The following is a 56,277-nucleotide window of genomic DNA, read 5'->3' as shown; positions in this document are numbered from 1 at the left end:
CGAACAGAGAAGTTAAGCCCGTTAGCGCCAATGGTACTACAATCGTGGGAGAGTAGGTCGCCGCCTTCCTTGAAAACCCTTCATAATATTATGAAGGGTTTTTTTTATGCAATAAATATTGGATATAAAAATCCTCTTTACCTAAATAAAGAGGACTTGTAATTATCATGCATATTTTCACTAAAAAGCGCCATAACAGCAGCCATGCGAACAAAAAACAGGAAAACCCGGTTCAAAAGGTCTGCATTGATCTGAAGTACTACAACTTTGACCTGTATACCCACCACCTGGCCTACAACCACCAAAATGCGCTCCTTTAATTGTAGATTGATCAGTTTTACTTAATTTTTTGACGCCTTTCACGATTAAAATTTTTGTGTACATACTAATTAATTTAAGAGGTTAATAATTTTTTAAGATGATATGAAGTTATAAAATTTAGATTATGTTTCCTTAGAAAGTGTGAAGTATTCTAAAAAGAAATGTTGTTAACATGTTGTTTTTAGCTTATTTCGTTTATGCATACCTAGGATCTTGAATATAATCTTGTTTTATGATTTTAATAACCTCTATGCTCAAAAAACCAAACTCTTTAACTACCTTACCATATATACGATAAATACCTCTCCCTCTTAATTGATACTTCTCTTGTATTTTGGGAAATAATACAGTATCAAAGATGTTTCCAGATTGATCTAGAAACGTGCCAAAGGCCATACGCTTTCCTGTATGAGTTTTAGTGTTTTTCATAGCTATGAGATACCCATATATATCTATGTTTTTGTTTAGATAATCATATAATTGATTAGCATTATTGCTGTTTTTGGGTGCTGTAGCTAATATTTTGAAGTAACCGCAAAGCGGAAACCCGAAAGCTTCAATTTGTTCAAACATAGTCTCTAGTTTTGATGTTTTTAACTCTGGAAGTGTATGTTCTACTTGTTTTTGATTAAATAAAAGAAATTGATTTTGGATATTTGATGGAATACTGTTTATTTTAAAATGAGCCTGCCATAATAGTTCATGTTTGTTTTTGTTGGTAAACCTAAATGCATCAATCTTGATGAGAATACTAACTTGCTCTATACCTATTTGTACTCTATCAATGAAATTGTCTAAAGAAGTATATGGGCCATTTTGAGAACGATTACTCAAAATGTTTTCTGAAATCTTATACTCTAGATTTCTTAGTATCATCAATCCTAAAAATATACTTTTACGATTTATGATATGTTCATACCCACTGGTATTGATACAGGGGGTTAGTATTGTAGCTCCTAATATTTTGGCTTCATGAAGATATATTTCGGGACGATAGAAACCGCCTCCATTGTTTAGTGTAGCTACTAGATATTCTAATGGGAAATAAGCTTTGAGAAATAAACTTTGGTAGCTTTCTACAGCATAAGAAGCAGAATGTCCTTTTGGAAATGCATATCCGGCAAAACTAGCTATCTGATCCCAGATTTCGAGAATTAGGGATTCAGCATAGCCTTCATTTTTACAGTTATTTATGAATTTATTTTTGACATCCTTAAATTCTTTTCGCGATCTAAATTTACCACTCATACCCCGGCGTAATACATCTGCTTCATCTAAGGTTAGTTTTGCGAAAAAATGAGCTACTTTAATCACATCTTCCTGATATACCATAATACCATAGGTTTCACTCATCAAATCAAGCATAATCGGGTGTGAGTTTTTTCTTCTGTCTTTGTCATGCTCCCGTAAAATATACTCTCGCATCATCCCGCTTTTAGCAACTCCGGGGCGTATGATTGAGCTTGCTGCTACTAGTCCTAGGTAATTGTCTGTTTTTAGCTTACTCAAAAGCATACGCATCGCAGGAGATTCTACATAAAAACAAGCCAGACATTTTGCATCTCGTATCAAAGCATTTATTTTTTTATCTTTTTTAAACCTCCCTATGTCATGAATATCAAAATCAGCTAACGCTGGTTGATTGTATTCTATAATTGTAATTGCGTCTTTAATTTTTGCTAATCCACGTTGTCCTAAAATATCAAATTTGTATAGCCCCAGATCTTCTGCGATGATCATATCATATTGTACAGTAGGAAACCCTTTAGGAGGGAGATCTGTGGCAGAATAATAGTGTAGAGGGGATTCGCTAATCAATATTCCACTAGCATGTATGCTAAGGTAATTAGGGATACCTCGTATTAGATTACTATAGATGACTACCAGTTTATGAATTTGATCAAGGGAACTATAATCATAATCTCCTTCGCTTAACTTGTCGATTTCAAATTTTGGAAGACCGAATACTTTACCTAATTCTCTTATTGCCCCTTTATAATGAAAAGTGATGTAGGTTCCTAGTAATGCTACATTGTCAAATTCTTGAAAAATAAATCGAGTGATATCTTGCCTGTCTTTCCATGAGAAATCAATATCAAAATCAGGAGGACTGGTGCGGTGTGTATTGATAAACCGTTCGAAGTACAGGTCTAATTCTATTGGATCTACATCTGTGATACGAAGTAGGTATGCTACAATACTATTTGCCCCACTACCACGGCCTACATAATAATATCCTTTACTCTGTGCATAAGAGACAATTCTCCAGTTGATCAAAAAATAGGAAACAAATTCCATTTTTGTAATTAGTGATAGTTCTTTTTTTAATCGATCTAATACTTTTTTTTTGGGATTTGGATACCGATAGAGAAGACCTTCCTGACAGAGTTTTTTAAGCAGTTTATTATCTTCTTGTATACTGCTAGTGTATGTTTTTTGGTTTAAAGAAGGATTGTTTTTTGAAAAATTAAAATCAATAAAACACTCCTCTTGAACAGCAAGGGTGTTGTTAATAATGAAGTCAAATTCTGAAAATTTATTTTTTATTTCTTGATCGGGAATCATTTGCTCTGAAAAACATGCCTGTTGATGGTTGGGTAAACGACTTAGTAGTATGTTATTATCAATAGCTCTTAATAATCGGTGAGCATTAAAATCTTTTTTATTTCTGAAGGTAACAGGCTGTAGTGCTATGCATTTATCTTTCAGTTTTCGTAAATTAGAAAGACAAAGTTTAGGTATATCTTTTATAGATATACCTATAAATTCATTATCTGTAAAGTTGGTTTTGTTTATTGACAATACATGTTGAAGAGGATATATGATATAGGAATTTTTTAAAGGAGGAGCTATTTTGGGGAAATCGATTTTTTTATAAGAATAGTATGATAAAAAATCATTTAACTCTTTATATCCTTCATTGTTTTTTGCCAGACCGATGTATAAAGGTTGGTGATTGTTTCTGAAATCTATTCCTACAATAGGTTTAATCTGATACTCTTTTGCTTTTCTAATAAAGTTTAGGCAAGCAGAAGTATTGTTGATATCAGTTAGAGCAAGGCACCTTGTTTTGTTTTCTTTGGCCAACTCTAAAAGATCGATTTCAGAGAAGGTTCCGAAACGCAAACTATAAAATGAATGACAATTAAGGTACATATAGTTTCATATTTTGAGTTTTGCATCAGGGGTAGCAACGACATCCTTTTTCTGCCAATTCATTAGAATTGACAGAAAAAGATATAGTGAATAACCCGCCCGGATGCCATTATTATGATACCGATGACTATAAAAACTATTGTTTTCTATGGGCTAATACAATAGGGGGTTGCCCGTTAAATGGGTTTTGCATTCTGCCAATAGTTTTTGATCCTATAGCAGCAGCTCTTATTACACTTCGGTCTCCATATCGAATTCTAATAGTATCTAACGCCTGATATAGGTTAAGCTGTTTCTCACTATCATCAAATAGATTGATCTGGTAGTTGCCACTAACCAAGTGACTAAATCGTATTCCTATTAATCGAATTAATAATCGTTTTTGATATAGTTTTTCGAATATTTCCAGGATTTTAGGAATAAGGATATGATCTGCACTGGTGTATGGTATTTTATGTTGCTTAGTATATGTGTTAAAATCTGAGTATCTAATTTTTACTGCAATGCAAGCGGTTAACTTATTTCCTCTTCGTAATTGATAGGAGAGGTTTTCTGTCATTGCTATTAGGAGATTTCTAAGTTTATATATGTCTATAGTATCCTTGTCGAATGTTCTTTCTGTAGAGATTGATTTACGTTCAGAAAATGCAATGACAGGTGTGTTGTCTATCCCATTAGCTCTTTTCCAGATGGTAAGACCATTTGCTCCAAGTACCCCTTTCATGACATCTACTGGCATATCCTGGATAGTTTTTATATAACGAACACCTAGATTTCGTAAAGTTTGATATGTTTTATCACCTACCATTGGAATTTTTTTAACCGATAGCGGAGCTAAAAACGGTTTTTCTGTACCAAAATCTATCTTTAATTGGTTATTAGGTTTTGCTTCGTTGGTAGCCACTTTGGACACTACTTTATTACCAGAAAGACCAAATGATATTGGAAGCCCCGTTTCTGAAATAACTTTTTGACGTAATTCTAAAGAATATTTATAGGTTCCAAAGAATTTATCCATACCAGAGAGATCTGCATAGAATTCATCAATACTTGATTTTTCGAATACGGGTACATTTTCTTTGATGATTTCTGTAACCATATCAGAGTATTTACTATATGTTCCGGCATTGCCTTTTATAACAACAGCCTCGGGGCATAGTTCTTTGGCAATTTTCATAGACATACCAGAATGTATACCATAGGATCTGGTTTCATAACTGCATGCAGCTACAACACCACGATCAGTAATCCCGCCAACAAGAAGTGGTTTTTCTTTTAAAGTGCTGTTAATCATACGTTCTACAGATACGTAGAATGTGTCCAGATCAAGATGTAATATAGTTCTCAAAATATAAATTATGGAATAATTCCAAAAATAAGGAATAATTCCATAATAATTATGTTAGAGCAATTTTTTTATTCACAACAGGGTAAAAAAAAACGACATCTCGCAAGAAGAGAGATGTCGTTTGTAAAAATTTTATTTTGGGGCTACAAAATAAAATTCAGCATTAATTAATTTTCTACCATATTATAACCGGCAAATTGTTGCATAGCGGTTTGGGTAAGTTCTTTTGCTCTATTTACATAGAATGTTTTTGTATCGTCTAGTGATTCGTTTTTTAGATCATTTTCACTTCGCACATAATCAGCTTGTGATTCGAATTTAGATTCTTCGTTTAGAACTACGCTTAGTTCTTGTAGTGCATTTTCTAATTTTTGTAGTGCCATTTCAGCTTTTGATTTCATCAATGACTGTGCTTTTAATTCGGCAGCACGCTTAGCTTCAAATTCGGCTTTTATCTTATTTTGCTCGGCTATTTGTTGCTCAAGCTTTTGTTGTTCGATTTCTAACTGACGACGTTTTTCTTCTAATTCTTTTTGTTTGCTGGCAACTTCTTGAGTAGCTTCTGCTAATTCGTTTTCATCTTCTGTAGAGGCTACTTCTTCATCTGTATAGTTACCACTATTAGCTTGGCAAGAAGTTAATTGTTCTAGGAGTTCGGACCCTAATTCTTTAGCTCGTTTTGCGAAAAATCTACTACGTTCATAGGTATCTTGTTCTAGTGAACTTTCCATGTCAACTCTAGCTTTGTATGCAGTTTCATTGGCTACTTTACAGCCACATTTATCTGCTAAATCTTCTACTTTTTGGAAAGCTTCTATAGCTTTATCTGCATATTCTTGAGTATGAAAGACGTTATTTGCCCCGTGTGCTTTTTTACTGTGTGAGTACGCATAACTAGCAGCAGTTAGTGCATCATCGTATATATTTTGAGCGTTAGTTCTGGGGATAAAACATAACAAAAACAGTATAAGTGCAATTTTTTTCATTCTTTGGGGGCTTTTAAATCACATAGCAATAATACAATATTTTATATGTAACATCCAAAAAAAACAGTCATTAATCGACGAAATACGCATTTTGTCTTAATTTTTACGGGTAAACCTTATTCTTGGTGATAAATATCCTACTGGGTGTGAGAAAGCTAGATGATTGTTACTGTAAATCAATATCTAAACGATGATTTGTATGTAATATTATTTGTGACATGACTTTTTTAAAAATTAATTTTATAGTCTTATCGATAAAATTTGTAAGTTAATTATGTATCTTACGTCTAAACGGCTCATGAAACAATTAGTTATCTCTTCAATAAATTATAATCTTAGTAGCGCTGTAGACCTACTTAACGCTATAGATTCTACTACATATCTAAACAGTTCGGTTGGGCCATATTATTCTAGTATAGGCTCGCATATACGTCATACTCTCGATTTTTTTGATTGTATAATTAATGGGTTGGATTCTAATAACATTGACCTTACTGCCCGTAAGCGAGATGAAATATTATCTACAGATAAGGAGTCTGCAATACACCACATATACAAACTTCAGGAAACATTATTATCATATATTGATACAAATACGGATTATTTAATTCATGTTACTGATAATTTGGGACAAGGAAAAGTAACTGTAAACTATACGTTAGAAAGTATTCTTGCTCATGCCAATAGTCATGCGGTACATCATTATGCAACTATCGGGTATATTCTTAATCGGTTAGGAATTGAAATAAAAATTCCGGGATTTGGTTATAACCCAACAACACCGATTAGTAAAAGAGAAGGAATTTAGTTAGAAATGATCTTAAACTATTTTATTTTTTACCAAACATTGATTCCATAATAGTTCTAATACCTCTAAAAGCCATAAATATTGCAAATCCAGCACCAATTATTCCTAATATTAATATAGGGATATATAATGGATGATCCTGATTTTTAAAAGCAGAGTGAATAATAACCGGGCTAATAAACATAAAAATAAGTGCTATTGCCATACGCTGCACTCCTTTACCTAATAAATCTTTATTTGTTCTTTTAGGCTCCATACTTACTTATTGCATCACGTACGTTTCCATACTGTTCTAATACTGCGGAAGCCTTTGCACGATCGATCGATAATTCTTCCATAATCATGCGTATTCCACGATCTACTAGTTTATTATTGCTAAGCTGCATATCAACCATTTTGTTACCTTTTACTCGTCCTAATTGAATCATAGTGGCTGTAGAAATCATATTCAAAACCAGTTTTTGGGCAGTACCAGCTTTCATACGAGAGCTTCCGGTTACAAATTCGGGGCCTACAGTAACGACAATCGGAAATTGCGCAGTTAGCGCCAAAGGACTACCTTCATTACAGGTAATACATCCTGTAGCAATATTGTTTTCATTACATTTTTGTAACGCACTTATAACATATGGAGTAGTACCCGAAGCTGCAATACCAATAACGACATCTTTTTCTGAAATCTGATATTCTTCTAAATCTTTCCAGCTTTGATCTGTGCTATCTTCAGCATATTCTACGGATTTACGAATTGCGGTATCACCACCAGCGATTAATCCAATAACCAAATCGGGCGAAACACCAAAAGTAGGTGGGCATTCGCTGGCATCTACAACTCCTAATCGGCCGCTTGTTCCAGCTCCAAGATAGAAAATCCGACCGCCATCTTTTAGTTTTGGTACAATTTGAGCAATCAAAGCTTCAATCTGTGGAATAGATTTTTCTACAGCATCAGGAACTGTTTTATCTTCTTTGTTTATGTTAGAAAGTAACTCATTAATGCTCATTTTCTCTAAATGATCATATTTTGAGGATTTCTCTGTAGTTTTTGTAAATGACATACTTCAAAAATACTCATTTTTTGATTTCAAGACAGAGAGTAACTTTCTTTTTTTAATGAAGTTATTTAGACTTTCTATGATTCGTTATATTATACTATTCTTTTTTTATTCAAAATCCATCTTTTTATTGTTTCATAACTATGTCACGCAACGCAAAAAAACTTCTTTTAAGCAAAAAACTATTTTTTGGTCAAATTTAAAAGGCCAAAACAAGTTTAATTATAAGGCACTATTCTTTTATAATGAAGTCAAATCTATTAGCTTCAGAAAGGTTAAAGTATCCTAAGGCAAAATTATCAATATTAGTTGTGTTAATGATATTACCTCTTAGTAGGGCAGGAGGTGTTTGAAACGGGTTTCCTCCTTCTTGTTCACTTTGCTCAATAAGCAGGTTTGCATAATTATAGTAACGCTCATCAATTCCTAATATTTTGATGGTTACATTACGCCCATTTACCATATCTTCATAGAAATAAGAGAAATTGAAAGCTTCACCTTGATAAAAACGATCTTCACTTGCCAGGAATAAACTGAAATCGAAATCAAAAAGATAAAAATCATCACGAGTTCCATCGTCTGTAAAGAAAATAACAACTTCGGTTTCATCATCGAATAAAGTATTATCACCTTGTACTACATTATCAATAGGAACAGTAGGGATAAGTTGTGCAGTAGCAATAAAAGTTTCATTGTTGTAGATAACAGTAAGTTGATATGTAGTATTGAATTCTGGAGTAAATGCAGTTGAGACTGGAGTATAAAATCCGGGCTCTATTGATTCGGTAAAATTGATAACCGAATTATTAGAGAGGTCTGTAATAAAAACAGTAGCATCACTTACAGTAGGAGTATCTTTATCAAAGAATGGAGTCGATAATGTAAGCCTTACTCCACCTTCAGTATCAATTGGGTTTTCGTTTAGGTAATATTCAAAAGAAGCATCAATTACTAATCTTTGTTTTCCATTAGGTACTTCTATATCAATTGCGTCTTCACAGCTAATCGATGTTATCAGAATTACCAGTATATAGATTAATTTCTTCATTTTATCTGTTTCTAATTTTCTTTTCAGCGATCAAAATTAAATTTACATAACCTCCATTTTTAATGGTAGTATGTATGTCTTGATTACTATGCAAACCTTTAATTGTGCTCATTTATTAGAATTTAAAATTATAGGTCACAGCGGGTATAATCCCAAATATAGAAGTTCTTACGGCTTCATTTAAATAGGAATCCTGATTTCTTTTAAAAGTAATTGATGCTGCATTTTTACGATTATATACATTATAGATACTAAATACCCACTCTCCATGCCATTTTCTGGTTTTGTTTTTTCTGGGTGTTAAAGTAGCTGATATATCTATCCTATGGTATGCTGGTAATCGTTCACTATTTCGTGGCCCATCAAAGACCGGTACTACTAATCCTTGAAATTCGAATTGCCCTGTAGGGTAATTGGTTGGTTGTCCTGTTTGGAATATGAAATTAGCTCCAAATTTCCATTTTTCGTTTAGCTTATAACTTCCATTAAAGGATACATCGTGGGTTTTATCATATGGAGTACTATACCATTTGCTATTGTTGATTCCTGGTTCTTGCGCCGTTCTACCGGGAGTTCTTTGTTCTGATTTTGATAAGGTATAGGCTAGCCAACCTTTAAATTTTCCTTCATTTTTTCTTATTAGAAATTCTAAACCATAAGCACGAGCTTCTCCATTTAGAATATCTCGCTCGATAGCATTATTTGCAATTAGATCTGCGCCATCAATATAATCGATACGATTTTTTATGTCTTTATAAAAAACTTCTGTTTCTATGGAGTATTCATCATCATTAATACTTTTAAAATACCCTAGTGCATATTGATTAAGTAATTGTGGTTTTATGTATTTACCGCTAGGAGTCCATACATCTAAAGGAGTAGGGGAACTAGTATTTGATAATAAATGAAGGTATTGTGCCATTCTGTTATAACTAGCTTTTATTGAAGTGTTGTCATTAAAAGCATATGCCAGAGCTATTCTGGGTTCTAAATTGGTAAATGTTTTTATTTGATCACTTCTGCTAAAACTTTCGGTACCTATTGGTTTTGCATCTTCATAAATCTGCAATTCTTCATTAAATAAAAGGGGATTATCATTTTGATAGATATTAAGCTCATTTTGTCCTAATCTTATAAAATTGCTTAACCTAAGTCCATACTGAAGTGTTAAGTTATTAGAGATTTTATGTTCTGCATCGATATATGCCCCAAATTCATTTGCATATTTATCGATCAGCTTTTCTCTATTGATTCCAGAATCTTCACTATTAGGTTTTATTTCACCAGGATTAAATCTGAAATAGATAGTGTTGATTCCATAATTAAGCTGAAAATTATCACTGATATAATGTTTTAGATCATATTTTAGGTTGAAATTTCTGATTCCAGAATCCCATTCGAAACCTACAAAATCGAGTTCTAATCCGTAGAAATAATCAGAATATATTAGGGATAGATTAGAGAATAGTTTATCTGAAAACAGATGGTTCCATCTTAGATTAAGTACCGTGTTGCCATATGTATTTTTAAAAACTTCATCTATAGCAAATACATCCCGACCAAAGTAACCAGACAGGTATAAATTATTATTGTCATTAATCTTATAATTTAGTTTGGTATTGAGATCATAGAAATATGCAACATTATCATTATCAAAAAGAGGTAAAAAAAGATGAGCATAAGAAGCTCTACCACCTACCAAAAATGCACCTCGATCTTTTACAATAGGACCTTCTGCCAGCAATCTACTTGCTACTGCTCCAAGACCACCATTAATTCTAAATTTTTTGCTATTTCCTTCTTTTTGATAAATATCTAATACTGATGATACACGACCACCATATCTAGCCGGGATTCCGCCTTTGTAGAGTTTGATGTCTTTTATTGCATCTGGATTAAATACAGAGAAAAAACCAAAAAGATGGGAAGAGTTAAAAATGGTAGCTTCATCTAATAAAATAAGGTTTTGATCAGTTGATCCTCCTCGCACATTAAACCCAGAAGCCCCTTCGCCACCACTAGTTACTCCTGGTAAAAGAATAATTGCCTTGATTACATCGGCTTCTCCAAGAACAACTGGAATTTGTTTGATAGTTCCCGAAGTGAGTTTATTAATACTCATCTGAGGGTTCTTAATGCTTAATTTTTCTGTTTTCTCTGTAATGATTACCTCATCGAGAACTTCTGAAGATTCTGTAAGTTGAACATTAAGTTTTTTATCTTCATTAAGGTCAATTTCAAGTACATTATCTGTGAATCCTAAATAACTAACCTGTAGTTTGTATTTTCCCTGAGGTAAGGTGATAGAGTAAAAACCGTATTCATTAGTAACTATACCTTTTCCTATTTCTGGAAATATGACGTTGACTCCGATAAGTGTTTCGTTACTGGATTTTTCTGAAATAATCCCGCTTAATGTAAATTTTTCCTGACTTTGAATTGAGAACGATGATAAGAATACTAATATGAAACCAGATAATATGTATTTATTCAAAGGAAAGTATTTTATCAATTAGTACTAATAATATAACCGTAAAGGAATAAATATGTTACGAGTTCTACAATTAATTTATTGTTAATTATAGCTTTTAGTACTGTTTTTTTCTTGTGTTTTGAATTATACTCGTTTAGAAGTTTAATTAATCTTGTTATGTTATCCCTAGTTATATAGCAAAACTTTGTTATGAAATCTTAATAATAATTAGGGGTAAATTCTATATTTAATAGTTACGATCGGGATTTTCGTTAATCAATGTTTTCCAGATTTTTTCTATTGATCTTTCGATATTAATATTAAACTCTTCACTTGTGTTTGTTACTAAATAATACCCCCTGTTTTTTATGGGATCAAACATACATGCTGTTATTATACCTGGGTCTCCTCCTGTGTGTCCTATTGTATTATTGTCATTAATATCCCAAAAAATACCACCCATTGCTTCTTTGATTTCACCATGTTTTGATTGAAAACGGAACATTTCTTTATAGGATGCTGCCGACAATAGTTTTCCTTTCCCTTGGTAGCCTCTCATCATTTCTATCAAATATTTACTAAAATCAGAATTACTGGTTATTAGTCCACCATCTGCTTTAGTCACTAAAGAATACTTGGGAACTTCAAAATCTTGTGCATAATAGAGTGTAGCATGATTTTGCATATTTACGTCATTAAAACTCCATCCTGTGGCATCCATATGTAAAGGGTCAAAAATATATTTATGAGTATAGCTCTCATAAGAGATGCCTGTAGCATTTTCTATAACAAAAGCTGCTAGAGCTGCTGCAATATTGCTGTATTCATATTTTTCTCCCGGAGCATTTTCTGTAAAACTGTCCTGAGAATACCATGGACCTGATGTAGATAATACATTTTCGAAAAAAACAGATTCATCGATTTTTACATTCGTTTTAATTAGTTCTATAATAGGTTGATAATCTTCGGGGTAAATAGATACATCTACTTGAGCAGGATTTTCATACACATAACTTTTGTAATACACTTCTCTATCTGTAATCCCAGAAGTATGAGTTGCTAAATGCCGAACAGTTATTGGTTTTCCGGGATAAAGCGGATGTATAACATCAAATGGTAAATATGTATTGATGTTGGTGTCTAAATCAAGTTTACCTTGTTCTACAGCTTTCATTACTGCTAGTGCGATAAAAGTCTTGGATATAGATCCTATATTTTGAATTGTATGGCTAGAATATCTTTTATTTTTATTAATATCTGCATGTCCAAAAGAGTTTTTATAAAGCACTTTTCTATTATCTACTATGGCTACAGAAAGCCCAACTAATTCTGACTCGTCATATAATTCTTGTAATTCTATGTGTGTGTGAAGAATATCATCATCTATTCCACATGAGAATATTAAAAAAAGAAGAAATAAAGAGGTTGCCTTTTTCATTTGTTTATTTTTTAAGGTTTTAAAATGATAATTAAAATATTTAATGCATCAGGATAAAATTATTAGGCAATAGATGTAGTGTCCGATTTATTTAAAAATCTGATTATTAGTAATTTAATGATTTTAATAGGGGGTAGGTACTATAGGGTGCTATATAAGAATGTGTTCTTAATTAATAGCTTTCATCTACATTTTGAAATCTCATATTTTTTCTTAAATCCATTAATGATTTCCATTGAAAATTAATTGGAAACCATTCTTCATGTATTGTCGAAGTTTGATTATGAGATTCAGAACATGTACTGTTTTTAACATAAACCTTGTCGTTTTCTGAGAATACATAGACAACATTCATGCTTGTTTTGCGGTTTGTTTTTAATTCATTCATGATTTGGTATGTTTTTTTTATAGCGATTTCTTCCAAGATTGAATACTCCCATTTTTACACCGAATCCAGCCGAAAAACCGTTGATTCGAGTAATTTCATCTGATGATAATTCTACTTTACTAGAGAACCTGTACTTAACTCCCATTTCTAACTGAACGTATCGCGAAATATTATACAAAACATTCACTCCAGGCTCTACAACAAATATTGCATCCCATTGATCTTCTTGATATCGTTCTGCTTCTTCTTCGTCATCCCAGTTAGTATTAATGTATCCCATTGCACCACCACCTATTAATACTGGAAAAGAAAGATTGATTTTGGCTTTACTGAAAAATATTGGTTCTAAATGAAGACCTGAATAAACTGCTCCTAGATCTGCAATCTCTGGCGAGAAAATTCCTGGAATGTTTTGATTAGAAAAGAGGGCTTTTGTTACAAAACCAATTTCAAATTTTTGATTAGCAACATAGGCGACCTTAAGTCCGGCAATATATGTTTCTTTGCCTTCAATTTCGCCATAACCGGCATGTAATCCCAGATAAACACCATGTACAATATTTTTTCGGTCATTAAACTCGATATAATTCTGAGATTCTTGAGCTATACTCGGATACATATAGCAGGTTAAAGCAAAAAGTAATATAATTTTCACGTGTTTCATTATACTTGATTTGTTATATCATTGACAAGTTAAATTTGTAATAGTTGCATGTAATTGGTTTCGATACTGTTAAATTTATCATAATCAATGATCACTGGGGTAATTAAAAGAGAGGTGCATACTCATTCTTTTAATATGACCACTCCTTTTCTACCTGTGATATGGAACTTTCCTTTTAAACTACTATTTCCATAAGTAGCACTAATTTCTCTAATTTTTCTTCGTTTATCAATCACATCGGTCTTTATGTTTGTAAATGACTTAGGGATTCTTAAAAGCCCTTGTTCAAGAGAAGCATTAAAATCTATGGACATTCCTGAAACATTTATGCTTAGTTCTGAGGATTCTTGATCAATTGTTATATTGGCATTGGTTTTTTGAATGTTGGAAACCCAAACGTCTGCTACTTCTGTAACAAGATTAATATTTTTATATACTGTATCTATATTCATTGTGCTAAACATAAGTTCACCATGAATACTTCCTAGTCTTTGAATGGTAATCTGATCCTTGCTGGAGTGCATTTCTAATGACTCTACATTTTCAATTTTTATGATTGTCCCGTTACTATTTATTTTAAGATCATTGGATGATTCTATATCGATTTCTCCATTTTTGAATCGTATGTTTCCATAAGTAATAGATTTGGTTTTTAGTTTCCCAAATTTCATTTCTATACTTGCGTTATTAAGGTCTTTATTTACCCACATATCGCCATGTTGTATATTAGCTTTTAATTTTCCGTTCCATTCACTTATAATGATATCTCCAAATTTATTTATAATATTAATTTCAGCATTAAAAGGCAAATAAATAGTGTAATCTATTTGAATATTACCCTTGTCAAAATCAAAGAAACTTGTTTTTTCGAAGAGTTCTTTATTAAAGAATCTAGAAATCATACTTGTGTTTTTTTCTTCAATTACAGAAGAAATACTCACAAAATCTTCGGTATTATTAATGGCAGGATTAATACGTTTTAATAGTTCTTCTGCGTCATCTTTTTTCTTTTTGACAACCTGTATGTCAATATCAATTTGGATTGTTTTTTTCTCCCACCCTTGAATAGTTACATTTCCGTATTTATTTTCTAAATGTAGTTCTCCTGCATTGGTTAACGGAAATGTCTTTTCAATTTTTTTTGACACTTTTTCCTGTGCCCACACGCCATTTGCTATGAATAGCAGTATGGGCATCAGTAAAAGATATTTATAAGATATAGCCTTCATTTTCATTCGATTTTTTAGAATCATTGATCTGTTTCAACAGATTTTCAATCAATTCGATTCTTTTTTTATAATTATTAACAATGGCTTCTAAAATGTATTCATTGTTCAAATTTTTTGCCATTTCTGTTTTAAGGGTATCATATTCTTCATCCAGCTCATCCATAAAAGACAAGAATTTCTTTTTGTCTTCGGGTTGCAATTTTGAATTGTTTTTTACAAGTTGTACCTGAAAAGATACTAGATCCTTATAATAAGTATCGATATCTCGTAATTCCTGATGTACAATATTATTTTGGTTGTTATTGTTAAGTCCTGATGCAATTAGATTTACTATTGAAAAAGCTCCTACCAGGATCAAAATACTTGCAGCTATTTTTATTAGGGGAGACCTCCACAGGCGAATTGTTTTTGAAGAGTCTAAGTTAGATTCAATTTCATTCCAGATTTTTGATTTATCTGCGTTATGCTCATCAAATAGGTGCTTGTTTTCTACTATATATTTTTCAAAATCATCCATTGCACTATAATGTATTTACAATTTCAATTAATTTTTTCTTTGCTCTGTGATATTGCGATTTCGAAGTCGAAATAGTGATACCTAGTATCTCTGCAATTTCTATATGATCATACCCTTCGATTAAATAAAGATTTATGATTTGTCGATATCCATCCGGAAGAGCTTTAATTCCTTTTTTTACTTTGTTAATATCATTCGGTTTAACGGGATCAATTATCTCCTCGCTAATATGATATTCGTGTTGGTCAAGAGGCGTAACTGGGATTTTTTTTAACTTTAAATGATTTAAGCTTTTATTAATTACTATTCTCTTTAACCAAGAGCCAAAAGTACTTTCATATCTAAAAGATTTTAAATTTTTGAAAGCCTCTACAAAACTATCTTGTACGACATCTTCTGCATCTTCTTTTATGCTTAACATACGCATACTTATATTATACATGGCATCTACATAGAGCTCATATAATCGGTATTGCGAATTCCTATCACCAGACTTGCTTTTTTCTACAAGATCTTTATGCGTATAAAGAATATTGGTTTCCAATTAGTTTTACTTGATTGTAAATTTCTTTAAATGTACTTCTCTTTTAGTTATTATCATTGACAATTTAAAAATCAAAGGGTTGCATGTAATAAGAAATTAATATGAATATTTTTAATAAAGAAATATGGAAGTATTAAAAAAAGCCTGTGGGATTAATATCTCACAGGCTTTTTTAATAGTATTGTTTACTTATATTATTTTTCAATAATAGTATTAAGTGTCTCACTTGGGCGCATTGCAGTAGAAACTTTATCTGCATTTGGCCAATAATATCCTCCCATATCAACAGTACTACCTTGCGCATCATTTAATTCATTGATAATTTTAGTTTCATTATCAACAAGTTGTTTGGCAACTGTAGCAAACTCGTTTTGTAATTCCTTATCTTGAGTTTGTTCTGCAAGTTCTTGTGCCCAGTATAGAGCCAGATAGAAATGACTTCCTCTGTTGTCTAGTTCATTTACCTTACGGGAAGGAGATTTCTTATTCTCTAGAAATTTGATAGTAGCTTGATCAAGTGCTTCTGCAATAATTAAAGCTTTAGCGTTATTATTGGTTTCTCCAAGGTGTTCTAGAGATACTGCAAGAGCCAGAAACTCTCCTAAAGAATCCCATCTTAAGTGACCTTCTTTATTAAATTGTTGTACATGCTTTGGTGCAGAACCTCCTGCTCCGGTTTCGAATAAACCACCTCCATTCATTAAAGGAACAATAGATAACATTTTTGCACTTGTACCCAGTTCTAGAATAGGGAAGAGGTCGGTATTGTAATCACGTAAGACATTTCCTGTTACAGAAATGGTGTCTTTACCATCTTTAATTCTTTCTAATGAAAAGCGAGTTGCTTCAACAGGAGACATGATTCTGATATCTAATCCAGTAGTGTCGTGTTCTGGTAAATATGTATTTACTTTTTTGATCAGTTCGGCATCGTGTGCTCTATTTTTATCTAACCAGAAGATAGCAGGGATAGTTGTTGCTTTTGCTCTATTTACAGCAAGCTTTACCCAATCTTTTATTGGAGCATCTTTGGTTTGACACATTCTCCAGATATCACCTTGTTCTACAGGGTGTTCTATTAGTATGTTTCCAGAAGCATCGATAACACGAACAGTACCATTACCTTTAATTTCGAATGTTTTATCATGAGAGCCATACTCTTCGGCTTTTTTAGCCATAAGTCCAACATTTGGAACAGTTCCCATAGTGGTGGGATCAAAGGCTCCATGTTTTTTACAAAAGTCTATAGTCTCCTGGTATATACCAGCATAACTACTATCTGGGATAACTGCTTTGGTATCTTGTGTATTTCCTTGTGCATCCCACATTTGACCAGAATTACGAATCATAGCTGGCATAGATGCATCGATAATCACATCACTCGGTACATGTAGGTTAGTAATTCCCTGATCAGAATTTACCATTGCTAATTTTGGTCCTTTTTCGTAACATGCTTGTATATCAGCTTCTATTTCTGCTTTTTTGGTATCTGGTAATTTTTTTAGTTTATTGATAAGATCTCCAAAACCATTGTTTACTTCAACACCAATTTCTTCAAGAGTAGCAGCGTGTTTTTCGAATACATCTTTAAAAAACACTTCTACTGCATGACCAAATATAATGGGATCAGAAACTTTCATCATTGTTGCTTTCATATGTAAAGAAAACAATACATTTTTCTCTTTTGCATCAACTATTTGTTCCTTAAGAAAAGCGATAAGCGCTTTTTTGCTCATTACTGTAGCATCTATAACTTCTCCTTCAAGTAAAGTTATTTTTTCTTTTAAGGTTGTTGTGCTTCCATTTTGATCTGCAAACTCAATTTTTACATCTCCAGCTTTATCAATAGTAACTGATTTTTCGTTTGAGCAAAAATCTCCACTAGACATGGTGGCTACGTGAGTTTTAGAATCAGAACTCCAAGCTCCCATAGAATGTGGGTTCTTTCTAGCATATTGCTTTACTGGTTTTGGCGCTCTACGATCAGAATTTCCTTCTCTTAGAACAGGATTTACTGCACTACCTTTTATTTTGTCGTATCGACTTTTAATTTCTTTTTCTGTGTTGTTTTCAGGTTCTTCAGGATAGTTTGGAAGATCAAATCCTTGAAGTTGTAATTCTGCAATTGCGGCCTTTAATTGCGGCACAGAAGCACTTATATTCGGCAATTTAATGATATTTGCTTCTGGTGTTTGAGCAAGTTGACCTAATTCTGACAGAGCATCAGCTTGTTTCTGCTTATCGGTTAATTTTTCGGGAAAACTAGATAAAATTCGAGCAGCAAGAGAAATATCTTTTGTTTCAATATTGATATTTGCTGCTTTAGTAAATTTTTGAACAATAGGTAAAAAAGAATAGGTAGCTAAAGCTGGAGCTTCATCTGTTTTGGTGTACACTATTTTTGAGTTATCAACTCCCATATTTTTGGTTTTTTATTTAGGGATCTAGAGGTTTTTAATACCTGAAAAGTAGTAGACTCCCTAATTTTATTATACTATTTATGTAAGGAAATAATTAGTCGTTTAATTTTTCTTAGACAAACAATATTGGCCGATCTTTTTAGTATTGATTCTATTTGGATTTACAATTTTGTAGTCATAGATTTCCGAGCGCGAAGATACAAATCTAGTCGCCTAAATGCAACCTGTGTGTTATTAGTTTTGAGTTAGAGAGAGTTGAATTATAGTTTATTGAATATTAAAGTGAAAAAAATGTAAGATGTTGAAATTTTGATCTGTTTTTAGATGTATTCTCAAAAATAAAAAGCCATATCAAGAATACGAATATTTTGATATGGCTTCATTGAAAATAATTATGATGCTAGCTGTTTTACCCGCTATTAAATAAAAACTTTCGTTATTTATAACAAAATACTTATTTTCAATTTTGAGCAGATTTAAATTTGTCAAATAATGATTTGTATAATTTGTTTCTACTCTTGCGACTAATACGTGTGTTTGTGTTTCTAAATTACTTTTGTAATTTTTCAGTTTTTCACCCGGATAGTCAAATGCCATTTACAATTAAAAAGGTGTCAAAACTTAATTTTTTCTTCTGAATTTCATTTTGAAATGATCCTAAAGTAAAGCCCTTAAAGTGATTTCAAGGATGTATTCAAAAAAATAACTTTCGTTCTATATTTATTTTAATTCTAAACTGGTCTTAATATGTTCAGAGAACGTTTGTTTAGATATACAGCCAAGAATCCTTGTGTCATCTTTTGCTATATGTAATTCTAATATAAATATAAGGAAAATTGATTTGCGGTCTGCTAATTCTTATTGTATTAATTATCAACCGTTTATGAACTTGAGTTATTAACTTTTGTTCATAAAAAAAAGACTTCCAATTGGAAGTCTTTTTTGATTTGTTAAAAGAGATATAGAATTAGTTTCTTTTTTCTCTAATACGTGCTTTTTTACCGGTAAGTCCTCTAAAGTAGAATATACGAGCTCTACGAACTTTACCTCTTTTATTTACTTCAATTTTTTGAAGTGCTGGTAAGTTTATAGGAAAAATACGTTCTACACCAATAGTTCCTGACATCTTTCTGATTGTAAATGTTTCAGTAGATCCAGAACCTCTTCTTTGGATTACAACTCCTCTAAAGAACTGTGTACGTGTTTTGTTTCCTTCTTTAATTTCGTAATAAACAGTGATTGTGTCACCTGCAGAGAATTCTGCCATTTCTTTTTTTGTAACAAATTCGTCTTGTACGAATTTCACTAAATCTTCCATTTTTGATATAGTTTCATGGTTTTGTTAAAGCAACATTCGCGATTTTCGCCAGAGGTTGGTCTAATCAGGGTGCAAAAGTAAGTATTATTTGATGATTTGCAAGTGTTTTGCGATTATTATTACTTCTCTGTTAATTAATCATTTTTCAATTTATGACAAGATGTGCATAGAATGTGAGTTTGTGATTACATTTTATGTATGAAAACGAAACCTAAAAGATTTTAGCTTAGAATAAATACCTGATTAAGCGTTGGTACTATGGTGTATTTATTTTATTCATCCAACAGATCAGGTCTACGATCTTTTGTTCTTTGGTATGCTTGTTCTTCTCGCCATGTTTCTATTTTAGGGAAATTACCAGAGGTTAGAACTTCTGGTACTTTCCAGCCTTTATATTCTGCGGGTCTTGTATAGATAGGGGGAGCTAATAAATTGTCCTGAAATGAATCAGTCAATGCAGAGGTTTCGTTACCGAGTACTCCCGGGATCAGTCTAATGATTGTATCACATAAGATTAGTGCACCCAGTTCTCCGCCCGATAATACATAATCTCCTACAGATATTTCTTTGGTGATAAAATAATCTCTCACACGTTGATCTACCCCTTTGTAATGGCCACAAAGAATAATTAAATTTCCTTTTAAAGATAATTGGTTTGCAATTCCTTGATTTAAGGTCTCGCCATCTGGGGTCATATAGATGATCTCGTCATAATCCCTTTCTGATTTTAATTTGGAAATACATTTGTCGATAGGCTCTATCATCATAACCATACCAGCACCACCTCCAAATTGATAATCATCAACTTGTTTATAATTTGTATCGGTATAATCCCTAAGATTATGAAACTGTACTTGGACCAATCCTTTTTCTATTGACCGCTTCATTATAGAGGCTTCGAAAGGGCTTTTTAGAATGTCTGGTACTACAGTGATGATATCTATACGCATCTTTATCTAATTCATTTATGGGTGCAAAGATGCAAAAGAATATGGTGAAAATCTAGAAATTAGAACTACTTAGCGCCAGCTTTACGTTGTTTATTGATTTCGTCTTGAAGCTTACGCATTACTTTTTGCTCTCGCTCCAGGGCTCTTCGTCTGTGATCCTCAAACTCTGCTTCGGTTTCAGCTAATACTTTTTTGGCTTGTAGTGTTATTGTATTGCTATTTTTGAACTTGTATATGAAGAAACTAAGTAAAGCTATGAGAACACCAATAATAACCCACATAATGGTTTTGTAACTGGATTTAGTTAGTGCCGCTCCAAAAAAGTTAATACTGTCTTTTTCTTTGGTAACGGTAGTAAGATCACCATTTGTTTTAGCAAGTGACTCTTCGAGTCCGGTTATTGTAGATTTTTGTTCATCAATCTTAAGATTGGTTGTATTTAGTTTTGATTCTAATGTCTTAAGTGTGTCTATAGTGTTGCTTTTAAGTTTGTTTAACCAAATCAACTTCACTACTTTGTATTCTTGAAATTTTCCGGATTTTTTTATCACCATATCAAATTGCCCTTCAATCTTTTCCTGTCTTAAAGCATCAGCAACAGTTGCATTTTCTTCTTGTGCATATGTAGTTTCAGAAAAGGATAGAAGTAGTATTAAAACTAGTAGATACTGTGGTAATTTCATATTGTTATTCTTAATTTTTTAATGGTTTAGATACGATATTCCTATAGTGAGGTGGTAGTTAGAGAATAAAATAACTAATGACTTGTAGTATAGGGAATATTTATATGTCGTTTCTTTTTGGTTATTAATTTCTTCTGTAACGGTAATAAATGTACGATATTGTAAGTAATTATAAAGTTTTTTTTACAAGAATTCATGTGTGGATGATTTTAAGGTTAATTTGCTGATAACTATAATATTACATCTTTTTAAAACGAATTTTGAAAATAACACTTTTTCTTTTTGAAGAATAGGGATAAAAAAAGTCGTTATTTATTCAATAACGACTTTTAATATTTTGATAAAAACGACTTCTAATAATATGTGAAACGTCTTACTTTGGCAATATATTTTGATAGTCTTATTACTTGATGACTATATCCATATTCATTATCATACCACACATATAAAACGGTATTATTTCCTTTTGCGTCCACAATAGTAGCATTACTATCGTATATAGATGGTGCAGAAGAACCAATAATATCGCTAGATACTAATTCGTTGTCTAATGAATATTTTATTTGCTCTACCAAATCTCCTTCCAGTGCATATTTTTTAAGTACTGCATTCATACTCTCTTTAGAAGTTTCCTTTTCTAAATTAAGATTAAGAATCGCTAATGATCCATTTGGTACAGGAACTCGTATTGCATTAGATGTTAATTTCCCTTCAAAACTTGGTAATGCTTTAGAAACTGCTTTTCCTGCTCCTGTTTCTGTAATTACCATATTTAGAGCAGCAGCACGACCTCTTCTGTATTTTTTATGCATATTATCGACCAGGTTTTGGTCATTAGTATATGCATGTATTGTTTCTAGGTGACCATTAACTACACCAAAACTTTCGTCTACAGCCTGTAGTATTGGGGTAATTGCATTGGTGGTACAAGAAGCAGCAGAAAAAATATCTACTTTGTCCGGATCATGTTCTTTATGATTAACTCCATGTACAATATTAGGAATCCCTTTTCCGGGAGCGGTAAGTAATACTTTGGTTGCTCCTTTTGCTGCCAGATGTCTGCTTAATGCTTCTTTATCTCTAAAAGCACCCGTGTTATCTATTATCAAAGCGTCCTGGATACCATAAGATGTGTAATCTATATCTTCTGGATTATTAGCACTAATAATTTTTACAGTAGTACCATTTATGATCAAAGCACTGTTTGGTAAATCTGTTTCTACAGTACCGGCAAAATCTCCATGTACAGAATCACTACGAAGTAACGAGGCTCTTTTTTCTAATACATCTTGAGTTATAGCTCCTCTTGTTACTATGGCTCTAAGTCTTAATTGGCTTCCTTTGCCTGTAATGGTCATCAATTCTCTGGCTACCAAACGACCGATTCGTCCAAATCCATAAAGGACGACATTTTTTGGAGAAATAGGTTTGAATGTCTTTGCGTCTTTTAGCTTGTTTTGTACAAAGCTATTTATCGAACTGTACTCGTCACTTGCTAAATGATACTCGTACGTAAGTTTACCTATATCTAATTTTGATGGAGGTAAATTCATTAATTTGATAGCTTGCGCAATTTCTACAGAATCAAAAATTGAAATAGGTTTTTGTACAAATTCTCCAGCATATTCGTGTAAATTGATAATTTCACTTACGTTTTTATCAATTAACTGATTGCGGAAAAGTACCAACTCGATAGAATTGTCGTACCAAAGATCGCTTACAGTCTTTATAAATGCTACTGTAGCGCGACGCCTGTCTGCCTGAAAGGCTAATTCTTTTTCATAAACTTCGTTAGAGCTCATAATGTGTTGTGTTTTAAAGTCTTGAAATTTCGTGCAAAAGTATATATTTCAAACGTTTTCGTGAAACCTTTTATGAAAAAAAATCCCATTACTTTATAAAAGTAATGGGAAGTGCTATTGTATTTATGTTTTGTGATGCTTATTGAAATACAAATTCTCTTTTCTGACCACTTCGATCTACCAGACTAATAGTGATGTCTTCATCTTTGTATTTACGTTCTATTATTTCTTTTACCTCAAGAACATCTCTTACTTTTTTTCCATCTATTTCGCTAATAATCAACCCTTCTAGGTTGTATCTTTTCATTCTCGAACTTAGTGCTTTGCTAATTACGACTCCGTGATCAAGTTTGAAGTTGTCTAAATATCCTTTAGGAGGATTCCTAACCTCTACACCAACATCATCTATATTGTATTTTTGAATTTCGTATTTTGATAAGGTAACGGGTAGAGTTATTTCTTTTCTCTTTCTTAAGACTTTAACGTTGATTACATCTTTAGGTCTCTTACTATTTACATATCCTGTTAAATCAGAAAATTTATTTATAGGTAACCCATCTATTTCTTTTATAACATCACCTTCAAGAAGACCAGCTTTTTTAGCGCCACTATCATCTGCGACCGAAGCCACAAATACGCCCTGAGAAACCGAAATGTCATATTCTTCCATAACTTTTGGGTTTATAGTTCCTCCTTGTATACCTAATATCCCACGTTGTACGCCTCCAAATTCAATGATATCATCTATAATTTTCTTGGCATTATTGGATGGTACTGCAAAAGCATATCCCACATAGCTTCCGGTTTGCGAGGTTATTGCAGTGTTTATGCCTATCAATTCTCCTCTCACATTAACTAATGCACCACCACTATTACCAGGGTTAATTGCAGCATCAGTTTGTATAAAAGACTGAATTTTATCATCAGATTCATCAAGATCTCTTGATTTGGCACTTATAATACCTGCAGTAACTGTAGAAGTAAGGTTAAACGGATTACCTACAGCAAGTACCCATTCTCCAATTTTAGCCGAATTAGAATCACCAAATGGGATATATGATAACTTTTCTTCTGCATCAATCTTAATAAGTGCTATGTCAGACTGCGGAGCGGTACCAACTACTTTGGCTTTATACGATTTGTTATTATTTAATGTAATTTCTAAATCAGTAGCTCCGTCAATTACATGGTTATTGGTTACAATATATCCATCCTCTGTAATAATAACTCCAGATCCAGCACCTTGAATTCTTCTTTCTTGCGCTCCACCATTTCTAAAAAACTCCATTAAATTTCTTGGTGTACGCGAAATTCCATATTGCTTAACATGAACTACTGCATTTACTGTTTTTTCTGCTGCAATAGTGAAATCAATACCAGAAACAGATGCATTAGTATTGGCAAGGGTGTAATTTACTGGAGTTAGATTTGGTTTGGCTTCACTCTCTTTAACAATGATAGCTTCAGGTTCTAAAAACATTTTATATGCCCCCAAAGTAAATATACCTGCTAGGATAGCTACAACCAATAAACTCAAAAATCTTTTCATTTTCTTCTCTTTTTTTGTTTGATTTATGTAATACTAATCTAATAGACTTGTATTAACTCTTAAAATTACAATTATAGTATACTTTTTTTATGAAATTTAACTCACAATTAACAACAGTTTTTTGATAACATTCTTTGTACCTTTGCTCTCATAATTGAAAGAATAATGACCCTTACATTTTATAAATACCAAGGTACTGGGAATGATTTTGTAATCATTGATAATAGAGATGTTATACTCTCCAAAAATGATACCAAATTGTTTGCTAGACTTTGTGACAGAAAATTTGGTGTTGGAGCAGATGGTTTAATGTTGCTAGAACTTCCTCAGGATAAAGAGGATGATTTCACGATGGTTTATTTTAATGCAGATGGTAACGAAAGTTCAATGTGTGGTAATGGAGGGAGATGCTTAGTTGCTTTTGCAGCTTTTCTGGGAGTTATAAAGGATAAAGCAACGTTTACTGCAATTGATGGTAAACATCAGGCAGAAATTAAAGATGGATTAGTGTATTTGCAAATGCAGGATGTATCCGAGATTGAAAAGTATGATACACATTTGTTTTTGGACACAGGTTCTCCTCATCATGTTACAATGGTTGAAGATTTAACCAATTATGATGTAGAAAATATTGGTAGAACAATAAGAAACGGAGCTCCTTATTTTGAAGCAGGGAGTAATGTTAATTTTGTAGAAAAGAAAAATGGAAATGGATTTGCTGTGCGTACTTATGAAAGAGGGGTAGAAAATGAAACCCTATCTTGTGGTACGGGAGTTACTGCAGTAGCTCTTTCTATGCATGCAACTAAAATAACAAATGATCAGGAGATCGATATCCATACTCAAGGAGGGCAGCTAAAAGTTACCTTTCAAAAAAATGGGGATGGATACGAAAATATCTTTTTGATAGGGCCTGCGAAACAGGTTTTTAAAGGAGAGATCACATGGTAACATTAAAAGGAGAAAACATTTATTTACGAGCTCTTGAGCCTGAAGATCTTGATTTTGTTTATATTGTAGAAAATGATGAACAGATATGGGAAATGAGCTCTACCCAGACTCCATACTCTCGATTTTTGATTAAAGAGTATTTAGAAAATTCACATAAAGATATTTATGAGGTAAAGCAATTACGGCTAGTTATTTGTTCTAATGATCATGCCGCACTAGGTTTAATAGATTTGTTTGACTTCAATCCTACCCACAATAGAGCAGGAGTAGGTGTTTTGATAGCAGAAAAAGAAAATAGAGGCAAGGGCTATGGGGTAGAAGCTTTAGAGCTTATTGTAAATTATAGTTTTACTCACTTGCATTTACACCAATTATATGCAAATATCTCTGAAGATAATATAACTAGTATTAAATTGTTTGAAAATAAAGGGTTTAATAAAGTAGGAGTAAAGAAAGAGTGGAATCTCGTAAAAGATATTTATAAAGACGAATTTTTATATCAATTAGTATATGTACATTAAAAAAATACTATTAGCTATTGCATTATTAGGTTTAATTGCAGGAGGAATTTTTGCATATTATGTCTATCAAGCGGTTTTTTCTCCTAATACGAGTTTTGAAACTGAAACAACAACTATCTATATCCCTACGGGAGCTACTTATACAGAGCTTATTGAAACGATAAGCCCAGCGGTTACTGATATTTATAGTTTTGATAGGGTTGCAAGAAGAAAAGGGTATATTGATAAAATTAAAGCAGGGCGATATATTTTGCGCAAAGGTCTTAATAATAATGAGATTATAAATGTTTTACGTAGTAAGAACTCGCCTATACATATTAGTTTTAATAATCAAGAAAGACTGGAGAACCTTGCAGGTAGGATTGCTTCGCAAATCGAATCCGATAGTGTTTCTTTGCTAAAAGTGTTTAAAGAGGAATCTTTTTTAAAAGCAAATGGTTTTTCTTTAGAGACTGCTTTAGCAATGTATATTCCTAATAAGTACGAATTCTTCTGGAATACTTCTGCAGAACAGTTTAGAAAAAGAATGTTAAAAGAGTATGGTCGATTTTGGAACGAATCCCGTGTGTCAAAAGCAAAGAAAGTTGGGTTAACTCCAAATCAGGTTATTACCATTGCTTCTATTGTGCAAAAAGAAACTGCAAAAGTAGATGAACGCCCAAGAGTAGCAGGAGTATATATGAATAGGTATAATAATAATTGGAAATTAGATGCAGACCCTACCGTGATCTATGCGATTAAAAAACATCGTAATGACTGGGATGTAATTATAAAACGTGTTTTATATAAAGATTTGGAGTTAGATAGTCCTTATAATACTTATAAATACGCTTCGTTACCTCCAGGGCCAATAGCAATGCCTGATATTTCATCAATTGATGCAGTTCTTAACTATGAAAAACATGAGTATTACTTTTTTGTAGCTAATGTAGAAAACTTCGGATATCATAAATTCGCCAAAACGATCAATCAGCATAATCGTAATAAAAAACAGTATGTTGATTGGATTAATAAGCAGGGCGTAAAACGATGATTATCGACCTATCTTTTTGTAGGAAAAAAACAGCAATTTCTTCTTTTTGAGTAAAAAATAACACGAACTTATTAACAAAATTGTGTTTTTTTTTGTGAATTACCAGCAAGTGTAGTGGTTTAGTTTTTTCCGATTAAAATGCCATGTTTGACGTTTAAGTGTCGTTTTTAAGGTTTTTTATAGGTGTTTTAACCGTTTTTAACCTTGTTTTTTTGTGTAAAACACTGTTTTTCAGCATTATAATTATTTTAACATTTGACTCTTGATAGTTTGTGGAAAAGCTGTATATTTGCACGGCAAAAATTTAAGTAGTGGGGGACGTCATTTATGATGACTACTTAGAAATTTTTTATATGATAAAGAGGATAATAGGATTATCTATATTACTTACAACTGGGGGAATACTTTTGCTAAGTTTTAGAACAAAAGAGAACGTAGATCTTAGTTCTTATAGTACAGCGGGTTTAGATCTGTATTACATTGCACCGAATTTTAATGAAATAGAAGACGATAATACATTTATCTCTCCTGAGCTTGGAAAATCTTATATTGGGTTTAAAGAGGCTGTTGCTTTTAAGGAGTCTAGAGGAGATTATGGTGTGGTTAATCAATTTGGGTATTTGGGGAAATATCAATTTGGTAAAGGAACACTTGCTCTAATAGGGATTAAAAATGTAAAAAGAAATAAATTTCTTAACAATCCAGCTCTTCAGGAAAAAGCATTTTATGCAAATCTATCCAGGAATAAGTGGGTTCTACGTAGGGATATAAAATGGTTTGTTGGTAGAAGGATGAATGGAGTAGAAGTAACAGAGTCAGGGATTCTGGCTGCTGCTCACTTGTCTGGGCCTGGTGCTGTGAAAAAATATTTACGTAGTGGAGGTGTAGAAGGGTTTGCGGATGCTTTTGGTACAACAATTCGTTACTATATGAAACGATTTGGAGGATATGATACTTCTTTTGTTGTTTCTAATAGGAGGGCAAAAGCCATCTAGCTTTTCTCTTACGATTAGTCTCTTTGTATGATATATATTGTGGGTCTTTTATGAAGATCTATCTCTTCTTTTTTCCATTCTTCAACTGTTTTGGTGGCTATAAACTCGGTGGTTAATGTGATATCACATGCAATGCATAATCGAGTATTGGTGTTTAATATAGTTTTGAGGTCAGAAAACATTTTATCATTGCGATAAGGTGTTTCGATAAAGATTTGTGATTGGTTCTTTTCTAAAGAAATCCTTTCTAGATGTTTAATGGTTGATTTTCTTTCATTTTTATCAATAGGAAGATAGCCGTTAAAGGTGAAATTTTGACCGTTCATTCCGCTACTCATCATGGCTAGTAGTATCGATGACGGCCCGACAAGTGGTGTTACTGGTATGCCTTTTTCGTGAGCTATTTTAACAACTTCTGCTCCTGGGTCAGCAATTCCCGGGCATCCAGCATCTGATAATAGGCCGATAGATTCTCCGTTAAGGCAGGGTGTAAGATAGCTTGGTATTTCAGAAATATCCGTGTATTTGTTAACAGTGTGTATGACAATAGAGCGTTGTGACTTGCTAGGGCTTACCTTTTTTATAAATCGCCTTGCAGGTTTTTCATTTTCTACAATATAGTGATTTACTTGCTCTAATACCTTTTTAATAGATATAGGAAGTACTTCTAAAGGGACATCATCTCCTAATCGTGTTGGGATTAGGTATAATTTTCCTTTGGGATCTAGGGGTTTAAATTCCATAGGTTTTTTATAACGGGTTTTTTAAAGATTTTTTTGTTGATATTATTATTTGTAATGAATGTGTTTTAGTGTGTCAAAACGTATGTGTATTATCAATAAATTAATCCTTAAGGTTTAAGAACGTATATATCCTTGATAGGGTACATACTAAAATAGTATTATTTTTTTTATTGTTATCTATTGTAACGCTATTATTTGCAATGATAGTATTTGATAAGGAGAAATGATGTTGATATTAACATTATTCTTTGGTTGCTGTTAAGCGAAAGACTAATCAGATTCTTTAAGTTTTAAAGCAATATTGTCGCATGCTTTATTGAGCATTTGAAATACGTCTTCAAAACCTTGTTCTCCTCCGTAATATGGATCAGGCACATCAAGATTGCTGTTAGGGTGTAATTCGTTTAAGATGTATTTTACTTTGTTTTTTTCATGATCATTACTAGCTAGATCAATTATATTTTCATAATTAGAGCTATCCATGGCGTATATGTGATCGTAAGTTGTAAAGTCGCTAACCTTAAATTGAGCAGCTCTTTGGTTTGTAATATCAATACCGTATTGTTTGGCGATATCTATAGAACGTTGATCGGGCTTGCTGTTAATATGATAGCTGCTTGTGCCGCAGGACGCTACGCTGTAATGACTGGGGTCTAGTTTAGATTTTAAGATACCTTCTGCTAAAGGGGATCTGCATATATTGCCTAGACATACCATTAGAATTTTAACTTTCATGTGGTTTGTTTTGCTGTTTTAAAGTAGTGTACACTTTTTCTTGCTAATACTACGGCTGAGCTTGTGGTGTTAATTTTGATTTGCTCTTGTAAAATAATGTAAAATTATAATGTAAGCTTCTTTCCTAAATCTTCTACGTATTTTCTAAACTGCTTATCTGTAGATGATAGGTTGTCTACTGTTTTACAAGCATGGAGAACGGTAGCGTGATCTCTTTTTCCTATTTGTGTGCCGATACTGGCTAAAGAGGCTTTTGTTAATTTTTTAGCAAAGAACATTGCTAATTGCCTTGCTTGCACGATATGGCGTTTTCGTGTTTTGGATTGTAGTGTTTCTACATCCATTTGGAAATAATCGCTTACCACCTTTTGGATATAATCGATGGATACCTCGCGTTTTGTGTTTTTAACATAGTTGTCTACTATGGTCTTGGCAAGGTCTATTGTAATATCTTTTTTATTAAAAGAAGAATGAGCTATTAATGATATAATTGCACCTTCTAATTCTCGGATATTGGTTTTGATATTGTTTGCTAGAAACTCAACTATTTCTTCAGGCATTTCTACGCCATCACGATATAATTTGTTTTTAATGATCGAAATTCTGGTTTCAAAATCAGGTTGATGCAATTCTGCAGATAATCCCCATTTAAAACGAGATAGTAATCGTTGTTCTATATCCTGCATGTCTACAGGAGCTTTGTCACTTGTTAGGATTACTTGTTTGCCATTTTGATGTAAATGGTTGAAAATATGAAAGAATACATCTTGAGTTCCTGCTTTACCAGATAATAGTTGAATGTCATCAACAATTAAAACATCAATAATCTGATAAAAATGAATAAAATCGTTTCTGTTGTTCTTTTTTACAGATTCAATATACTGTTGGGTAAATTTTTCTGCAGAAATATATAAAACTGTTTTCTCTGGGTAATTATCTTTTATGTTTACACCAATTGCGTGAGCAAGGTGTGTTTTCCCTAAACCAACTCCTCCAAAAATAAGCAAAGGGTTAAAAGAGGTGCCTCCGGGCTTATTGGCTACGGCCATACCTGCAGAGCGAGCTAATCGGTTAGAATCTCCTTCTAAGAAATTTTCAAAATTATAACTTGGATTTAATTGAGATTCTATTTTTACATTTCGTATTCCAGGAATAACGAATGGATTTTTTAACTCGGGATTTTTACTTTTAATAGGAACGTCAACTTCTTGAGAGTTAACAGGAGTTCGGTTAGAACTTGGAATTTTTTCAGTAAATGGCTTTTTGTTGCCATAAGTGTTTTCCATTTTAATAACATAAACCAACTTAGCGCTTTCTCCCAATTCTCGAGTTAAAGATACTTTAAGTAGATTAACGTAATGTTCTTCTAGCCACTCGTAAAAAAATTTACTAGGAACCTGAATACTGAGAGCGCTATCTGTAAGCTTTACAGCTTTGATTGGTTCAAACCAAGTTTTAAAAGCTTGGGGTGTGATATTGTCTTCTATGAAAGACAAACAACTATCCCAAACTGATTGCGCGGTTACATTCATTCTTGTGGTCAGGTTTACTTTTTTTTGTGTTAAGGTACTAAAAAGAAATTGCTGAAAAACTCCTTACTGTTTTTGCATGACAAATATGTGAACAAAAAATGTAAAAAAAAAACGATTTAGGGGTTGAATATTAATTATTTTTTTTGCATAATTTGACAATACTACTTTTAATTTAACTAAATAACCCCTCATTTTTAAAATATGTTTATCACTTCAGAAACTTTACTAAAGGTGCGATACTCTGAAACAGATCAGATGGGTGTAGTATATCATGGTAACTACGCGCAGTATTTAGAATTGGCACGAATTGATTGGTTATCCCGATTAGGGATTTCATATAAATCAATGGAAGAAAATGGTGTTATGCTTCCTGTGTTTACATTAGACTTTAAATTTAAGAAATCTGCTTTCTTCGACGATGAATTAATTGTTAAAACTTCACTAAGGAAAATTCCTACAGCTAAAATCACTTTCGATTTTGAGATTTTTAATAAAAATAATGAATTGCTAACAACAGCATCTACAACTTTGGTCTTTGTTGATAGTAAAACAAGAAAACCTATTCCATGTCCCTCTTACTTGCTTGAAAAAATAAAAAACTATTAATCCTGTGTTTTTCTAATTTCTATATCATACAACGGGGAAAAAACATCTTTTATTTTATCAGCAAACTTTTTTCTTACAGAAATATGAATTTTACAATTCAATTTATGATCTTGTTTAGTAATGTTTAGATTATGTTCTTTAATAATTCTCATTACTTTATTCATGTCTTTATACTCGAAAATAATTATAAAATCAATATTAATTGTTTTTTCAACTATTTCTGAAGTTTCAAGTGCTAATTGCGCTGCAGTTCTATAAGCGTTGATTAATCCGCCAACTCCCAGTTTTACACCTCCAAAATAACGCACAACAACAATTAATATATTAGTAACATCAAAAGATAGAATCTGGCCATAAATGGGTTGGCCGGCAGAATTAGAAGGTTCACCATCATCGTTGATACGATATCTAGAGGGCTCTATTCCTATTTTCCAGGCATAACACCAATGTCGGGCAGAGTGATGTTTCTTTTTAAGGTCGGCAATAATATGCTTGGCTTCCTCTTCTGTGGTAATAGGAAATGTGTATCCAAAAAACTTACTATTTCGATCTTTAAAAAGAGCTTCCTCTCCAGGGATATTAATTGTTTTATATGTGTCTTTTATTTCCAATGGGTGTATGCTATATAGAAAAGGCAACCAAAATAATGCTAATAACCGCCAGAATGATGCCTATCCAGTTTTTTAGGATTAATTTCTCTTTAAAAAAAAGAATTCCAGCAAGAGTTGAAACCAAAAGGATGGCTACGTTATTAATGGTGAATACTGTAGAGCTATCCATACTATCATGGCGTAAAGCTTGAATCAGGAAATAGATCGAAAAATAATTAGGAACTCCTAATATAATCCCTGCGATAATATTTTTAAATGCAATTTTTAATGTTCCGGTTATTGCTTTAAATGCTAATGTAATAATTCCAACAATTGCGGCAAATCCAAAAATAGTAGCAGAAAAAACTGGGATATCATTTTTAGCTACATAATGTGTTTCTAAAAACTTAATACTAGTATCAATAACCCCACTTCCTATAAAAACCAGTAACGGAAAGATTAGATTCTTTTTTGTTAAAGGGATTCCTCCGGTGGTTTTAACTGAGGTAAGATAAACTGCTATAAGTGCAATTAGAATACCTATGACTTTTACTATGCCCGTACTCTCTTGGTATACTATAATTCCGAATATGATGGGGATTACTAAGCTCATTTTGGTCGCTACTGCAGCTACAGATAGGCCGTTTTTTTGAGTAGTAATTGCCATTAGGTTAAATACAGATATGAATATTACACCCAAAATCATTGCTCCATAAAACCATTCTTTTCCAGATACAGAAGGTAAATCTATTGGTTCTGAGTATGCTATAATTCCTGAAATAGAAGCTACAACATAGTTTACAACAATTGCCTGTAGTGTGTCTACCTGGTATTTAGAAAACAATTTAAAGATGATAAAAATCAGAGTAGACGCTAAGACACTTAAAATTAAATAGATCAAAATAAATCAGATTTTATGGTAAATAAATCTGTAACATCTTCGGTTACAGGATTGTTGTTCCAGATATGCATTCCCAGTGCAGCAGCAGTGTCTGTATTGTCCTTTGTGTCATCAATAAAAAGGGTTTCGCTTGGGTTTAATTGATGTTGTTTCAGAACAAATTCAAAAATATAAGGTTCTGGCTTTCGTAAATTGATTTCATGAGAGAGGTAAAAAGCATCAAAGCATGATTTGAAAGCAGGGAAAAAGCTAATATGTTTTTTGATCCAATTAATGTGTAATTCATTGTTATTACTAAGTAAGATCAGTTTATAACGTTGTTCTGAAGCTAGTTTTTGAATGAATTCTAGGCGATGTTTAGGGAAATCCAGTAAAAGAGCATTCCAGGCATTAGTAAGTTGCTTCTCTGAAGCTTCAGGAATAAACTTCTGAAAGCTTTCTATAAGCTCTTTTGTAGTAATCTTGCCTGCTTCATATAAAATATTAAGCTCTCGTATCTCTGTAGTGAGCTTTTCATTTTTAAGATTGTATAATTCTCTTTCTGTTGCGGGTTTGTCTAAATTGATAAAGACGTCTCCAAAATCAAAAATTATAGTTTTAATCATTTTGATATATCTTTAGGGTGTCTGTCATGATTTTTTGTTCAGAAATTAGATTTCCTTTATGTGTGGGGGCTTTTATTCCGGTTCCAAAAGTAGTATTTCCTTCAAAAACCCTCGCCTCATCCCAGAGATTTTTATCAATAAAGGATTGTAATGTATAAGAACCTCCTTCTATGATCACTGATTGGATGCTGTGTTTATAGAGAATGTCACATATTTCTTTGGTAAGATTCTCTTGTGAATCGACAACTTCGTAAATAAGAGTATTGCTATTGTCTTTTTTTGATTTTTCTGAAGTAATCACTATGGTCTTTACTGATTGATCCAGTACGGCAGAATCTTTAGGGATTTTCCCTGATCTGTTAATGACGACTCTAGTAGGATGATGTTGACCAGCCCAATCTCTGATAGTAAGTTTAGGGTTGTCTTTAATAACAGTTTGGCTTCCTATCAAAATAGATTGTTCTTCTGCTCGCCATTTGTGCACAATTTGTCTGGAATATGTATTTGTAATCCAGACAGGCTCTCTTTTTTTGGTAGAAACCGGTGCAATATAACCATCTGTAGTTTCTGCCCATTTTAGGATTATATATGGTCTTTTTTTATTGTGAAAAGTAAAAAATCTTTTGTTTAATGCTAAGCATTCATTTTCTAGAACTCCAACAGTTACATCACAACCAGCATTCATTAACCTTTGAATTCCAGCGCCTGATACTTTTGCAAAAGTATCTATTGTACCAATAACGACCTTTCTTATTCCTTTTTCAATAATAAGGTCACTGCAAGGAGGTGTTTTTCCAAAATGGCTACAGGGTTCTAGACTAACATAGATTGTGGCATCTTTTAAGAGGGAATGGTTTTTTACAGAAGCAATGGCATTTACTTCGGCATGAGGTTTTCCGGATTGATAATGCCATCCTTCACCAATGATACTGTCGTTATGCACAATTACACTACCCACCAAAGGATTTGGGTAGGTCGTTCCCAGTCCGTTTTTGGCTAACTGGATACATCGTTTTATATATTTTTTGTGTATTGTCACTTTTATTTTAGTCTTACCTTTTGTTGTTTGTCAATTGTGTATGGATAAGAGAAATTTCCGAAATGATATCGAATTACTCCTTTATATTGTATATCAAGCGAATCACTTTGGATTACTTTTAGTACACTGCCAAGTATACTGTTTTTGTTTTTTTTATAGACTTTAGAAAGTGAAAAAGTTCCTTCTAGCGGAATGGCGAATTCATTTTTTGAAGGAACATCAAACTCTTGCGAAGAGAGTGCTCCGACATCAATGTTATCAACAAAAATGTGTATGCTGTCTATCGAAAGTTTTCCTTTTATGTTATTTGGATTATTGAAAACAGCATCTGCTTTGAGCGTTATATTGCGCATACTGACATTTTTAACCTCAATATTGTTGACGTATTTGAATTTAGGTTTTTTAGAAATAGAACAACTGGTAATACCTATAAGCAATGTTGATAATAATAAAAACTTATTCATTGATTCCTTGTTAGATTTAACGTATATTTCAATACCTTTTTAGAAGCTAATTTTTTATTCAAACGAAGATCAGAAGAATCTTCTGGTTCACGTTTTTGTGATACGACAAAAATAGTATTTTAAATATAATGAGTGATATAAAAATACGAGCAATACAGTTAAAAGATAATAAAGTAATTGCCTCAGTAATACGAGAAGTTTTAATAGAAATGGGGGTGCCTAAGGTTGGTACTGCTTATGAAGATGAATCTTTAGATAGTATGTATGAAACATACGACTATTCAAGAATGCAGTATTATGTGGTCGAAGAAGAGGGTAAAATTATTGGTGGTGCCGGTATTGCTCCATTAGAAGGAGAGGTTGTTGGTGATATTTGCGAGCTGCAAAAAATGTATTTCTTACCACAAGCAAGAGGCAAAGGAGTTGGGTATAAGATGATAAATAGATGTCTTGATTTTGCAAAAGAACAAGGATATGCCAAATGTTATTTGGAAACCATGCCTTATATGGAATCAGCCAGAAAACTATATAAAAAAGTAGGCTTTATTCCTTTGAAAGAGCCGATTGGGGATACCGGGCATTATAGTTGTCAGGCATGGATGATAAAAGATTTATAATCTAAAATAAACTTCAAATTGAAGATAAAAGACCTTAGGGCTAATTTTACAAATTCGTTATCCAGAATCTATGATTCTGAAGAAATACTATCTTTTTTTTATATACTTTCTGAAGAGATTTTAGGGTTTAAAAGAGTAGATGTTGCTATGCATCTGGATAAAATACTTACCATTGAGGAAAAAGCAAATTTTGATAAAGCCAGAAGACGACTCGAAAAACAAGAACCTATTCAATATATAATTGGAAAAACTTATTTTTACGGAATACCATTTATGGTCAATGAAAATGTGCTAATTCCAAGGCCAGAAACAGAAGAGTTGGTGGATTGGATTATAGAAGATCAAAAAAAGGATAAACAATCAATAACAATATTGGATATTGGGACAGGAAGTGGTTGTATAGCTATTTCTTTAGCAAAAAAAATACCTGAAGCCAAAGTGTATGCAATGGACATATCAGAACAGGCTATACAAGTTGCAAGAGACAATGCAAAGAAAAATCAAGCAGATATAACATTTATTAAAGCAGATATTCTAGAGGTTAAAGAACTATTTCAAGATTTTGATATCATAGTTTCTAATCCGCCTTATGTACGTGAATTAGAGAAGAAAGAAATGAGATCTAATGTATTGGATAATGAACCACAACGAGCGCTATTTGTTTCTGATAATGAGCCTTTGCTCTTTTATAAAAAGATTACAGATTTGGCTAAAGAAAAATTAAAAGAAAATGGTGGTTTGTATTTTGAAATTAATCAGTACTTGGGTGTAGAAACCAAAAATATGATCGAGAGTAAAGGATTTAAATCTGTAGAGGTACGTAAGGATTTATATGATAATGAACGTATGATAAGAGCTTGTTTAAATTAAAAAAAACCTGTTGATATGAATAATCTGAATTCAATTTGTGTATTTTGTGGAAGCAGTGAAGGAAACGATACCAGGGTTATTGCCGAAGCATTTTTATTAGGAGAAAAACTAGCCCAGCAAAAAATCACGCTGGTTTATGGTGCTGCAAAAATTGGGATAATGGGCAAGGTTGCTCAGGGAGTGATGCAGCAAAAAGGAAAAGTGATAGGGGTGATTCCAGAATTTCTAAAACGAAAAGAAGTAGTGCATCAAGGATTGTATGAGCTGATTACTACTGCTAATATGCACGAACGAAAGATGAAAATGCAGGAGCTTAGCGATGGCTTTATTACATTACCTGGAGGATTCGGAACATTAGAAGAATTGTTTGAAATTATAACATGGTCTCAGTTAGGTTTGCATCAAAAACCAATTGGACTTTTAAACACCGCAGGGTTTTATAATGATCTGTTAGCTTTGTTAGAAAACATGGTACGAAGAGGGTTTTTAAAAATGGAAAACTATGAATTGCTTCTTGTTGATGATGATATAGATAGGTTATTAGAAAAAATGAGAACCTTCAAGCCGGTACAAGTGCCAAAATGGTTAAAGCCAGAAAGAACATGATATCATGGTAATTGAATGAGAATGAAACGATTTTAAAAAGTATTAAAAACAATAAAGAATAAGTCTTAATCATTAAATCTGCCAATACACGGTAGGTATTCTGTCTGACCATTAAAACAAGACATATAAGTACCAATGAATACAGAACAACACATCAATCAATTAAGGGAAGAACTAAGGCAGCATAATTATAACTACTACGTACTGGATGCTGCTGTAATAAGTGATTATGAGTTTGATATGAAACTCAAAACACTACAGGAATTAGAAGAAAAACACCCAGAATATTATGATCCTAATTCTCCAACACTTAGGGTTGGGGGCGAAGTGACTAAGAATTTTGAAACGATAGTTCATGAACATCGAATGTATTCTCTGGATAATTCATATTCAAAGGAAGATTTATTGGATTGGGAAAAACGTATTAAAAAGTTGGTCGATGGAGAAGTGAATTATACTTGTGAACTTAAATATGATGGGGCATCGATAAGCCTTACTTATGAAGATGGAGTATTGGTGAAAGCAGTAACTAGAGGAGATGGTATTCAGGGAGATAATGTTACGACAAATGTAAAAACCATTAATTCTGTACCGTTAAAGCTAAAAGGTGGTTTTCCTCCAAAATTTGATATACGAGGTGAAATTATTTTGCCTTACGAAGGTTTTGCAAAAATGAATGAAGAGCGAATAGCAGTAGGAGAAGATCCTTATGCTAACCCTCGAAATACTGCTTCTGGTAGTCTGAAATTGCAGGATAGTGGCGAAACGGCTAAGCGACCACTAGATTGTTTGCTGTATAGTATTATAGGAAATAGATTAGGAATTGTTACTCAATTCGAAAGTTTAGAAAAGGCCAGAGAATGGGGGTTTAAAGTTCCCGCAGAATCCAAATTGGTACATTCGATTGATGAGGTGTTGGATTTTGTAGCATACTGGGATGAGCATCGTCACAATTTACCATACGAAACAGATGGTGTGGTGATTAAGGTAAATGATCTTCAGCAACAGGAGGAACTTGGTTTTACAGCCAAAGCCCCAAGATGGGCTATGGCTTATAAGTTTAAAGCCGAACAGGTTTTTACAACCCTTCATGAAATTACATATCAGGTAGGTAGAACAGGTGCAATTACTCCGGTGGCTAACCTAGAACCTGTATTGCTTGCAGGAACTACCGTAAAAAGGGCTTCTTTGCATAATGCCGACCAGATAGCAAAACTGGATATACGCGAAGGGGATACGGTTTTTGTTGAAAAAGGAGGAGAAATTATTCCAAAAATAATAGCAGTTGATTTTCAAAAAAGAGACAACAATTCACAACCAACAGTATATATAACTCAATGCCCAGAATGTCATACAGATCTTATTCGTAAAGAAGGAGAGGCTCAGCATTATTGTCCTAATTATCAGGGATGTCCACCTCAGATAATTGGTCGTATACAGCATTATATTTCTCGTAAAGCGATGGATATCGATGGACTAGGAGGGGAAACTGTGGCACTACTGGTTAATGAAGACTTGATTATAAACTATGCAGATCTTTATGAATTAAAAAAAGAGCAGGTTATTCCTTTAGAGAGGATGGCAGAAAAAAGTGCTGAAAATCTTATTGCTGGAATAGAAAAATCTAAAGAAATTCCCTTTGAGCGTGTTTTGTTTGCATTAGGAATTCGATATGTGGGAGAAACTGTAGCAAAGAAGCTCGCTAAACATTATAAGTTTATTGATGCTATTATTGAAGCTTCAGAAGAAGAACTGGTAAATGTAGATGAGATAGGAATAAAGATAGCTCAAAGTGTAGTAGAATTTTTTGCTTCCGAAGAAAATAGAAATTTAATTAACAGGTTAAAACAATATGGTGTTCAGTTAGAAGTTTCTGCAGAAAAACTAGCAAATCAAACAGATACTTTACAGGGGCAGACATTTGTAGTTTCAGGAGTTTTTGAAAAAGTATCACGTAATGAACTTAAAAAAATGATAGAAGATAATGGAGGTAAAATTTCTAGTTCTATCTCTTCTAAAACTTCTTTTATTGTTGCTGGAGCTAATATGGGGCCTAGTAAGTTAGAAAAAGCGAAAGCATTGGAGATTCCTATTATTAGCGAAGATGAATTTCTTAGTAAAATAGCATGAAAATAAGAACTCTTATTAAGGCGTTATTACTCATTACAGGAGGGCTTTGTGTATTGAGTACTGCTATGAATTGGCCTGATTTAGAGTTTTATGTAAAGCCAACCACAGTACCCTTGTTTTTTATGTTATACTGGTTTAATACAAAGCATATAAGTATTCTGTTTTTATTGGTTTTGTTTCTTTGCTTTCTGGGGGATATATTTCTATTGACAGATCTACAGAATAGTTTTGTATATGTCTTATTGAGTTATGGTGTTTGTTATTTGTTATTATTCTATTTTTTATATAAAAATCATAAACCTATAGATTATGATGGTACTGATATCGCCTATGTGTCAATTTTCTTTGTAGTGTGGTCTCTTATTGTTTATGAAATTTATGACGCAATACATATAGGAATGGGTGATATTAAATACTATGGATTGGTGTATTTACTGATATTATATTTTCTGTTTATAGGAGCAGTCTTTCATTATGTAAATGTTAGATCAACCAAGTCGTTATGGTTTTTGATCGCAATATTAAATTTTGTTATTAGTGATTCTTGCTTTGCGTTAAACAAGTTTTATGTTTCTTCACTCGAATTTGAAATTATTAATTCTATTTATCAATTATTAGCTGTTTTTTTTCTTGTACAGTTTAAGATATCTAGCCCTACTTCTTTAAAATTAAATAAATTGTAAGGAAGGATTTCGAGGCTATTTTAAGTTATCTCAAAATTTAGTATCTTGTGTAAGGGAAAAATTATATAATTGTGTAACAAAGTGTCCTATAGAGAATTGTGTTGATTTTTTTTCGGATGCAAATTAAAATTAATGAATGGAGGAAAACTACTAAAGCTTTTAATTTCTTTTTTAATTATTATACAAGTATTAGGGTTTGTGTTTCAAAATGATTTATTAAACACATACACTAGTTTAATTCTTGTAGTATTAATAACCGCTCTTTATTTTGTAGATTCTAAACGAATAAGAATATTTAAAGTTATTGTTCTTTTGGTTTTTGTTATAAAAGAGTTAGGTGTGTTTTATGCTATAGATGATGTTGTAAAATTTCAGATAGAGGCGCATATAGTCGTCTATATCTTGTTGTTTTTTTTCTTGTATTATAATCATAAGTCATTCGTATATAGTAGCAGAGATGTCTTTACGCTAGTATTGGGTAGTTCTCTGTTTACAGTTATATTTTTTATGGCTTATCTGGAGCTTAAAGACCCTATGGGAGAAATGCAAGTATTAGGGTTTCTCTATTTATTATTAGTTTATGTTTTACTAATTGTAGGAGCGATGCATTATATAAACATTCGATCAGAAAAATCGTTATGGTTCTTTTTATCCATGTTGAATTTTGCATTTAGCGACTTTATGTTCTTAATCGATAGATTTTATCTACGGTCTAAAGAGCTTAATGTACTTATGTTAATATGTAGTCCGCTTGCTCTTGTTTTTTTAGTACACTATATGATAACTAAATCATTAGTTCTTAAATCTGAAGAGTTTGAAGGTTTTTGATCTTAATAACGAAGAATTAGCTGTTAAAACAGAAATGCATATTACTTAAATTAATACTATATATGAATCTTGTAATCTTTTAAAAACTCCTTGAAAAAAATAAACATTACATATTTACTTACCTATTTTACTTTTTTAATCGTTATATGTGTAGCTATTTTTTTTGATAAATGGGTGTTGATATATGTGAAACCAATTGTTCCTATATCATTAATCTTCTTGTATCAAAGATTTGTAAAAAAAACTAATCTTTTGTTTCCATTAAGTATGCTTGTAATTGCGGTAACCGATGTTTTTGTGTATTTAGACTTTGTAAAATATTTTTCCACTATTGCAATACTAATTGCCTTGTTCTATGGCTTGTGCTTACTTTTGCTAAAAAACTTCATATCAATACAAGAAATAAGACTAAATAAATTGATGTCACCTCAAGCAATAGTTAGTATACTTTTGATTGGGTATCTTATTTTTTCTATTACGGGGTTAGTTTTGCCAAAAATTATAAATTCTGTAGAATCAGTACTATTGATAATAGTAAGTCTTCTTTTATTTGTTACAGTTTGTTTTTTTATTTATGTTGCTAATCGATATGAGAAATCAATTTATCTTTTTATAGCTTCGTGCTGTACCTTATTTGTAGATGCATTTCTTGCAATAAATGAATTGTATTTTTATAGTAGGTTATTTACTACATTGATCAATATTGTAGAAATAGCAGGGATATACTTTTTTACTATTTTTTTTGTGGAAACAAAACTTGTTAAAAAGAAACGTTTAGACGACAAATATTTATAGATTTAACAAAAATCATTAAGTTGTGTTAATTGTGAAGTTTTTGTTTTTTCTCGAAGTATACCAGATGATTTTAATTTGTAAAATGGCTACATTTGTGGCTTATTAATTTTTTAATAAATGATTTTAAAAGGTCTTAAAAGGAATGCAATAAAGAAAAGTGTCGAAGCATATCTCGGGGAAAGAGAAGCTAGATCTCAAAACATTTCTAATTTAAAAACACTTGCAGTTCTTATTGATGCAACTCAATCTATTAATATCGTTTCATTGTTGAAACTTGCTAATGAATTAGGTGTAAAATCAGAAGAACTTAAAGTAATAGGCTATAAAGAAGATCAGAAAGAAATTATAGATGATAAGGATGCAGCTTATTATAATGATAAGAGTTTTGGGGTAAATGGTGCAATAAAGAGTAAATCTTTACAAGATTTTGTAGATAAGGATTTTGATGTTTTGATCAATTTTTATGAAAAAAATACTGTAGAGTTAAACTATGTAGCAGCAGCTTCTAAAGCTAAATTTAAAGTTGGTTTTGCAGAGGTAGATAATCGAATTAACGATTTGATTATTGGAGCTTCAACAAATGATACCAATCTTTTTATATCAGAGCTTGAAAAATATTTAAAAATTTTACAGATTATATAGTATGAGTGATTTTCTAAGAGGAACAGGTATAGCATTAGCTACTCCTTTTAATAAAGATGGATCGATAGATTATGATGGTGTTACATCATTAGTTAATTTTTGTATAGAAGGAAACGTAGAATATTTAGTTGTATTAGGAACTACTGCAGAGTCAGCTACGCTCTCTAAAGAAGAAAAGAAGAGTTTAACAGCACATATCGTAGCGATAAATAATAAAAGACTCCCTTTGGTAATTGGAGTAGGAGGAAATAATACATCAGCTGTTCTTGATGAGATTAAAGAAATCAATTCATCTGATTTTGATGCTGTTCTTTCTGTTGTTCCTATGTATAACAGACCTAGTCAAGAAGGTATTTATAGGCATTATAAAGCTATAAACGATATTACGATTTTACCTGTTATATTGTATAATGTTCCATCTAGAACAGCAACTAATATGACAGCAGAAACAACCTTACGCCTTGCTCAATTAGATAAAATAATAGGGATTAAAGAAGCAGTGGGGGATTTTACACAGGTTTTACAGATTATTAAAAACAAACCATCTGATTTTCTTGTGATTTCTGGTGATGATACATTGGCATTACCAGCTGTGGTAGCAGGCGGAGATGGAGTAATAAGTGTGGTTGGTCAAGGATTTCCGGCATCGTTTTCAGAAATGATACGATTAGGGTTATCAGGAGAAACAAAAAAGGCATTTGAGAAACTTTATGCACTATTACCAGCTATAGGTTATGCTTTTGAAGAAGGAAATCCTGCCGGTGTAAAAAATATCCTGAAAGTAAAAGGGGTATGTGATGACAATCTTCGCTTACCATTAATACCCGTTTCAGATAATTTGGCAAAAAGAATAGAAGAGTTTGTTGAGGATTAATCGTTTTCAAAAATGAAGTGATGGCTAAAAAAATAAAAGACCCAGGTATAGGTAAGTCCTCTAATAAACATGCTAAACGATTTATCAATTCTGATGGTTCTTTTAATATAAAACACATCAATAGACCAAGTTCTTTATCCGAGAGTTATAATTACTTAATCAGTATTAGCTGGACCAAATTCTTCTTATGGGTAGTATTGGGATATACTTTGGTTAATGCATTATTTGCTATTATCTATACGTTTTTAGGAATATCAAATATCACAGAACCTACAGGAAGTGTTTTTAAAGATTTTCTCAATGCCTTCTTTTTTTCGGCTCAGACTATTACGACTGTGGGGTATGGAGCAATGGCGCCAAAAGGACTAGTTTTTGGTGTTATTTCTTCTTTTGAAGCACTTATAGGGTTGTTAAGTTTTTCATTTATCACAGGATTGTTGTATGGTAGGTTTTCCAGACCAAGAGCAAATATTAGATTTAGTAGCAGTATGGTATTTAGAAAACATAATGGGGTAGATTGTATTATGTTTAGATTAATGAGTAGAAGTGCTAATGTAATGATTCGACCTAAAATAGAAGCCACACTCTCTTTATCTCAGGAAAGTAAAGGTGAAAAATATGTCAATAATTTTTACAACCTAAAACTAGAAAGAAATTCGATTACATATCTGCCTACAACCTGGACTATTGTACATCCAATAGATGAATTGAGCCCGTTAAAAGAATTTAGTAAAGAGCAGTTGCAAAAATTAAACGGAGAAATTTTGATATTAGCTAGTTATTATGATGAGTCTTTTGCACAAGAAGTTCACCAGGTTCATTCTTATGTATTAAAGAATTTAAAACAAGATCAAAAATTTATTCCGGCATTTTATTATGATGATGATGGGTATACAATTTTAGATCATAATAATCTGGATAAAACCTTACCACATAGCTCCACCTAATTTTGTGAAAATAGTATAGAGTGTTAAATACAGTTTAATTCTGCAACATACCTCTAATTATATAGTTATTGAAATGAGCTAAAATCAATAAAATGATATAAACAGAAATGTTTATTAGCCAATTCTACCTGCTTAATTATAGAACAATAGAGAATGACAGGTGAATAGATGAATTAAAGTTTTTGTAATACGGCAGAAATATATACTTTTGCCAGATGTTTTTTTAAGATATGAAGAGATTATTGTATTTACTTGTTTGTGTATTATTTTTAGGATCTTGTAGTGAATACCAAAAGGTACTAAGAGGCGAAGATTTAGCCGCTAAATATAAAGCCGCAGAGAGCTTGTACAAAGAAGGGAAGTATAAAAAGGCCTTAAAGCTTTTTGAACAGGTTGTACCCCAATATAGAGGTAAGCCGCAAGCAGAAAGAATAATGTTCTATTATGCAGATACATATTATCAGTTAGAAGATTATTATCTTGCAGGATACCAATTTGAAAGATTCACTAAATCTTACCCAAAGAGCCAAAAAAGAGAAGAAGCATTTTATAAAGGAGCTAAAAGCTATTATGATTTATCTCCAAGATATAGTTTGGATCAGGAAGATACAGATAAAGCACTCGAAAAACTTCAGGCATATATTAATGCGTATCCCGAAAGTGAAAATTTAAAAGAAGCAAATAAGTTAGTTGCAGAACTTAGAGATAAGAAAGAAAGAAAAGCATATGAAGTTGCTAAACGATATCATCATAGAGAGAATTATAAAGTAGCTATTTCGGCTTTTGATAACTACCTTATAGATCATCCAGGATCTCCTTATAGAGAAAAAGTATTATATTACAAATTAGAGTCAGAATATCTTTTAGCAATTGGTAGTTATGAAAGTTTGGTAAGAGAACGTTTAGAAACTGCTCAAGGGTATTATAATAGTTATAAAAAATATTATAAGACAGAAGGGGAGTATTTAGAAAAAGCAGAAGAATTAGGAGAAGATATAAAGACAAGATTAGAACAATATAAATAGAAAATAAAGTAGAAGATGGATTTGAAAAAAAGTAATGCGCCGGTAAACACAACTACTATTGATAAAAATCGTATCGATCAGCCAACGGATAATATCTATGAGGCAATTTCGATAATATCAAAAAGAGCAACTCAAATCAATACCGATATCAAGAAAGAACTTCTTGAAAAATTAGATGAGTTTGCTACATATAATGATAGCTTAGAAGAGATTTTTGAGAATAAAGAACAAATTGAAGTTTCTAAATTCTATGAAAGATTACCAAAACCACATGCTTTAGCAGTACAAGAATGGTTAGAAGGTAAGATTTATCACAGAAATACAAAAGTAGACACAGAGTCTCTATAAACTTATGTCTATAATAAGCGGTAAAAAGATTTTAATTGGTGTCACCGCTGGTATTGCTGCATATAAGGCAGCAAGCTTAGTGCGCTTATTTATTAAATCAGGAGCAGAGGTAAAAGTAATAATGACACCTGCTGCTAAGGATTTTGTAACTCCGCTTACCTTATCTACACTATCTAAAAATCCTGTTCATTCCTCTTTCTTTGATGATGAAGATGAGAATGCAGTTTGGAATAACCATGTGGATTTAGGGCTATGGGCAGATTTTATGATCATAGCACCAGCTACTGCTAATACATTATCCAAAATGGCAACAGGAAATAGTGATAATTTGCTGTTAGCAACCTATTTATCTGCAAAATGCCCTGTTTATTTTGCTCCAGCAATGGATTTGGATATGTATAATCATCCTTCTACTCATCAAACGTTTAAAACATTACAAGAGTTTGGTAATATCATGATCCCTGCAGAGTCAGGAGAATTGGCAAGCGGTTTGATCGGTCAGGGACGTATGACAGAGCCTTCTACAATTATTGAATTTGTAGAAAAAGATATTTTAGATAAACTTCCGTTAAAAGGTAAACGGGTTCTGATCACTGCGGGCCCTACATATGAAGCAATAGATCCGGTAAGGTTTATAGGTAATCACTCTAGTGGTAGAATGGGTATCGAACTTGCCAAAACAGCAGCTAATTTAGGAGCACAAGTAACTCTTGTTCTAGGACCGTCTGCTCTTAAAATTAATCATACTCTTATTCATGTGGTGAATGTAATTAGCGCTAAAGATATGTATGAAGCTGTGGTTTCTGTATACAGTGATTGTGATATTGCAATTGCATCTGCAGCAGTTGCAGATTATAGGCCTAAAAACATATCAGATCAAAAAATAAAAAAGGCAGATACAGAATTTTCTATTAAATTAGAGCGAACAAATGATATCCTTAAATGGATGGGAGCAGAGAAGAAAAATCAATTTCTTGTAGGATTTGCTTTAGAGACAGAAAATGAAGAGGAGAATGCCAAGAATAAATTGAAAAACAAGAACTTAGATTTAATTGTTCTTAACTCTCTTAATGATAAAGGAGCTGGTTTTAAAGGACAAACGAATAAAGTAACATTGATTAATCATAAATTGGAGATTAAAGCGTTTGACTTAAAAACAAAGTCAGAAGTCGCAGAAGATATATTTAATGAAATTAATACATTGAACAATGAATAGGTTGTTGCTTGTTATCGTATTTATAGTTAGCTTAGGAGTTAATGCTCAGGAATTTAATGCTACTGTAGCTGTTAATGCAGAGCAAACGGGTAATCCCAATTTACAAGTCTTTAAAACCTTAGAGCGTTCATTAACTGAATTTATTAATAACTCAAAATGGACTTCTGTAGATTATCGGACAGAAGAAAGAATTAATTGTAGTTTTTTTATTACTATAAGTAGTTACGATAACGATGTTTTTTCTGCTACTGTGCAAGTGCAGGCGTCCCGTCCAGTATACGGATCTAGTTATAATACTACAATCTTTAATATAAATGATAAGCAGTTTAATTTTAACTACTTAGAATTTCAACCTCTAAATTATAATCCAAATAACTTTGAGTCGAATTTAATCTCTGTGGTTGCATTTTATTTATATACTATTTTAGGTGTAGATGCAGATACTTTTGAGCTAAATAGCGGAACCAGCTATTATCAGGAAGCTAAAAATATTGTTGGTAATGCACAAGGTAGTAACACGCTTGGGTGGGCCAGAGAACAAAATCCTAATAGATTTAGGCTTAATGATGATCTTCTTTCAGGAACATATGAAGGGTATAGGAAAACAATGTATACCTATCATAGAGAAGGACTAGATGTTATGTATAATAATATAAAAAAAGGAAAAGAAACGATTACTGAATCTATGAAATCGCTTGAGGAAATGCATAATACCAGACCTAATTCTTATATAATGAGAGTGTTTTTTGATGCTAAAGCTGATGAGATTTCAAGTGTTCTTTCTGGAGGACCTTCAGTTAATATTGCTGAAACCGTTGAGATACTTAATAAAGTAGCACCTACCTATTCAGAAAACTGGAAAACTATAAAGTTTTAAAAAATACTTTATTTTGAAATGAGTATAATTAAAAATTTAAATACTATTTTTAATTATTGTAAATGGTATCTTTACTTTTTTAAAAACAACAAAAACTTTTCTATCCTTTGCTAAGAGGTCTTTCTATAAAAAACTTCGCCTTAATAGAAGAGCTACAAGTAGCTTTTGATTCTGGTTTAATAACGATTACAGGAGAAACTGGAGCGGGTAAATCTTTATTGCTTGGTGCTTTGGGACTGTTATTAGGAAAAAGAGCTGATCTTAGCAGTGTTAAAGATAACTCTCAAAAATGTGTCATAGAAGGAGTTTTTGATGTAAAAAAATATGGGCTTAATTCTTTTTTTGAAGAAGCAGCACTGGATTATGAAGATCAAACTATAATTAGACGAGAGATTCTACCATCGGGTAAATCCAGAGCCTTTATAAATGACACTCCGGTCACCTTGCAGTCACTAGTATCTCTGGGAGGTAGATTAATAGATATTCATAGTCAACATCAAACATTAGAAGTAACTACAAATGACTTTCAGTTTGAGGTGTTAGATGCATTGGCTAATGCAGATCGCGAAATAAAATCTTATAGAAGAGGTCTTGAGCTCTTAAAAGAGAAAGAAAAAGAAATAGGTGTTCTTATTACTGATCAAGAAAATTTCACAAAAGAATATGACTACAATGCTTTTCTTTTGAATGAATTAGAAGAGGCAAAGCTTAAACCTGGAGAACTTCAAGAACTAGAAGAGCAATACGATCAACTTAATAACATAGAAGAAATTCAGGAACGATTATCAGGATCTGTTTCTATAATGTCTTCAGAAGAAGTTGGGGCATCTGATCAATTAAATACAATTAAGAATAACCTTTCTAAGATAGAATCGTATTCTGGGTCTTTGCAAGAACTTTCTCAGAGAATCCAAAGTGTTTATATAGAGTTGGATGATATAAGCAGTTCTTTACTTGATGAATTAGAAAAACTAGAGGCAGATCCCGGACGACTAGAGCAAATTAGCCAGCGTTTGCAATTATTACATAATTTGCAAGTAAAACATGCGGTATCAGATATAAAAGAATTGATTGTAATAACAGATACGCTGCGAGAAAAAGTTTCTAAAACAGAATCTCTTTCCGAAGATATAGAGAGGCTTAAAAAAGAAATAATCACTATTCAATCTCAATTAGATGAGGTTGCAGAAAAGATTCATAAGAAACGAAATAAGGCACTTCCTTTACTGATAAAGGAGCTAGAAGATATTCTTAAAGCGTTAGGGATGCCAAATGCTGCATTTCAAGCCTCTTTAGAACTACAGGATAAGTATTTTTCTAATGGAAAAGAAGTGCTAACATTTTTATTCTCTGCCAATAAAGGAGGCGCTTTTGGGGAACTTAAAAAAGTAGCTTCCGGAGGAGAACTATCAAGAATTATGATCGCTATTAAATCTATTCTATCAAGATATACGCAATTACCTACAATAATTTTTGATGAAATAGATACTGGTGTATCAGGTGAAGTTGCTCATAAAATGGCAGATTTAATGATGAATATGAGTAAAAACCTACAAGTTTTTAGCATTACACACTTGCCACAAATTGCTGCTAATGGTCAAAACCATTATAAAGTTTATAAAGAAGATATACAAAATACTACCATTACTCAGCTTAAATTGTTAAGTGAGGAGGAACGAATTAAGGAAATTGCCGAAATGATAGGTGGTAAAAATATTTCTGATTCGGCACTAACCCATGCAAAATCCTTGTTAGATTCAGCCTTAAATTAGATAGAAAAGTAGTGAGTCTACCATCAATAAGTAGATTGTTGTGTGCTTTGATCTAATACTAAAAAACAAGTCTTAAGGTGCTGATGTTGTGTATTTTATCGATTATTTGCAATATAAGCCGTTTAAAGGGTGTTTTTTATCGATTTTAACATTTTAAGCTCAGGTTGTTTTCTTTTATTTTGTAGTTTGTGCCGGTAGCCCCAAGCCTACGCCCCCAAATTATGAAATCACCTATTAAAGTAATCTATATTGCTTGTATGGCAATATTGTTGTATTCGTGTTCTGCAGAAAATGTTGAAGAAGATTTAGGTTCTTCTAATAAAGAATTTATTGTCCCCGAAGTAAAATCAATAGAAATTGAAATTTTGGATCTTATAAATAATTATAGAGTTTCTAAGGGTTTAAACACTCTTGAGCCTTTAGATGTTATAAAATCACAAGCATATAGTCATACGGATTATATGATTAAGCAAAATAACATATCTCACGATTATTTTTATGAGCGTAAATCATATCTTGTTACTAATACAGGAGCAAGCAAAGTAGCCGAAAATGTAGGGTATGGTTATTCCTCTGCAGAATCTATTGTTAATGCATGGATAAAAAGTGATAGCCATAGAAGTACTATAGAAGGTGATTTTACAGATTTTGATATTTCTATAGAACAAAATGAAGATGAAGTGATGTATTGTACTAATATTTTTATTAAAAGATAGTGTCTTCTAATTATTGATAGTCATTGAGTATTAAAAAAGCTGAACGTCTATTTTCATCATGATCTTTTTCGGTGCAGGGAGGTTTGTTGCTAATACCGCACTGGTTTAATAATTGGGATTCACCATAGCCTATAGCGCTCGGAATTCTTTCTGCAGCAATTCCTCTGGATAAAATATAACCTCTGGTAGCGTTAGCACGTTTTTGAGAAAGTTTCATGTTGTACTTCTTACTACCACGACTATCTGTATGAGATTCAATCTTGATAATCATTTTAGAATTTTCTCGCATTACATTAACAATATTCTCTAATTCATATGCTGCATCTGCACGAATATTATATTTGTCAAAATCAAAGAAAATAGGATTTACTACAATTTCTTTTTTTATAATTAGTGGGGTTAAATATAAATCTAATTTGACCTCACTTCCATTAGTTGTAGTTGTTGAGAACTGTTTTGAATCAGGCCTGTAATTTGCTTTGGTAGCTAAGATAGAATATGTTTTTCCACATGATATTTCTTCAAAAATGTATTTGCCGTTGTTGTCAGATAGAGTAGTGCTAATAATTTTACCAGTTTCATCAATAATTTTTACTGTAACATCAGCAAGTGATTCTAGGGTGAGTTTATCGTATGTTACGCCGGTTAAAACTTGTTTACATTCATACTTGTCAAATGTATATATATCATCACTTCCCTTACCTCCAGTTCTATTAGAAGAGAAATATCCAGAATCACCATCTGGGTTTAAGAAGAAAGCAAAATCATCATAACCACTATTATAAGGAGCTCCAAGGTTCTTAATCTTTATATCCTCATCAACTCTTTTTTTAAGTATGTTGGATTTATAAATATCTAAAAACCCAAGGTTTATATGACTGTCTGATGAGAAATATAATGTAGAGTCTTTTGCTACAAAAGGAAATACTTCCCGGCCTTCGGTATTAATTTTATCACCTAAATTTTTTACAGTTCCAAAAGAACCATCATCATTAATAGCAACTTTATATATGTCTGATTTACCATATCCTCCTTTTCTATCTGATACAAAATATAAGGTCTTTTCGTCTGGACTTAATGTTGGGTGTCCTGTAGAGAAAGTTTTATCATTAAATGGTAATTCTTCTACAGCTGTCCATTGATTACCTTTAAGCCTAGCTCTATACAGTTTTAGATTAGAATTACCTTCTTTATCATAAGATGTTTTCTTTCTTTTGTTAATGTTGTTTCTGGTAAAATAGAGTGTCTTACCATCATTAGTGATTGTTAATGTCCCTTCGTGTTCGTTTTTTAAATTTACTTTGTCTGAAGAAATGGGAGCAATGTCCTTTACTACAATGGTCGAATCAATTCGATCAATTATAGATTGATAAATATTTAAATAAGGTTCTCCATTCCATTTGTAAATTTTCTTTTTGCCTTTAGTATTTTCATCTGCTCTAGAAGATGAAAAATATAAATTCCCATTTTGTTCATACCCACCAAAATCAGAATATTTACTATTGGAGTTTAAGTTTATTACCCGAACATGAATATCTTTTGGAGTAGATAATTCTTGAAACTTTTCGAGACTTATACTTTCAAAATCTTTAGTGTGCTTACCATTTTGTTGAAGTGTTTTAAACTTTTTAAGCCACTGATTAGCTTCATTGTATTTACCTAAACTTCGTAAGGTTTGTATGTACTTATAAATATATTGAGGATGTATTTTGTCGTATTTGTTAACAGCTTTGTTGTACCAAAAATATGCTTGCTCTGAGTTAGAATTGTTATAATAACAATCTCCTATTCTGGATAGAATATGTTTGCTGCTATCTTCTTTTTTTAATGCTTCTTTATATAATTCTATGGCTTTTAAATATGCGAAATCTCTAAAATATTTATCTGCTACCTTTACTTTTTGAGCATGAATAAAAGTGCTAAACAGAAATGCTAAAATTAGAAATATTATATTTTTCATAAATATGGTATTAAAAGTACCTGGGAGATCTAACACGCTTTTCATTAAACAATTCATACATCAGTAAAATTTCGTGAGTACCACCTATATATGGTCGTATATCTGAAATAAAATGTTCGTAGGCATAGCCAATTCTAATTTGTTTTGTCACTTGAAAATCAGCTAAGGCTCCTATAGAAGCAGTATGTTCATTGTATCTGTATGAGCCTCCGAGCCAAAATTTTTCATAAAACAGAAGGTTCGCATTTAAATCAACAGAAATTGGTGCGCCATTAGTTGCTTTAAAAAGAGCCGATGGTTTTAATTTTGTGTTTGTAGAGAGGTCAAATACATACCCGCCTGTAAAATAATAACTAACGCGTTCTAGTGCTACATACTCTACCGTAGACGTTTCGGTAGTACGATTATTGTCTGTGTTTAGTATTCTTGGTGATGATAGTCCAAAGTACCATCTGTCTGAATGGAGATATAACCCTACTCCAATATTAGGATTCCATCGATTAGAATAATTTCCGAAGAAAGGATCCCCAGTTACTTCAGGATCATTTAAAAATTCCTGATCTAGATTGTAATTAGTAACCCCGCCTTTAAACCCAAAAGCTAATTTCGAATTATCTGTAATATTAATAGAATACGAGAAATCACCATAAATATATAAGTAGTTTTCAAAACCAGGAGTATCACGTATTACGGATAATCCAACTCCTATTTTTTCGTTTCGTAAGGGAGAATGGGCAGATAGTGTCTGAGTTTGAGGACCTCCTTGTATTCCTGTCCATTGACTCCTGTGTAAACCTACAATACTTAATGTCTCTCTGCTACCTGCGTAGGCTGGGTTTATGGATATGGTATTAAACATATACTGCGTAAACTGCGGTAATTGCTGTGCATATCCGATAAAACCAATGCATAGTATTAATAGTACTGCTATTTTATTTTTTGCGATGCCCATTAATTCTTTTTTTATTTTGTACCAATATATAACGGGGTGCTAAATGGTTTTAAACCACTATTGTTTATAGTTACAATACAATAATATGTACCACTAGGTACTTGATTTGCTGATCCTAAAGATGATTGGTGTGCTGTGCCATTCCAATCATTTTGATAATCACTTGATTTGTATATAATTGCCCCCCAACGATTAATAATTTTAACATCTACAACGTAACCACAATTTTCTACACCATTCACTGCAAAATATTCATTGTACGAATCTCCATTTGGTGTAATTACTTTTGAAATTTTGATAGTATCTTCTCCACAAGAGAATACTGCACACCTATTATGTACTTCTATTGTTGTTTCGAGATATATTGGACAGGCTAAGTTGTTTTCTGTGTAACTAAATGCAATCTCTTCAGAAGCATCTTTGTCTAATAACTCTATGCTTAATGGATCAAAAAAGTGATCATCAATTACAGATGCATTTCCAGAGGTAACTTCCCAGATTCCATTGGTACTATAATCGCCTTCTAATAGGTCGAATAAATCAAAAACTTGTGATTCTATTTCATCAAGAGCACATAAGCTGGTGTCGTTTGCGATTACAGAATTGTTTTCGAATGTTATTTTTGCTTGTAGTGTAGTTGTGTTGTTACAATCATCTGTAATGTTGTATTCTACTACCAGAGCTCCATCTGTTATATTATCAAAGTTGTAATCCGAAGTTACTAATGCGGCTGCGCTCACGTTACAATTATCAGTTGCACAAGTTTCTAGCGTTGCAATATTATTATTATTCCATTGACTAGCAATTTCTTCAATATTAGTTGTAGAACACGCTAAAGTTAAATCAGTAATTGTACAGCTTGTTAGATCTGGAGGTGTAGAATCATACAGTGTAAGAGTTGCTGTAAGAGTGGTTATGTCTCCATTTTTATCTGTAATAGTGTATATAACTTCTATAGTTCCGCCTAAACCACAAGAACTTACCAAATTATTAAAATCATAATTTGAACTTATTTGATCAGTAAAATCTGTATTACAACTGTCAGAAACACAGGATTCTAATTCTGCAATATTATCAGCATTCCAGATGTTAGCTATGGTTTCATTATTTGTTCCATTACATTCGATTGTTTCATCTGCTACATTACAATTAGTTACGTCGGGAGGTGTGGTGGCCGAGATGGTAATGTATACAGTGGCTTGATCACAAGCAACAGTTGGAGAGCCATTGTCACATACTGTATAAATAAAACTATCTGTACCGGTGTACCCAGAATTAGGAATGTAAGTAAAGGAACCATTAATATTAAGGGTAAGGATTCCGTTATCTACATCATCTACCGGAATTATATTTATGGTTTGTGTATCTCCTTCGGGATCAAAATCATTATCCAGCACATTCCCTTGAATATTTTCGCATGCGGTAAAATATGCATCATCATTAGCAAAAGTACTATTGTTCTGGTTTTTTATAACGGTAATTATAACAATAGTAGTATCACATAAAGCAGGATTACCGTTATCACAGATGGTATATTCAAAAGTGTCATCACCGGTAAAATCGGTAGGAGGCGTATAGTTATATGCTCCTGTATTGGGATCTATAGCTACAATAACTCCTTCTGTGGTGGTTACTGTAGTTGTTGTTACTATAATGGGATCACCATCGGGATCAAAATCATTAACTAATACATTACCATTTACTGGAGTGTTTATTTCGGTAATTGCAGTATCTGGATTTGCAATTGGTGCTTCGTTTTTAGGATCTCCAATTGGAAGTACTTCAATGTATACAGTAGCAGTGTCACAAGCAATCGGAGTGCCATTGTCACAAATAGTATATTCGAAAGAGTCTTCTCCTGTAAATCCAGTAGGAGGTGTATAAGTGTAGATTCCCGTATTAGGGGCTATACCAACAATAACCCCTTCTGTAGTAGTTACAGTAGTGGTAGTTACCGTCTGTATATCTCCTTCGAGATCTTCATCGTTGGTTAATACATTACCAGAAACGGGTGTATTAATAAAAGTGTTATTAATGTCTGTTACGGCATCGGTACAATTATATAAAATTGCTGTGCAGACTATAGAAATGCAACCATTAGCATCACGTATCTTTATTGTGTAATTTCCTTGAGCGAGATCTGAAAATGTTTCACTAGTTTGGTAATTAACTCCATTATCGATAGAATATGAATAAGGTGGTACTCCACCAGCTCCTTCGATGTTAATTAGCCCTGAACCTTTACAACTAATATGGGTTAGTTTGGTAATAGAAGCAGATATGGCTTTACTGGGCTCGGTAATTGTGGCTGAACTAGTAGTAGTGCAATTTGTAGCATCGGTAACTGTTACTGAATATGTTCCGGCTATTACATTAGTTAAATCTTCATCAGAAGAACCATTACTCCATGCAAAAATAAATGGAGGAGTACCGTTCTCCACCGTTAGATCAATAGATCCCGTGGCATCGCCGTTACAAGATACATTGGTTATAGTATTTGTAGCTTTAATATCGCAAGTATTAAGGCATTTAATGATGATGCTTTGGGTTACTTGAGTTCCATTAGCATCGGTTACTGTAACACTGTGTGTACGATCAGTAAGAAGACTTGCTGTTGCTGTGGTTTGATTATTAGCAGAAGCACTCCGTTGGTATGTGTAGCCAGGTTTTCCGCCAGATGCGACAGCCTTAGCCTTGCCATCACAACATATTCCGGTGATTGTGGCATCCTGTATTTTAAGTATAGTAAGACTTAATGGATTATATTCAGTTTTAGTTGTAGTAGTGTCCTTTGGGATCAAAGAGGTGTACTTGTGTTCATGAGAGTAATGCCCGTAAACATAAGTTGATGAGAATAGTAGTGCAAAAAGACAAATAAGAGGGGTGAGCCTCTTATGCAAGAGAGTTAACGTAATAATTTTCATATGCCCCGTTTTATTAATGTATTCAAAGAAAAAAGCCCCTAATTTTTTAGTGTTTTAAAATTTAAAATTTAAAAAATAAAAAC

At 32.5% G+C, this 56,277-nt stretch carries 52 protein-coding genes; 21 read left to right on the top strand and 31 right to left on the bottom strand.

Features of this window, described 5'->3' with window-relative positions:
- Positions 1-180: 180 nt before the first annotated feature.
- The 4 genes from DG435_RS13160 to DG435_RS13145 all read right to left on the bottom strand — a co-directional run bounded on the left by DG435_RS13160 (position 181) and on the right by DG435_RS13145 (position 5,811).
- Positions 181-384 (bottom strand): hypothetical protein, encoded by a 204-nt coding sequence (locus tag DG435_RS13160; RefSeq protein ID WP_106794550.1) that lies wholly within the window; start codon positions 382-384, stop codon positions 181-183.
- 132 nt (positions 385-516) lie between these two features.
- Positions 517-3,477 carry a DNA polymerase III subunit alpha gene (locus DG435_RS13155; protein ID WP_106794549.1) on the bottom strand — a complete coding sequence of 987 codons (2,961 nt, stop codon included), beginning with the start codon at positions 3,475-3,477 and terminating at the stop codon, positions 517-519.
- 136 nt (positions 3,478-3,613) lie between these two features.
- A complete protein-coding gene (locus DG435_RS13150; protein ID WP_106794548.1) occupies positions 3,614-4,828 on the bottom strand; it encodes a DNA polymerase IV in 1,215 nt (404 codons plus the stop codon).
- Between the two features lie 164 nt (positions 4,829-4,992).
- On the bottom strand, positions 4,993-5,811 hold the full coding sequence (locus DG435_RS13145) for a hypothetical protein (protein ID WP_106794547.1): 819 nt from the start codon (positions 5,809-5,811) through the stop codon (positions 4,993-4,995).
- A gap of 298 nt (positions 5,812-6,109) precedes the next feature.
- Between DG435_RS13145 and DG435_RS13140 the strand changes: the two genes are divergently transcribed.
- A complete protein-coding gene (locus DG435_RS13140; RefSeq protein WP_106794546.1) occupies positions 6,110-6,619 on the top strand; it encodes a DinB family protein in 510 nt (169 codons plus the stop codon).
- A gap of 22 nt (positions 6,620-6,641) precedes the next feature.
- Here DG435_RS13140 and DG435_RS13135 read toward each other — a convergent pair whose 3' ends face one another.
- From DG435_RS13135 to DG435_RS13055, 16 genes are all read right to left on the bottom strand, one after another.
- Positions 6,642-6,875 carry a DUF6095 family protein gene (locus DG435_RS13135; RefSeq protein ID WP_024770540.1) on the bottom strand — a complete coding sequence of 78 codons (234 nt, stop codon included), beginning with the start codon at positions 6,873-6,875 and terminating at the stop codon, positions 6,642-6,644.
- On the bottom strand, positions 6,865-7,677 hold the full coding sequence (murQ, locus tag DG435_RS13130; protein WP_106794545.1) for an N-acetylmuramic acid 6-phosphate etherase: 813 nt from the start codon (positions 7,675-7,677) through the stop codon (positions 6,865-6,867). The genes DG435_RS13135 and murQ overlap by 11 nt, the downstream gene beginning before the upstream one ends.
- 229 nt (positions 7,678-7,906) lie before the next feature.
- Positions 7,907-8,722, bottom strand: a complete 816-nt coding sequence (locus DG435_RS13125) for a DUF4249 family protein (RefSeq protein WP_106794544.1) — start codon at positions 8,720-8,722, stop codon at positions 7,907-7,909.
- A gap of 115 nt (positions 8,723-8,837) precedes the next feature.
- Complete coding sequence (locus DG435_RS13120) at positions 8,838-11,216, bottom strand: TonB-dependent receptor (RefSeq protein WP_106794553.1); 2,379 nt, start codon at positions 11,214-11,216, stop codon at positions 8,838-8,840.
- Positions 11,217-11,442: 226 nt separating this feature from the next.
- The gene (locus tag DG435_RS13115; RefSeq protein ID WP_106794543.1) at positions 11,443-12,633 is read right to left on the bottom strand and encodes a serine hydrolase; all 1,191 of its coding nucleotides are present in this window, start codon (positions 12,631-12,633) and stop codon (positions 11,443-11,445) included.
- Positions 12,634-12,805: 172 nt separating this feature from the next.
- Positions 12,806-12,988, bottom strand: coding sequence for a hypothetical protein (locus DG435_RS13110; protein WP_159025753.1), 183 nt, complete (start codon positions 12,986-12,988; stop codon positions 12,806-12,808).
- A 25-nt stretch (positions 12,989-13,013) separates the two neighbouring features.
- The gene (locus DG435_RS13105; protein WP_159025752.1) at positions 13,014-13,685 is read right to left on the bottom strand and encodes a hypothetical protein; all 672 of its coding nucleotides are present in this window, start codon (positions 13,683-13,685) and stop codon (positions 13,014-13,016) included.
- A 122-nt stretch (positions 13,686-13,807) separates the two neighbouring features.
- Positions 13,808-14,914, bottom strand: a complete 1,107-nt coding sequence (locus DG435_RS13100; protein WP_159025751.1) for a hypothetical protein — start codon at positions 14,912-14,914, stop codon at positions 13,808-13,810.
- A complete protein-coding gene (locus tag DG435_RS13095; protein ID WP_106794539.1) occupies positions 14,895-15,431 on the bottom strand; it encodes a hypothetical protein in 537 nt (178 codons plus the stop codon). Before DG435_RS13095 ends, DG435_RS13100 begins: the two co-directional genes overlap by 20 nt.
- A 4-nt stretch (positions 15,432-15,435) precedes the next feature.
- A complete protein-coding gene (locus tag DG435_RS13090; RefSeq protein WP_234387171.1) occupies positions 15,436-15,975 on the bottom strand; it encodes an RNA polymerase sigma factor in 540 nt (179 codons plus the stop codon).
- A 194-nt stretch (positions 15,976-16,169) separates the two neighbouring features.
- Positions 16,170-18,395, bottom strand: coding sequence for an NADP-dependent isocitrate dehydrogenase (locus tag DG435_RS13085; RefSeq protein ID WP_106794538.1), 2,226 nt, complete (start codon positions 18,393-18,395; stop codon positions 16,170-16,172).
- 967 nt (positions 18,396-19,362) lie between these two features.
- A complete protein-coding gene (rplS, locus tag DG435_RS13075) occupies positions 19,363-19,713 on the bottom strand; it encodes a 50S ribosomal protein L19 (RefSeq protein ID WP_106794537.1) in 351 nt (116 codons plus the stop codon).
- Positions 19,714-19,985: 272 nt separating this feature from the next.
- Positions 19,986-20,663 carry a tRNA (guanosine(37)-N1)-methyltransferase TrmD gene (gene trmD / locus DG435_RS13070; protein ID WP_106794536.1) on the bottom strand — a complete coding sequence of 226 codons (678 nt, stop codon included), beginning with the start codon at positions 20,661-20,663 and terminating at the stop codon, positions 19,986-19,988.
- 65 nt (positions 20,664-20,728) lie between these two features.
- Positions 20,729-21,346 carry a hypothetical protein gene (locus tag DG435_RS13065; protein ID WP_024770526.1) on the bottom strand — a complete coding sequence of 206 codons (618 nt, stop codon included), beginning with the start codon at positions 21,344-21,346 and terminating at the stop codon, positions 20,729-20,731.
- 353 nt (positions 21,347-21,699) lie between these two features.
- Positions 21,700-23,148: a glyceraldehyde-3-phosphate dehydrogenase gene (locus DG435_RS13060; RefSeq protein WP_106794535.1), complete on the bottom strand. Its 1,449-nt coding sequence runs from the start codon at positions 23,146-23,148 to the stop codon at positions 21,700-21,702.
- Between the two features lie 139 nt (positions 23,149-23,287).
- On the bottom strand, positions 23,288-24,697 hold the full coding sequence (locus tag DG435_RS13055; RefSeq protein WP_106794534.1) for a trypsin-like peptidase domain-containing protein: 1,410 nt from the start codon (positions 24,695-24,697) through the stop codon (positions 23,288-23,290).
- A 165-nt stretch (positions 24,698-24,862) separates the two neighbouring features.
- On the opposite strand from DG435_RS13055, the gene dapF reads away from it, so the two are divergent.
- From dapF to DG435_RS13035, 4 genes are all read left to right on the top strand, one after another.
- Entirely contained in the window at positions 24,863-25,648 is a 786-nt protein-coding gene (gene dapF, locus DG435_RS13050; RefSeq protein WP_106794533.1) for a diaminopimelate epimerase, read from the top strand.
- A complete protein-coding gene (locus DG435_RS13045; protein ID WP_106794532.1) occupies positions 25,642-26,169 on the top strand; it encodes a GNAT family N-acetyltransferase in 528 nt (175 codons plus the stop codon). The genes dapF and DG435_RS13045 overlap by 7 nt, the downstream gene beginning before the upstream one ends.
- On the top strand, positions 26,159-27,202 hold the full coding sequence (mltG, locus tag DG435_RS13040) for an endolytic transglycosylase MltG (RefSeq protein WP_106794531.1): 1,044 nt from the start codon (positions 26,159-26,161) through the stop codon (positions 27,200-27,202). Before DG435_RS13045 ends, mltG begins: the two co-directional genes overlap by 11 nt.
- 353 nt (positions 27,203-27,555) lie before the next feature.
- A complete protein-coding gene (locus DG435_RS13035) occupies positions 27,556-28,197 on the top strand; it encodes a hypothetical protein (protein ID WP_024770520.1) in 642 nt (213 codons plus the stop codon).
- Positions 28,198-28,211: 14 nt separating this feature from the next.
- On the opposite strand, the gene DG435_RS13030 is transcribed toward DG435_RS13035, so the two are convergent.
- From DG435_RS13030 to dnaA, 3 genes are all read right to left on the bottom strand, one after another.
- Positions 28,212-28,940 (bottom strand): SAM-dependent methyltransferase, encoded by a 729-nt coding sequence (locus DG435_RS13030; RefSeq protein ID WP_106794530.1) that lies wholly within the window; start codon positions 28,938-28,940, stop codon positions 28,212-28,214.
- 270 nt (positions 28,941-29,210) lie between these two features.
- Positions 29,211-29,657: a low molecular weight protein-tyrosine-phosphatase gene (locus DG435_RS13025; RefSeq protein ID WP_369872012.1), complete on the bottom strand. Its 447-nt coding sequence runs from the start codon at positions 29,655-29,657 to the stop codon at positions 29,211-29,213.
- A 122-nt stretch (positions 29,658-29,779) separates the two neighbouring features.
- Positions 29,780-31,207: a chromosomal replication initiator protein DnaA gene (gene dnaA, locus DG435_RS13020; protein WP_024770517.1), complete on the bottom strand. Its 1,428-nt coding sequence runs from the start codon at positions 31,205-31,207 to the stop codon at positions 29,780-29,782.
- Positions 31,208-31,408: 201 nt separating this feature from the next.
- Here dnaA and DG435_RS13015 point away from each other — a divergent pair, with 201 nt between their 5' ends.
- Entirely contained in the window at positions 31,409-31,813 is a 405-nt protein-coding gene (locus DG435_RS13015; RefSeq protein WP_106794528.1) for a thioesterase family protein, read from the top strand.
- On the opposite strand, the gene DG435_RS13010 is transcribed toward DG435_RS13015, so the two are convergent.
- The 5 genes from DG435_RS13010 to DG435_RS12990 are packed head-to-tail and all read right to left on the bottom strand — an operon-like array spanning position 31,810 to position 35,301.
- Positions 31,810-32,424 carry a YigZ family protein gene (locus DG435_RS13010; protein WP_234387170.1) on the bottom strand — a complete coding sequence of 205 codons (615 nt, stop codon included), beginning with the start codon at positions 32,422-32,424 and terminating at the stop codon, positions 31,810-31,812. The genes DG435_RS13015 and DG435_RS13010 overlap by 4 nt on opposite strands.
- Before the next feature lie 10 nt (positions 32,425-32,434).
- Entirely contained in the window at positions 32,435-33,304 is an 870-nt protein-coding gene (locus DG435_RS13005) for a DMT family transporter (RefSeq protein ID WP_106794527.1), read from the bottom strand.
- A complete protein-coding gene (locus DG435_RS13000; protein WP_106794526.1) occupies positions 33,301-33,909 on the bottom strand; it encodes an HAD family phosphatase in 609 nt (202 codons plus the stop codon). The genes DG435_RS13005 and DG435_RS13000 overlap by 4 nt, the downstream gene beginning before the upstream one ends.
- Entirely contained in the window at positions 33,902-34,948 is a 1,047-nt protein-coding gene (ribD, locus tag DG435_RS12995) for a bifunctional diaminohydroxyphosphoribosylaminopyrimidine deaminase/5-amino-6-(5-phosphoribosylamino)uracil reductase RibD (RefSeq protein WP_106794525.1), read from the bottom strand. The genes DG435_RS13000 and ribD overlap by 8 nt, the downstream gene beginning before the upstream one ends.
- 2 nt (positions 34,949-34,950) lie before the next feature.
- A complete protein-coding gene (locus tag DG435_RS12990; protein WP_159025750.1) occupies positions 34,951-35,301 on the bottom strand; it encodes a hypothetical protein in 351 nt (116 codons plus the stop codon).
- A 239-nt stretch (positions 35,302-35,540) separates the two neighbouring features.
- On the opposite strand from DG435_RS12990, the gene DG435_RS12985 reads away from it, so the two are divergent.
- From DG435_RS12985 to DG435_RS12915, 15 genes are all read left to right on the top strand, one after another.
- Entirely contained in the window at positions 35,541-36,029 is a 489-nt protein-coding gene (locus tag DG435_RS12985; protein ID WP_106794523.1) for a GNAT family N-acetyltransferase, read from the top strand.
- 18 nt (positions 36,030-36,047) lie between these two features.
- Complete coding sequence (gene prmC, locus DG435_RS25955; RefSeq protein ID WP_234387169.1) at positions 36,048-36,899, top strand: peptide chain release factor N(5)-glutamine methyltransferase; 852 nt, start codon at positions 36,048-36,050, stop codon at positions 36,897-36,899.
- A gap of 15 nt (positions 36,900-36,914) precedes the next feature.
- Entirely contained in the window at positions 36,915-37,505 is a 591-nt protein-coding gene (locus DG435_RS25950; RefSeq protein WP_234387168.1) for a TIGR00730 family Rossman fold protein, read from the top strand.
- A 135-nt stretch (positions 37,506-37,640) separates the two neighbouring features.
- Complete coding sequence (gene ligA, locus DG435_RS12975) at positions 37,641-39,635, top strand: NAD-dependent DNA ligase LigA (protein WP_106794522.1); 1,995 nt, start codon at positions 37,641-37,643, stop codon at positions 39,633-39,635.
- Entirely contained in the window at positions 39,632-40,318 is a 687-nt protein-coding gene (locus DG435_RS12970; RefSeq protein ID WP_106794521.1) for a lysoplasmalogenase family protein, read from the top strand. The genes ligA and DG435_RS12970 overlap by 4 nt, the downstream gene beginning before the upstream one ends.
- A gap of 132 nt (positions 40,319-40,450) precedes the next feature.
- On the top strand, positions 40,451-41,146 hold the full coding sequence (locus DG435_RS12965; protein WP_106794520.1) for a hypothetical protein: 696 nt from the start codon (positions 40,451-40,453) through the stop codon (positions 41,144-41,146).
- A 912-nt stretch (positions 41,147-42,058) separates the two neighbouring features.
- Entirely contained in the window at positions 42,059-42,583 is a 525-nt protein-coding gene (locus DG435_RS12955) for a hypothetical protein (RefSeq protein WP_234420909.1), read from the top strand.
- 1 nt (position 42,584) lies between these two features.
- Entirely contained in the window at positions 42,585-43,457 is an 873-nt protein-coding gene (dapA, locus tag DG435_RS12950; RefSeq protein WP_106795143.1) for a 4-hydroxy-tetrahydrodipicolinate synthase, read from the top strand.
- Between the two features lie 20 nt (positions 43,458-43,477).
- Positions 43,478-44,404, top strand: a complete 927-nt coding sequence (locus DG435_RS12945; RefSeq protein ID WP_106795144.1) for an ion channel — start codon at positions 43,478-43,480, stop codon at positions 44,402-44,404.
- Positions 44,405-44,634: 230 nt separating this feature from the next.
- Positions 44,635-45,429 carry an outer membrane protein assembly factor BamD gene (locus DG435_RS12940; RefSeq protein WP_106795145.1) on the top strand — a complete coding sequence of 265 codons (795 nt, stop codon included), beginning with the start codon at positions 44,635-44,637 and terminating at the stop codon, positions 45,427-45,429.
- Between the two features lie 15 nt (positions 45,430-45,444).
- The gene (locus tag DG435_RS12935; RefSeq protein WP_101449737.1) at positions 45,445-45,777 is read left to right on the top strand and encodes a DNA-directed RNA polymerase subunit omega; all 333 of its coding nucleotides are present in this window, start codon (positions 45,445-45,447) and stop codon (positions 45,775-45,777) included.
- 4 nt (positions 45,778-45,781) lie between these two features.
- Entirely contained in the window at positions 45,782-46,993 is a 1,212-nt protein-coding gene (gene coaBC, locus DG435_RS12930) for a bifunctional phosphopantothenoylcysteine decarboxylase/phosphopantothenate--cysteine ligase CoaBC (RefSeq protein WP_106795146.1), read from the top strand.
- Positions 46,986-47,870, top strand: a complete 885-nt coding sequence (locus DG435_RS12925; protein WP_108840619.1) for a DUF4835 family protein — start codon at positions 46,986-46,988, stop codon at positions 47,868-47,870. The genes coaBC and DG435_RS12925 overlap by 8 nt, the downstream gene beginning before the upstream one ends.
- Before the next feature lie 107 nt (positions 47,871-47,977).
- Positions 47,978-49,642, top strand: a complete 1,665-nt coding sequence (gene recN, locus DG435_RS12920) for a DNA repair protein RecN (protein ID WP_106795182.1) — start codon at positions 47,978-47,980, stop codon at positions 49,640-49,642.
- A 221-nt stretch (positions 49,643-49,863) separates the two neighbouring features.
- Positions 49,864-50,358 (top strand): CAP domain-containing protein, encoded by a 495-nt coding sequence (locus DG435_RS12915; RefSeq protein ID WP_199916871.1) that lies wholly within the window; start codon positions 49,864-49,866, stop codon positions 50,356-50,358.
- Positions 50,359-50,368: 10 nt separating this feature from the next.
- On the opposite strand, the gene DG435_RS12910 is transcribed toward DG435_RS12915, so the two are convergent.
- The 3 genes from DG435_RS12910 to DG435_RS12900 are packed head-to-tail and all read right to left on the bottom strand — an operon-like array spanning position 50,369 to position 56,194.
- Complete coding sequence (locus DG435_RS12910) at positions 50,369-52,318, bottom strand: OmpA family protein (RefSeq protein WP_106795090.1); 1,950 nt, start codon at positions 52,316-52,318, stop codon at positions 50,369-50,371.
- A gap of 10 nt (positions 52,319-52,328) precedes the next feature.
- A complete protein-coding gene (locus DG435_RS12905) occupies positions 52,329-53,270 on the bottom strand; it encodes a type IX secretion system membrane protein PorP/SprF (RefSeq protein WP_106795079.1) in 942 nt (313 codons plus the stop codon).
- 11 nt (positions 53,271-53,281) lie between these two features.
- Entirely contained in the window at positions 53,282-56,194 is a 2,913-nt protein-coding gene (locus tag DG435_RS12900; RefSeq protein ID WP_108840618.1) for an Ig-like domain-containing protein, read from the bottom strand.
- Positions 56,195-56,277 lie beyond the last annotated feature (83 nt).

The organism is Aquimarina sp. Aq78 (assembly GCF_900299525.1).
Lineage (GTDB): Bacteria > Bacteroidota > Bacteroidia > Flavobacteriales > Flavobacteriaceae > Aquimarina.
The sequence above is the reverse complement of the archived record's forward strand: the minus strand, read 5'-3'. Positions and strand labels throughout refer to the sequence as shown.

Excerpts from the sequence above, each read along its gene's own strand:
- DG435_RS13065 (WP_024770526.1), bottom strand. The coding sequence starts at position 21,346 with ATGAAATTACCACAGTATCTACTAGTTTTAATACTACTTCTATCCTTT.
- dapA (WP_106795143.1), top strand. The coding sequence starts at position 42,585 with ATGAGTGATTTTCTAAGAGGAACAGGTATAGCATTAGCTACTCCTTTT.
- DG435_RS12990 (WP_159025750.1), bottom strand. The coding sequence starts at position 35,301 with ATGCGCAATATAACGCTCAAAGCAGATGCTGTTTTCAATAATCCAAAT.
- DG435_RS13000 (WP_106794526.1), bottom strand. The coding sequence starts at position 33,909 with ATGATTAAAACTATAATTTTTGATTTTGGAGACGTCTTTATCAATTTA.
- DG435_RS13060 (WP_106794535.1), bottom strand. The coding sequence starts at position 23,148 with ATGAGCTCTAACGAAGTTTATGAAAAAGAATTAGCCTTTCAGGCAGAC.
- DG435_RS13035 (WP_024770520.1), top strand. The coding sequence starts at position 27,556 with ATGATAAAGAGGATAATAGGATTATCTATATTACTTACAACTGGGGGA.
- DG435_RS13110 (WP_159025753.1), bottom strand. The coding sequence starts at position 12,988 with ATGAATGTTGTCTATGTATTCTCAGAAAACGACAAGGTTTATGTTAAA.
- dapF (WP_106794533.1), top strand. The coding sequence starts at position 24,863 with ATGACCCTTACATTTTATAAATACCAAGGTACTGGGAATGATTTTGTA.
- DG435_RS13140 (WP_106794546.1), top strand. The coding sequence starts at position 6,110 with ATGAAACAATTAGTTATCTCTTCAATAAATTATAATCTTAGTAGCGCT.
- DG435_RS25950 (WP_234387168.1), top strand. The coding sequence starts at position 36,915 with ATGAATAATCTGAATTCAATTTGTGTATTTTGTGGAAGCAGTGAAGGA.
- DG435_RS13160 (WP_106794550.1), bottom strand. The coding sequence starts at position 384 with ATGTACACAAAAATTTTAATCGTGAAAGGCGTCAAAAAATTAAGTAAA.
- trmD (WP_106794536.1), bottom strand. The coding sequence starts at position 20,663 with ATGCGTATAGATATCATCACTGTAGTACCAGACATTCTAAAAAGCCCT.
- dnaA (WP_024770517.1), bottom strand. The coding sequence starts at position 31,207 with ATGAATGTAACCGCGCAATCAGTTTGGGATAGTTGTTTGTCTTTCATA.
- DG435_RS12935 (WP_101449737.1), top strand. The coding sequence starts at position 45,445 with ATGGATTTGAAAAAAAGTAATGCGCCGGTAAACACAACTACTATTGAT.
- DG435_RS13025 (WP_369872012.1), bottom strand. The coding sequence starts at position 29,657 with ATGGTATGTCTAGGCAATATATGCAGATCCCCTTTAGCAGAAGGTATC.
- DG435_RS12905 (WP_106795079.1), bottom strand. The coding sequence starts at position 53,270 with ATGGGCATCGCAAAAAATAAAATAGCAGTACTATTAATACTATGCATT.
- DG435_RS13100 (WP_159025751.1), bottom strand. The coding sequence starts at position 14,914 with ATGAAGGCTATATCTTATAAATATCTTTTACTGATGCCCATACTGCTA.
- DG435_RS13030 (WP_106794530.1), bottom strand. The coding sequence starts at position 28,940 with ATGGAATTTAAACCCCTAGATCCCAAAGGAAAATTATACCTAATCCCA.
- DG435_RS13135 (WP_024770540.1), bottom strand. The coding sequence starts at position 6,875 with ATGGAGCCTAAAAGAACAAATAAAGATTTATTAGGTAAAGGAGTGCAG.
- coaBC (WP_106795146.1), top strand. The coding sequence starts at position 45,782 with ATGTCTATAATAAGCGGTAAAAAGATTTTAATTGGTGTCACCGCTGGT.
- DG435_RS12945 (WP_106795144.1), top strand. The coding sequence starts at position 43,478 with ATGGCTAAAAAAATAAAAGACCCAGGTATAGGTAAGTCCTCTAATAAA.
- DG435_RS12940 (WP_106795145.1), top strand. The coding sequence starts at position 44,635 with ATGAAGAGATTATTGTATTTACTTGTTTGTGTATTATTTTTAGGATCT.
- DG435_RS13015 (WP_106794528.1), top strand. The coding sequence starts at position 31,409 with ATGTTTATCACTTCAGAAACTTTACTAAAGGTGCGATACTCTGAAACA.
- DG435_RS12970 (WP_106794521.1), top strand. The coding sequence starts at position 39,632 with ATGAAAATAAGAACTCTTATTAAGGCGTTATTACTCATTACAGGAGGG.
- DG435_RS12900 (WP_108840618.1), bottom strand. The coding sequence starts at position 56,194 with ATGAAAATTATTACGTTAACTCTCTTGCATAAGAGGCTCACCCCTCTT.
- DG435_RS12910 (WP_106795090.1), bottom strand. The coding sequence starts at position 52,318 with ATGAAAAATATAATATTTCTAATTTTAGCATTTCTGTTTAGCACTTTT.
- rplS (WP_106794537.1), bottom strand. The coding sequence starts at position 19,713 with ATGGAAGATTTAGTGAAATTCGTACAAGACGAATTTGTTACAAAAAAA.
- DG435_RS13095 (WP_106794539.1), bottom strand. The coding sequence starts at position 15,431 with ATGGATGATTTTGAAAAATATATAGTAGAAAACAAGCACCTATTTGAT.
- DG435_RS13145 (WP_106794547.1), bottom strand. The coding sequence starts at position 5,811 with ATGAAAAAAATTGCACTTATACTGTTTTTGTTATGTTTTATCCCCAGA.
- DG435_RS13045 (WP_106794532.1), top strand. The coding sequence starts at position 25,642 with ATGGTAACATTAAAAGGAGAAAACATTTATTTACGAGCTCTTGAGCCT.
- DG435_RS12925 (WP_108840619.1), top strand. The coding sequence starts at position 46,986 with ATGAATAGGTTGTTGCTTGTTATCGTATTTATAGTTAGCTTAGGAGTT.
- mltG (WP_106794531.1), top strand. The coding sequence starts at position 26,159 with ATGTACATTAAAAAAATACTATTAGCTATTGCATTATTAGGTTTAATT.
- ligA (WP_106794522.1), top strand. The coding sequence starts at position 37,641 with ATGAATACAGAACAACACATCAATCAATTAAGGGAAGAACTAAGGCAG.
- DG435_RS13125 (WP_106794544.1), bottom strand. The coding sequence starts at position 8,722 with ATGAAGAAATTAATCTATATACTGGTAATTCTGATAACATCGATTAGC.
- DG435_RS13085 (WP_106794538.1), bottom strand. The coding sequence starts at position 18,395 with ATGGGAGTTGATAACTCAAAAATAGTGTACACCAAAACAGATGAAGCT.
- DG435_RS13055 (WP_106794534.1), bottom strand. The coding sequence starts at position 24,697 with ATGAAAAGATTTTTGAGTTTATTGGTTGTAGCTATCCTAGCAGGTATA.
- DG435_RS12985 (WP_106794523.1), top strand. The coding sequence starts at position 35,541 with ATGAGTGATATAAAAATACGAGCAATACAGTTAAAAGATAATAAAGTA.
- DG435_RS13105 (WP_159025752.1), bottom strand. The coding sequence starts at position 13,685 with ATGAAACACGTGAAAATTATATTACTTTTTGCTTTAACCTGCTATATG.
- DG435_RS12965 (WP_106794520.1), top strand. The coding sequence starts at position 40,451 with ATGAATGGAGGAAAACTACTAAAGCTTTTAATTTCTTTTTTAATTATT.
- DG435_RS12955 (WP_234420909.1), top strand. The coding sequence starts at position 42,059 with ATGATTTTAAAAGGTCTTAAAAGGAATGCAATAAAGAAAAGTGTCGAA.
- DG435_RS13115 (WP_106794543.1), bottom strand. The coding sequence starts at position 12,633 with ATGAAAAAGGCAACCTCTTTATTTCTTCTTTTTTTAATATTCTCATGT.
- DG435_RS12915 (WP_199916871.1), top strand. The coding sequence starts at position 49,864 with ATGAAATCACCTATTAAAGTAATCTATATTGCTTGTATGGCAATATTG.
- DG435_RS13155 (WP_106794549.1), bottom strand. The coding sequence starts at position 3,477 with ATGTACCTTAATTGTCATTCATTTTATAGTTTGCGTTTCGGAACCTTC.
- murQ (WP_106794545.1), bottom strand. The coding sequence starts at position 7,677 with ATGTCATTTACAAAAACTACAGAGAAATCCTCAAAATATGATCATTTA.